Origin of the sequence: Acidovorax sp. PRC11 (assembly GCF_031844105.1) — a bacterium.
Classification (GTDB): domain Bacteria; phylum Pseudomonadota; class Gammaproteobacteria; order Burkholderiales; family Burkholderiaceae_C; genus Paracidovorax.
The window spans coordinates 166,244-221,855 of the sequence record NZ_JAUZUQ010000004.1; the positions used below are offsets into that span (position 1 = coordinate 166,244).

General features: G+C 69.8%; 53 protein-coding genes and 2 tRNA genes (1 of these 55 only partly in view). 26 read left to right on the forward strand and 29 right to left on the reverse strand.

The features are described from left to right. Positions 1-20: 20 nt before the first annotated feature. Complete coding sequence (locus Q9R47_RS06370) at positions 21-593, forward strand: hypothetical protein (protein WP_311232368.1); 573 nt, start codon at positions 21-23, stop codon at positions 591-593. A gap of 34 nt (positions 594-627) precedes the next feature. Here Q9R47_RS06370 and Q9R47_RS06375 read toward each other — a convergent pair whose 3' ends face one another. Next, a complete protein-coding gene (locus tag Q9R47_RS06375; protein ID WP_311232369.1) occupies positions 628-1,959 on the reverse strand; it encodes a tryptophan--tRNA ligase in 1,332 nt (443 codons plus the stop codon). Positions 1,960-2,053: 94 nt separating this feature from the next. After that, complete coding sequence (locus tag Q9R47_RS06380; protein ID WP_311232370.1) at positions 2,054-2,722, reverse strand: site-2 protease family protein; 669 nt, start codon at positions 2,720-2,722, stop codon at positions 2,054-2,056. Between the two features lie 169 nt (positions 2,723-2,891). Here Q9R47_RS06380 and Q9R47_RS06385 point away from each other — a divergent pair, with 169 nt between their 5' ends. Further along, positions 2,892-4,094, forward strand: coding sequence for a methyl-accepting chemotaxis protein (locus Q9R47_RS06385; protein WP_311232371.1), 1,203 nt, complete (start codon positions 2,892-2,894; stop codon positions 4,092-4,094). Between the two features lie 18 nt (positions 4,095-4,112). Here the strand turns inward: Q9R47_RS06385 and Q9R47_RS06390 are convergent, their stop codons facing one another. Together Q9R47_RS06390 and Q9R47_RS06395 are read right to left on the reverse strand one after the other, a co-directional pair. Continuing rightward, the gene (locus tag Q9R47_RS06390; RefSeq protein ID WP_311232372.1) at positions 4,113-4,748 is read right to left on the reverse strand and encodes an L-threonylcarbamoyladenylate synthase; all 636 of its coding nucleotides are present in this window, start codon (positions 4,746-4,748) and stop codon (positions 4,113-4,115) included. Between the two features lie 30 nt (positions 4,749-4,778). After that, entirely contained in the window at positions 4,779-5,642 is an 864-nt protein-coding gene (locus Q9R47_RS06395) for a 3',5'-nucleoside bisphosphate phosphatase (protein WP_311232373.1), read from the reverse strand. A gap of 229 nt (positions 5,643-5,871) precedes the next feature. On the opposite strand from Q9R47_RS06395, the gene Q9R47_RS06400 reads away from it, so the two are divergent. Further along, a complete protein-coding gene (locus Q9R47_RS06400) occupies positions 5,872-7,710 on the forward strand; it encodes a methyl-accepting chemotaxis protein (protein ID WP_311232374.1) in 1,839 nt (612 codons plus the stop codon). A gap of 54 nt (positions 7,711-7,764) precedes the next feature. Here Q9R47_RS06400 and recJ read toward each other — a convergent pair whose 3' ends face one another. Together recJ and Q9R47_RS06410 are read right to left on the reverse strand one after the other, a co-directional pair. Then, positions 7,765-9,480, reverse strand: a complete 1,716-nt coding sequence (gene recJ, locus Q9R47_RS06405) for a single-stranded-DNA-specific exonuclease RecJ (protein ID WP_311232375.1) — start codon at positions 9,478-9,480, stop codon at positions 7,765-7,767. Further along, positions 9,477-10,445 (reverse strand): phosphoglycerate mutase, encoded by a 969-nt coding sequence (locus tag Q9R47_RS06410; RefSeq protein WP_311232376.1) that lies wholly within the window; start codon positions 10,443-10,445, stop codon positions 9,477-9,479. Before Q9R47_RS06410 ends, recJ begins: the two co-directional genes overlap by 4 nt. 84 nt (positions 10,446-10,529) lie before the next feature. On the opposite strand from Q9R47_RS06410, the gene Q9R47_RS06415 reads away from it, so the two are divergent. From Q9R47_RS06415 to pdxA, 3 genes are all read left to right on the forward strand, one after another. Then, positions 10,530-11,783 carry a lipoprotein-releasing ABC transporter permease subunit gene (locus Q9R47_RS06415; protein ID WP_311232377.1) on the forward strand — a complete coding sequence of 418 codons (1,254 nt, stop codon included), beginning with the start codon at positions 10,530-10,532 and terminating at the stop codon, positions 11,781-11,783. Between the two features lie 174 nt (positions 11,784-11,957). After that, on the forward strand, positions 11,958-12,650 hold the full coding sequence (locus Q9R47_RS06420) for an ATP-binding cassette domain-containing protein (RefSeq protein ID WP_311232378.1): 693 nt from the start codon (positions 11,958-11,960) through the stop codon (positions 12,648-12,650). A 54-nt stretch (positions 12,651-12,704) separates the two neighbouring features. Next, positions 12,705-13,823 (forward strand): 4-hydroxythreonine-4-phosphate dehydrogenase PdxA, encoded by a 1,119-nt coding sequence (gene pdxA / locus Q9R47_RS06425; protein WP_311232379.1) that lies wholly within the window; start codon positions 12,705-12,707, stop codon positions 13,821-13,823. Here pdxA and mscL read toward each other — a convergent pair. After that, positions 13,813-14,244, reverse strand: coding sequence for a large conductance mechanosensitive channel protein MscL (gene mscL, locus Q9R47_RS06430; protein ID WP_311232380.1), 432 nt, complete (start codon positions 14,242-14,244; stop codon positions 13,813-13,815). The genes pdxA and mscL overlap by 11 nt on opposite strands. Before the next feature lie 136 nt (positions 14,245-14,380). Between mscL and petA the strand changes: the two genes are divergently transcribed. The 6 genes from petA to Q9R47_RS06460 all read left to right on the forward strand — a co-directional run bounded on the left by petA (position 14,381) and on the right by Q9R47_RS06460 (position 18,678). Further along, positions 14,381-14,980 (forward strand): ubiquinol-cytochrome c reductase iron-sulfur subunit, encoded by a 600-nt coding sequence (gene petA, locus Q9R47_RS06435; RefSeq protein ID WP_311232381.1) that lies wholly within the window; start codon positions 14,381-14,383, stop codon positions 14,978-14,980. 11 nt (positions 14,981-14,991) lie between these two features. Then, positions 14,992-16,410, forward strand: a complete 1,419-nt coding sequence (locus Q9R47_RS06440; RefSeq protein WP_311232382.1) for a cytochrome bc complex cytochrome b subunit — start codon at positions 14,992-14,994, stop codon at positions 16,408-16,410. 20 nt (positions 16,411-16,430) lie between these two features. Continuing rightward, a complete protein-coding gene (locus Q9R47_RS06445; RefSeq protein WP_311232383.1) occupies positions 16,431-17,186 on the forward strand; it encodes a cytochrome c1 in 756 nt (251 codons plus the stop codon). A gap of 105 nt (positions 17,187-17,291) precedes the next feature. Next, complete coding sequence (locus Q9R47_RS06450) at positions 17,292-17,903, forward strand: glutathione S-transferase N-terminal domain-containing protein (protein WP_011796735.1); 612 nt, start codon at positions 17,292-17,294, stop codon at positions 17,901-17,903. 71 nt (positions 17,904-17,974) lie between these two features. Further along, the gene (locus tag Q9R47_RS06455; RefSeq protein ID WP_404977110.1) at positions 17,975-18,529 is read left to right on the forward strand and encodes a ClpXP protease specificity-enhancing factor; all 555 of its coding nucleotides are present in this window, start codon (positions 17,975-17,977) and stop codon (positions 18,527-18,529) included. Positions 18,530-18,602: 73 nt separating this feature from the next. Further along, positions 18,603-18,678 (forward strand) — tRNA-Thr (locus tag Q9R47_RS06460). A 43-nt stretch (positions 18,679-18,721) separates the two neighbouring features. On the opposite strand, the gene Q9R47_RS06465 is transcribed toward Q9R47_RS06460, so the two are convergent. Beyond that, a complete protein-coding gene (locus Q9R47_RS06465; RefSeq protein WP_159967932.1) occupies positions 18,722-19,021 on the reverse strand; it encodes a DciA family protein in 300 nt (99 codons plus the stop codon). A gap of 34 nt (positions 19,022-19,055) precedes the next feature. Between Q9R47_RS06465 and Q9R47_RS06470 the strand changes: the two genes are divergently transcribed. From Q9R47_RS06470 to Q9R47_RS06490, 5 genes are all read left to right on the forward strand, one after another. After that, positions 19,056-20,015 (forward strand): M23 family metallopeptidase, encoded by a 960-nt coding sequence (locus tag Q9R47_RS06470; RefSeq protein ID WP_311232385.1) that lies wholly within the window; start codon positions 19,056-19,058, stop codon positions 20,013-20,015. Between the two features lie 134 nt (positions 20,016-20,149). Then, positions 20,150-22,924, forward strand: coding sequence for a preprotein translocase subunit SecA (gene secA, locus Q9R47_RS06475; protein ID WP_311232386.1), 2,775 nt, complete (start codon positions 20,150-20,152; stop codon positions 22,922-22,924). A gap of 120 nt (positions 22,925-23,044) precedes the next feature. Next, positions 23,045-24,274 (forward strand): bifunctional glutamate N-acetyltransferase/amino-acid acetyltransferase ArgJ, encoded by a 1,230-nt coding sequence (gene argJ / locus Q9R47_RS06480; protein ID WP_311232387.1) that lies wholly within the window; start codon positions 23,045-23,047, stop codon positions 24,272-24,274. 14 nt (positions 24,275-24,288) lie between these two features. After that, positions 24,289-25,161: an ATP-binding protein gene (locus Q9R47_RS06485; protein ID WP_311232388.1), complete on the forward strand. Its 873-nt coding sequence runs from the start codon at positions 24,289-24,291 to the stop codon at positions 25,159-25,161. Continuing rightward, a complete protein-coding gene (locus tag Q9R47_RS06490) occupies positions 25,139-25,624 on the forward strand; it encodes an NUDIX domain-containing protein (protein ID WP_404977105.1) in 486 nt (161 codons plus the stop codon). The genes Q9R47_RS06485 and Q9R47_RS06490 overlap by 23 nt, the downstream gene beginning before the upstream one ends. A 119-nt stretch (positions 25,625-25,743) precedes the next feature. On the opposite strand, the gene Q9R47_RS06495 is transcribed toward Q9R47_RS06490, so the two are convergent. The 8 genes from Q9R47_RS06495 to Q9R47_RS06530 all read right to left on the reverse strand — a co-directional run bounded on the left by Q9R47_RS06495 (position 25,744) and on the right by Q9R47_RS06530 (position 32,621). After that, positions 25,744-26,004, reverse strand: a complete 261-nt coding sequence (locus tag Q9R47_RS06495) for a DNA gyrase inhibitor YacG (RefSeq protein WP_311232390.1) — start codon at positions 26,002-26,004, stop codon at positions 25,744-25,746. Between the two features lie 19 nt (positions 26,005-26,023). Continuing rightward, positions 26,024-26,779, reverse strand: coding sequence for a cell division protein ZapD (zapD, locus tag Q9R47_RS06500; RefSeq protein ID WP_311232391.1), 756 nt, complete (start codon positions 26,777-26,779; stop codon positions 26,024-26,026). 67 nt (positions 26,780-26,846) lie between these two features. Beyond that, positions 26,847-27,473, reverse strand: coding sequence for a dephospho-CoA kinase (coaE, locus tag Q9R47_RS06505; protein WP_311232392.1), 627 nt, complete (start codon positions 27,471-27,473; stop codon positions 26,847-26,849). Next, complete coding sequence (locus tag Q9R47_RS06510; protein WP_311232393.1) at positions 27,470-28,396, reverse strand: A24 family peptidase; 927 nt, start codon at positions 28,394-28,396, stop codon at positions 27,470-27,472. Before Q9R47_RS06510 ends, coaE begins: the two co-directional genes overlap by 4 nt. Further along, on the reverse strand, positions 28,396-29,613 hold the full coding sequence (locus Q9R47_RS06515; RefSeq protein ID WP_311232394.1) for a type II secretion system F family protein: 1,218 nt from the start codon (positions 29,611-29,613) through the stop codon (positions 28,396-28,398). The genes Q9R47_RS06510 and Q9R47_RS06515 overlap by 1 nt, the downstream gene beginning before the upstream one ends. 31 nt (positions 29,614-29,644) lie before the next feature. After that, complete coding sequence (pilB, locus tag Q9R47_RS06520) at positions 29,645-31,381, reverse strand: type IV-A pilus assembly ATPase PilB (RefSeq protein ID WP_311232395.1); 1,737 nt, start codon at positions 31,379-31,381, stop codon at positions 29,645-29,647. A gap of 120 nt (positions 31,382-31,501) precedes the next feature. Beyond that, a tRNA-Pro gene (locus tag Q9R47_RS06525) sits at positions 31,502-31,578 on the reverse strand. Between the two features lie 29 nt (positions 31,579-31,607). Beyond that, positions 31,608-32,621, reverse strand: coding sequence for a polyprenyl synthetase family protein (locus tag Q9R47_RS06530; protein WP_311232396.1), 1,014 nt, complete (start codon positions 32,619-32,621; stop codon positions 31,608-31,610). A 174-nt stretch (positions 32,622-32,795) separates the two neighbouring features. Between Q9R47_RS06530 and rplU the strand changes: the two genes are divergently transcribed. From rplU to proB, 4 genes are all read left to right on the forward strand, one after another. Further along, a complete protein-coding gene (gene rplU / locus Q9R47_RS06535; protein WP_311232397.1) occupies positions 32,796-33,107 on the forward strand; it encodes a 50S ribosomal protein L21 in 312 nt (103 codons plus the stop codon). 12 nt (positions 33,108-33,119) lie between these two features. Then, positions 33,120-33,377, forward strand: a complete 258-nt coding sequence (rpmA, locus tag Q9R47_RS06540; protein ID WP_196289743.1) for a 50S ribosomal protein L27 — start codon at positions 33,120-33,122, stop codon at positions 33,375-33,377. Between the two features lie 127 nt (positions 33,378-33,504). After that, positions 33,505-34,578 (forward strand): Obg family GTPase CgtA, encoded by a 1,074-nt coding sequence (gene cgtA, locus Q9R47_RS06545; protein ID WP_311232398.1) that lies wholly within the window; start codon positions 33,505-33,507, stop codon positions 34,576-34,578. An 83-nt stretch (positions 34,579-34,661) separates the two neighbouring features. Next, on the forward strand, positions 34,662-35,801 hold the full coding sequence (proB, locus tag Q9R47_RS06550) for a glutamate 5-kinase (RefSeq protein ID WP_311232399.1): 1,140 nt from the start codon (positions 34,662-34,664) through the stop codon (positions 35,799-35,801). A gap of 116 nt (positions 35,802-35,917) precedes the next feature. Here the strand turns inward: proB and Q9R47_RS06555 are convergent, their stop codons facing one another. Beyond that, complete coding sequence (locus Q9R47_RS06555) at positions 35,918-36,619, reverse strand: RNA pyrophosphohydrolase (RefSeq protein ID WP_311232400.1); 702 nt, start codon at positions 36,617-36,619, stop codon at positions 35,918-35,920. A 92-nt stretch (positions 36,620-36,711) separates the two neighbouring features. Here Q9R47_RS06555 and Q9R47_RS06560 point away from each other — a divergent pair, with 92 nt between their 5' ends. Beyond that, complete coding sequence (locus tag Q9R47_RS06560; protein WP_311232401.1) at positions 36,712-38,457, forward strand: proline--tRNA ligase; 1,746 nt, start codon at positions 36,712-36,714, stop codon at positions 38,455-38,457. Continuing rightward, entirely contained in the window at positions 38,454-39,134 is a 681-nt protein-coding gene (locus Q9R47_RS06565; RefSeq protein WP_311232402.1) for a lytic transglycosylase domain-containing protein, read from the forward strand. Before Q9R47_RS06560 ends, Q9R47_RS06565 begins: the two co-directional genes overlap by 4 nt. A gap of 19 nt (positions 39,135-39,153) precedes the next feature. Here Q9R47_RS06565 and Q9R47_RS06570 read toward each other — a convergent pair whose 3' ends face one another. The 6 genes from Q9R47_RS06570 to hemA form a co-directional block, all read right to left on the reverse strand. After that, positions 39,154-40,485 (reverse strand): hemolysin family protein, encoded by a 1,332-nt coding sequence (locus Q9R47_RS06570; protein ID WP_311232403.1) that lies wholly within the window; start codon positions 40,483-40,485, stop codon positions 39,154-39,156. Between the two features lie 162 nt (positions 40,486-40,647). Next, positions 40,648-41,658: an AAA family ATPase gene (locus Q9R47_RS06575; protein WP_311232404.1), complete on the reverse strand. Its 1,011-nt coding sequence runs from the start codon at positions 41,656-41,658 to the stop codon at positions 40,648-40,650. A gap of 225 nt (positions 41,659-41,883) precedes the next feature. Continuing rightward, complete coding sequence (gene grxD / locus Q9R47_RS06580) at positions 41,884-42,213, reverse strand: Grx4 family monothiol glutaredoxin (RefSeq protein WP_311232405.1); 330 nt, start codon at positions 42,211-42,213, stop codon at positions 41,884-41,886. Between the two features lie 127 nt (positions 42,214-42,340). Continuing rightward, positions 42,341-43,183 (reverse strand): peptide chain release factor N(5)-glutamine methyltransferase, encoded by an 843-nt coding sequence (gene prmC, locus Q9R47_RS06585; protein ID WP_311232406.1) that lies wholly within the window; start codon positions 43,181-43,183, stop codon positions 42,341-42,343. Continuing rightward, on the reverse strand, positions 43,180-44,262 hold the full coding sequence (prfA, locus tag Q9R47_RS06590; RefSeq protein ID WP_311232407.1) for a peptide chain release factor 1: 1,083 nt from the start codon (positions 44,260-44,262) through the stop codon (positions 43,180-43,182). Before prfA ends, prmC begins: the two co-directional genes overlap by 4 nt. 124 nt (positions 44,263-44,386) lie before the next feature. Beyond that, complete coding sequence (gene hemA / locus Q9R47_RS06595) at positions 44,387-45,685, reverse strand: glutamyl-tRNA reductase (RefSeq protein ID WP_311232408.1); 1,299 nt, start codon at positions 45,683-45,685, stop codon at positions 44,387-44,389. 79 nt (positions 45,686-45,764) lie between these two features. Here hemA and Q9R47_RS06600 point away from each other — a divergent pair, with 79 nt between their 5' ends. Further along, positions 45,765-46,040, forward strand: coding sequence for a hypothetical protein (locus Q9R47_RS06600; protein ID WP_311232409.1), 276 nt, complete (start codon positions 45,765-45,767; stop codon positions 46,038-46,040). Between the two features lie 38 nt (positions 46,041-46,078). Here Q9R47_RS06600 and Q9R47_RS06605 read toward each other — a convergent pair whose 3' ends face one another. After that, positions 46,079-47,074 (reverse strand): NAD(P)H-quinone oxidoreductase, encoded by a 996-nt coding sequence (locus tag Q9R47_RS06605; protein ID WP_311232410.1) that lies wholly within the window; start codon positions 47,072-47,074, stop codon positions 46,079-46,081. Positions 47,075-47,257: 183 nt separating this feature from the next. Here Q9R47_RS06605 and Q9R47_RS06610 point away from each other — a divergent pair, with 183 nt between their 5' ends. Further along, positions 47,258-48,142 (forward strand): LysR family transcriptional regulator, encoded by an 885-nt coding sequence (locus tag Q9R47_RS06610; protein WP_311232411.1) that lies wholly within the window; start codon positions 47,258-47,260, stop codon positions 48,140-48,142. A gap of 112 nt (positions 48,143-48,254) precedes the next feature. Continuing rightward, complete coding sequence (locus Q9R47_RS06615; protein ID WP_311232412.1) at positions 48,255-49,226, forward strand: tripartite tricarboxylate transporter substrate binding protein; 972 nt, start codon at positions 48,255-48,257, stop codon at positions 49,224-49,226. On the opposite strand, the gene Q9R47_RS06620 is transcribed toward Q9R47_RS06615, so the two are convergent. The 5 genes from Q9R47_RS06620 to Q9R47_RS06640 form a co-directional block, all read right to left on the reverse strand. Further along, positions 49,227-51,896: a DUF3772 domain-containing protein gene (locus Q9R47_RS06620; protein WP_311232413.1), complete on the reverse strand. Its 2,670-nt coding sequence runs from the start codon at positions 51,894-51,896 to the stop codon at positions 49,227-49,229. It lies immediately after the preceding gene. Positions 51,897-51,915: 19 nt separating this feature from the next. Continuing rightward, complete coding sequence (locus Q9R47_RS06625; RefSeq protein ID WP_311232414.1) at positions 51,916-53,520, reverse strand: methyl-accepting chemotaxis protein; 1,605 nt, start codon at positions 53,518-53,520, stop codon at positions 51,916-51,918. A gap of 179 nt (positions 53,521-53,699) precedes the next feature. After that, positions 53,700-54,485, reverse strand: coding sequence for a glycerophosphodiester phosphodiesterase (gene ugpQ, locus Q9R47_RS06630; protein WP_311232415.1), 786 nt, complete (start codon positions 54,483-54,485; stop codon positions 53,700-53,702). Then, on the reverse strand, positions 54,466-54,897 hold the full coding sequence (locus Q9R47_RS06635; RefSeq protein ID WP_311232416.1) for a VOC family protein: 432 nt from the start codon (positions 54,895-54,897) through the stop codon (positions 54,466-54,468). The genes ugpQ and Q9R47_RS06635 overlap by 20 nt, the downstream gene beginning before the upstream one ends. Before the next feature lie 11 nt (positions 54,898-54,908). After that, positions 54,909-55,612 carry the 3' portion of a sn-glycerol-3-phosphate import ATP-binding protein UgpC gene (locus Q9R47_RS06640; protein WP_311232417.1) on the reverse strand. 313 nt of this gene lie beyond the right edge of the window, so 704 of the gene's 1,017 nt are visible here — the last part of the coding sequence; the start codon falls outside the window, past its right edge — the gene reads right to left on this strand; it ends in the stop codon at positions 54,909-54,911.

A 55,612-nucleotide genomic window follows, 5' to 3' on the forward strand; every position in this document is an offset into this window, starting at 1 on the left:
GGCCCGGCCGCACGGATCCGATGAGTCCCCCACAACCCGCGGCCCTGCTGCCCTTCGGCGTCCTGATGGCCCTGTGGATCGCTGCCGGCGCGGTGGACTGGTGGTGCCACCGGCGCACCCGCATCGAAGCGACCACCACCGGCCTCGCGGAATCGGCCTTCCACTGGGCGCTGTTCCTGCAGATGGGCGCCGCCGTCCTGGCGGCCTTGCTGCTCGAGGCCACGGCCGGGCTCGTGGCCTTCCTGCTGGCCATGTGGCTGCTGCACGAGGCCGCCACGTGGCTGGAACTGCGCATGGTCGCGCCCGTGCGCACCATCACGCCGCTGGAGCAGATGGTCCACAGCTTCATGGAAATCCTGCCCCTGGCAGGCATCCTGCTGCTCTGCCGGCCGGAGCTGGAGGCCTGGCTTTCCACGCCCGACGACGCGGAGCGCACGCTCGACTGGCGCTGGATTCCCCGCGAGTCGTTGCCGCCGGTGCCCGTGCTCGCGGGCTATGCGCTGGCGATCGCGGCGTGCAATGCCCTGCTGCTGGCGGAGGAAAGCTGGCGGTGCTGGCGCCACGCCCCGCGGGGCGCGCAGTCTGCCGCCTGACGGCGGGAGGGAGCCGCCACCTCGTGCGCCCGCCTCAGTCCTGTGCGGCCGCCGCCTGCACCAATGCCTGCAGCGCCGCTTCCACATCGCCGGCCCCCACCCCGTCCACCGGCGCCAGCTGACCCGCCAGCGCGGCGAGGGCCGCCTGCGGCTCCTTCTGCAGCCGGGCGATCGCCTGGCCGGCATCGCGCGGGGCGTCGAAGCCGGTGCTCTGCAGCAGCAGGCGCCCGTCGGCCGCGACGAGCTTGAAGTAGAACTTGCCGTCCGCCTCGCGGTACTGCTTGAAGGAGGGCAGGGCGGCACCCTTGCCGCTGCCGGCCGCACGTGCCGTGGAGGGCGACGCTGCAGCCACCGCCCCGCCGCGCAGGCTGCGCAGGCCCACGGCGCTGCGCAGCTCGCGCAGGAAAGGTGTCACCAGCGCACGGGCGCGATCGGCGCCCGCGAGCAGCGTGTCCTCGATGCGGCCCGGGTCGGCGATCAGCGCCTCGTAGCGCTCGCGCATCGGCGCGATCACGCCGTCCACGCGCTCGAACAGGATCTGCTTGGCATCGCCCCAGGCGATGCCCTGCTCGAACTGCCCGCGCAGCGCCTGGGCTTCGGCCTCGGTGGCGAAGGCCTGGTAGATCTGGAACAGGGCCGAGCCCTCGGTTTGCTTCGGCTCGCCGGGCGCGCGCGAATCGGTCTGGATGCCGTTGATCAGCCGGCGCAGCTGCTCGCGCGGCGTGAAGAGCGGGATCGTGTTGTCGTAGCTCTTGCTCATCTTGCGGCCGTCCAGCCCGGGCAGCGTGGCCACGTGCTCGTCGATCGCGGCCTCGGGTGCCACGAAGTGCTCGCCGTAGAGGTGGTTGAAGCTCGCCGCGATGTCGCGCGCCATCTCGATGTGCTGCACCTGGTCGCGGCCCACCGGCACCTTGTGCGCCTTGAACGCCAGGATGTCGGCGGCCATGAGCACCGGGTACATGAACAGGCCCGCGGTCACGCCGTCGTCCAGTTCGCGGCCGGCGGCCTCGTTCTTGTCCTGCGACGCCTTGTAGGCATGGGCGCGGTTGAGCAGGCCCTTGCCCGTCACGCAGGACAGCAGCCAGTTCAGCTCGGGGATCTCGGGGATGTCGGATTGGCGGTAGAACGTGACGTGCTGCGGGTCCAGGCCCGCCGCCAGCCAGCTCGCGGCGATCTCCAGCGTGGAGCGCTGGATGCGCACGGGGTCCTCGCACTTGATCAGCGCGTGGTAGTCGGCCAGGAAGTAGAAGCTCTGCACGCCGGGCCGCAGGCTGGCCGCCACCGAGGGGCGGATCGAGCCGACGAAGTTGCCCAGGTGGGGCGTGCCCGTGGTCGTGATGCCGGTGAGAAAGCGCGTGGTGCTCATGGTGGGAAAGCGGCCCGGAGGCCCTGGAAAACGAGGAAGGAAAACGAAAGCGGTGGCGGCCTCGCACGGCCGCCGCGCTGCACGGTGGTGCCGTTCAGCCCAGCAGGGCGGTGAGCGGCGTGATCAGCAGGTTGATCAGCGAATAGCCCAGCGACATCAGCGGCCGCAGCCACACCGTGCCGACGATGCCCGCGACCACGAGCGCCAGCACGATGAAGAACCCGTAGGGCTCGATGCGCGAGAGCCACTGCGCCTGCCGCCACGGCAGCACGCCCATGAGGATGCGGCCGCCGTCCAGCGGCGGCAGCGGAAACAGGTTGAACGCCCACATCACGAGGTTCACCAGCACGCCGGCGCGGGCCATGTCGACGAAGAAGCGCTCGTCCACGCCGGAGCCCACGAGCGCCACCAGCAGCACCGCCCAGAAGATCGCCTGCAGGAAATTGGAGGCCGGGCCGGCGAGCGCCACCCAGATCATGTCCCGCTTCGGGTTGCGCAGGTGCCCGAAGTTCACCGGCACCGGCTTCGCGTAGCCGAAAAGGAAGGCGCCCGAGGTCGCGAAATACAGCAGCAGCGGCATCAGGATCGTGCCGACCGGGTCGATGTGCCGCAGCGGGTTGAGCGTGATGCGACCCATCATCAGCGCGGTGTTGTCCCCGAAGTGACGCGCGGCGTAGCCGTGGGCGGCCTCGTGCACGGTGATCGCGAACAGCACCGGCAGGGCGTAGATCAGTACGGTTTGGATGAGATTGGAGAAGTCCACCAGCGCATTGTCTCAGAGGCCGTGTTGCCCGCCTCCGACGCGGCAGGGGAACCCCTGGGGCCGCGGGGCGTACGTACGCAGTAGGATGCGGCAAATGTTGCTGAATGCAACCGGCGGGGGCCTTCGGCGACCCGAGGCATGCAGGGCGCACCGACGCAGGAGACAGATAATGGCATGGGATGGTTTGAGAACCGGGACGCGGCTCGTCCTGGCGTTCGGGGCGGTGGCGCTGCTGGTGGCGGTGCTGATGGCCGTGGGGCTGTCCGACATCTCCAGCGCGCAGCAGGCGCACGGCGCACTGCTGCAGGCTGCCGCGGGCCTGCCGGATGCCGCGCAGCGCGCGCCGATCGAGCGGGCCGTGGCCACGGCGCAGGCCGAGCTGTCGGGCATGCGCGCCTGGCTGATCGGCCTGGGCTGCGCGGTGTTCGCGGTGGCCGGCACGGCGTTCGTGCTGCTGCGCCGCGGCATCGTCGCGCCGCTCGACCAGGCGATCCTGATTGCGGAGACCGTCGCCGCGGGCGACCTGAGCCAGGAATTCAGCAGCGAGCTGAAGGGCGACTTCGGCCGCCTGCTCGGCGCGCTGGGCACCATGGAGGACACGCTCACCGAGCTGGTCTCCCGCATCCAGCAGTCCACGCATGCCATCGGCGCGAGCGCGGGCGAGATCAACGCGGGCAACGGCGACCTGGAGCGCCGCACCGGCGAGCAGGTCGCGTCGCTCGCGGAAACCGCCGCGAGCATGGAAGAGCTCACCGCCACCGTCCGCCAGAACGCCGAGCGGGCGCGCTCGGCCAGCGACCTCGCCGTGGCGGCCTCGGGCACCGCCGGCCGCGGCGGCGCAGTCGTCGGCCAGGTGGTGCAGACCATGCAGACCATCAGCGGCAGCTCCCACAAGATCGTGGACATCATCCAGGTGATCGAGGGCATCGCGTTCCAGACCAACATCCTCGCGCTCAATGCGGCCGTCGAGGCGGCGCGCGCGGGCGAGCAGGGCCGCGGCTTCGCCGTCGTGGCGGCCGAGGTGCGCAGCCTGGCGCAGCGCAGTGCCGTGGCCGCGCGCGAGATCAAGGGCCTCATCGACGCGTCGGTCGAGCAGGTGCGCAGCGGCGCCGGGCTGGTGGACGAGGCCGGCCGCACCATGGAGCAGATCGTCGGCTCGGTGGGGCAGGTGAGCGCGCTCCTGGGCGAGATCTCGCATGCGCTGCACGAACAGAGCGACGGCATCGCGCACGTGAACCAGTCCGTCGCGCAGATGGACGGCACCACCCAGCAGAACGCCGCGCTGGTGCAGCAGGCCGCGCGCGCGGCCGCGGCGCTCGACGAGCGCGCGCAGGACCTGCAGCGCGCCGTGGGGGCGTTCAAGCTCGATTGAGCGTTTCGGGGCGGGGGCTTACAGCCCCAGGGCCGCCAGCGGACCGCGGCCCTCGCGCACCACGCGCGGCTCGCCGCCCGTGGCCATGTCGGTCAGGTCCACCACGGTGGTGGGCTCCTGCGGGCAGGCGCCCGCGTCCACCACGGCGTCGATCTGGTGCTCGAAGCGTGCGCGGATCTCCGATGGATCGTTCATGGGCTCGGTCTCGCCCGGCGGGATCAGCGTGGTCGCCAGCAGGGGCGCGCCGTGCAGTTCCAGCAGCAGTTGCAGGCCTTTGCGGTCGGGCACGCGCAGGCCGATGGTCTTGCGCTGCGGATGGCTCACGCGGCGCGGCACTTCCTTGGTCGCGTCGAGGATGAAGGTGTAGGGCCCGGGCGTGGCCTGCTTCACCAGGCGGTACTGCCGGTTGTCCACGCGCGCGTAGTTCGACACTTCCGACAGGTCGCGGCAGAGCAGCGTCAGGTGGTGCTTCTCGTCCACCTGCCGGATGCGACGCAGCCGGTCCACGGCGTCCTTGTCGTCGAGCTGGCAGACGAGCGCGTAACTGGAATCGGTGGGCACCGCGAGCACGGCGCCGCGGGACAGCAGCGCCGCGGCCTGCTTGAGCAGCCGGGGCTGCGGATTGTCGGGGTGGACTTCGAAATACTGGGCCATGGGAACTCGGGTGTAAGAAGGCGCGGCCGGTCAGTGCGCGCGTCGCACGCGGTCGGCCAGCAGCTCCCACACGGGCGTGAGGGCACCGGGCAGCGGCGGCAGCGTTCCCAGGTCGGTGTGCGATTCGTCCGGGCTGTGGAAGTCGCTGCCGCGCGAGGCCGCCAGGCCGAACTCCTTCGCCATGCCCGCGTAGGTGACGTATTCCGCCGCCGTGTGGCTGCCCGTGACGACCTCGACGCCCTGGCCGCCGTGCTGGCGGAATTCGGAAAAGAGCGCGAACTCTTCGGTGGCGGAGAACTTGTAGCGCGCCGGATGCGCGATCACGGCCATGCCGCCGGCCTGCGTGATCCAGCGCACCGCGTCGCCCAGCGAGGCCCAGCGGTGCGGTACGTAGCCGGGCTTGCCTTCGGTGAGGAAGCGGCGGAACACCTCGGGGGTGTCGCGGCACACGCCCGTCTCCACCAGGAAGCGCGCGAAGTGCGTGCGCGAGATCAGTTCGGGGTTGCCCACGTAGCGCAGCGCGCCTTCGTAGGCATCGCGGATGCCGACCTGGGCGAGCTGCCGCGCCATCTCGTGCGCGCGCTCGCCGCGGCCGCCGCGCGTGGCGGCCAGGCCCGCGACCAGCCCGGCATCGTCCGGATCGAAACCCAGCCCGACGATGTGCACCGTGGCCCCGATGAAGGTCACCGAGATCTCCACGCCGGTCAGATAGTCCATGCCCAGCGCGGCCGCGGCGGCCATGGCGCGGTGCTGCCCGCCCACTTCGTCGTGGTCGGTCAGCGCCCACAGCGCGACCCCGTTGGCATGCGCCCGCTGCGCGAGCGCCTCGGGCGTGAGCGTGCCGTCGGACACCACGGAATGGCAATGGAGGTCGGCGTTCAGCAGGATGGACACGGGGACATTGTAGGACCGCGCTCCGGAACCTGTATGCGCGGAGCCACGGAACCGGCCCCGGAAAACGCGGCCGTGGTGCCGCGCGGCGGGATCTGTCACAAAAGTCTGCTATGGCAGGCGTGGCAGTTGGAAGAGGTGTATGAGAATGTTTCGGGCCCGGGCAGCGATGTCCGGCTTTTTTTTGCGTGCCCTGCGGCATGCCGTCCATCCGCCTCGTCTTTCTTCTTTCATGACACTCCACCATCTGCCCGTCGGCCGCAAGCTGTGGGCTCTCATCCTGGGCATTCTCGCGACCATGACGCTGCTGCTCGCCGGCTCGCTGGCGTATGTCGCGCGCGTCGACGCCGAAACCTCCCGCGTCGTCCAGGCGTCGGAAGACCGCATCAGCGACGCGCTGCGCTGGAAGGGCATGGTCGAGCGCAACGTCGAGCTGGTCATCATCGGCGCCATCACGTCGGAGGACCAGCTGGCCGCGCAAATGCAGGCCGACGTGAAGGCCGGCATCGCCGCGGTGACGGAGGTGCAGAAACGCGTCACCGCCAGTGCCGTCACGCCCGAGGACAAGGCGCAGCTCGAACGCATCGCCGCCGAGCGCGCCAGCATCCTGGCCGTCGTGGCCGAGGCCCAGAAGGCGCGCGCCGCCGGCGATCTCGACGCGGCGCGGCAGATCGCCCAGCAGCGCGTGCGCCCCGCGGCGGCCCGCTACACGGGCGCGCAGGAAGCCCTGGTGGAGCTGCAGTCGCGCGAGCGCGAACGCGCCAAGGCCGAAGGCGCCGCCCGGCGGTCCACGGCCCAGGCCGTGGGCTTCGGCATCGCGGCACTCGCCTGCCTGGTCGCCATCCTGATCGCGCGGCTCATCGTGGTGTCCATCACCCGCCCGCTGGACCGCGCCGTGGGCCTCGCCGACGCGATCGCCGCCGGCGATCTGACGATGGACGTGCACGACGACCGCCGCGACGAACTCGGCCACCTGCTGCGCTCGCTGTCGGCCATGTCGGCGCGCCTGCGGGGCGTGGTGGCGGAAGTGCGCGCGGGCGTGGAATCCGTCTCGTCGGCCTCCACGCAGATCGCCACGGGCAACCAGGACCTGTCCGCCCGCACGGAACAGACGGCGGCCAACCTGGAGGAAACCGCCGCCAGCATGGAGCAGCTCACGGCCACCGTCACGCAGGCGGCGGACACCGCCCGCCAGGCGGACCAGCTCGCCTCCAGCGCCGCGCAGGCCGCCGAGCGCGGCGGCGAGGTGGTGGGCCAGGTGGTGGCCAGCATGCAGCAGATCACCGACAGCTCGCGCCGGATCGGCGACATCATCGGCGTGATCGACGGCATCGCCTTCCAGACCAACATACTGGCGCTGAACGCCGCGGTGGAGGCGGCCCGCGCCGGCGAGCAGGGCCGCGGCTTCGCGGTGGTCGCTGGCGAGGTGCGCAGCCTCGCGCAGCGCAGTGCCGAAGCCGCCAAGGAGATCAAGCAGCTCATCGGCGCCTCGGTCGAGAGCGTCGATTCCGGCTCGCAGCAGGTCGGCCAGGCGGGCCGGAGCATGGAGGAGATCGTGGCGAGCGTGCGCCGCGTCTCCGATCTGATCGGCGAGATCACCGCCTCGTCCACCGAGCAGCGCGACGGCATCGGCCAGGTGAACCAAGCCGTGGCCAACCTCGACCAGATGACGCAGCAGAACGCCGCGCTGGTGGAAGAGTCCAGCGCCGCGGCCAGCGCCATGCGCGACCAGGCGCACCGGCTGGCGGAGGTGGTGGCCGTGTTCAACGTCGGCGCGCTGGCCGCCGCTCCGGCGCGGTCCGCTGTGCCGGCATCGGCAGCAGCGCCGCGCCCTGCGGCGAGTGTCCCGCCCAAGGCCGTGGCACGTGCCGCGCGCCCCGCGCTGGCACCTGCGGCCGCGCCGCGTCCGGCAAAGGCCGTACCCGCGCAGATCCGGTCCGGAGCTGCCGCGGCCGTGGCCACCGCTGCGGCGCCCGCACCCCGCCCGGCGGCCGCCCCGGCGCCTGCGGCCGTGCGGACGCCCGCGCGGGCGGCGGCTTCCACGGCCGACAGCGACTGGGAAACCTTCTGAGGGGCGGGGGGCGGGCCAGCGGGGCGTGCCCTGCCTGCCGCGCCCCCGGGACGATCAGGTCTGCGCGCCTTCCACCAGGAACTGCACCCGCCGCTCGCCCCTCCATTCGTTCACGTCGAGCCGGAACGCCAGCAGCACGCGCGCGGGCAGCGGGTCGGTGTGGCCGAACCAGATGCCGTCCACCGGGCGGCCCTGGTGCAGCAGCTTGAGCGACAAGTGGTTCTTGCCTTCGCCCACCAGGCGCTGGCTGATGATCTCCACCTCTTCGCTGAACGTGGGCGGCGCGAAGCCCTGGCCCCAGACCTCGCGGTGCAGCGTGTCCACCAGCTCCGCGCGGCAGTATTCCGGCGACAGCGGCCCGTCGGTGTCGAGCCGGCGCGTGAGCGTGGCGGCGTCCAGCCACTCCTGCGCCACCTGGGCGAAGGCGCGTTCGAACACCGGGAACTGGTCCTTCGCCACCGTGCAGCCGGCCGCCATCGCATGGCCGCCGAACTTCAGGATCACGCCCGGATGGCGCTTGGCCACCAGGTCGAGCGCGTCGCGCAGGTGGAAGCCGGGAATCGAGCGGCCCGAGCCCTTGATCTCGTCCTCCCTGCCCGGCGCGCTGCTGGTGGCGAACACGAAGGTCGGGCGGTGCAGCCGGTCCTTGATGCGCGAGGCCACGATGCCGACCACGCCCTCGTGGAAGTCCGGGTCCCAGACGCTCACCGCGGCCGGCGGCTCGTCGTTCTCGCCGAACAGGCTCTCGGCCATCAGCAGCGCCTGCTCGCGCATGCCGCCCTCGATCTCGCGCCGCTCGCGGTTGATCGCATCGAGCGTGCGCGCCAGCTCCGCCGCGCGGCCCGGGTCGTCGGTCAGCAGGCATTCGATGCCCAGCGTCATGTCGGCGAGGCGCCCGGCCGCATTGATGCGCGGGCCGAGCGCGAAACCGAAGTCGAAGGTGGTGGCCACGTCCGCCTTGCGGCCCGCCGCGTCGAACAGCGCGGCGATCCCGGCCGGCATGTGGCCCGCGCGGATGCGCTTGAGCCCCTGCGCCACCAGGCGCCGGTTGTTCGCGTCCAGCCGCACCACGTCCGCGACCGTGCCCAGCGCCACCAGGGGCAGCAGCGGCTCCAGCTTCGGCTGGCTGGCCTTGTCGAACACGCCGCGCTCGCGCAGTTCCGCGCGCAGCGCCATCAGCACGTAGAACATCACGCCCACGCCGGCGATCGACTTGCTCTCGAACGCGCAGCCGGGCTGGTTGGGGTTCACGATCGCATCGGCCGGCGGCAGCGCGGGGCCGGGCAGGTGGTGGTCGGTGACCAGCACATCCAGGCCCAGGGCCTTGGCCTCGGCCACTCCTTCCACGCTGGCGATGCCGTTGTCCACCGTCACCAGCAGGTCGGCACCGCGTTCGTGCACGCGGCGGGAAATCGCGGCGCTCAGCCCATAGCCGTCCGCGACGCGGTCGGGCACCAGGTAGCCCACGTGCCGGGCGCCGAGCAGCCGCAGCCCGCGCACGGCCACGGCGCAGGCGGTGGCCCCGTCGCAGTCGTAGTCGGCGACGACCACGATGCGCCGGTCGGCCGCGATCGCATCGGCGAGCAGCACCGCGGCCTCGCGCGTGCCGAGCAGGCTGGGCGGGGGCAGCAGGCGCGCGAGCGCATCGTCGAGTTCGTCGTGCGCCTTCACGCCGCGCGCGGCGTAGAGCCTGGCGAGCAGCGGATGCACGCCGGCCTGCTCCAGCGCCCAGACGGCGCGCGGCGGGATGTCCCGGGCGACGATCTTCACAGCTGCTCCTGCAGCGCCGCGAAGCGCACCGGCCGCCACCGGCGGCGCAGGCGGTCGAGCAGGCCCGCGGGCGCCGTGTCCCACGCCATCGCGCCGCGCTCGCCGCACAGCGTCAGCCGCGCCGCGCCGCCGCGCTCCACGTGGGCCGCCAGGCGGGCCACGGGGCCGGCGTCCAGCGCCTTCCAGCCCTCCGCCCAGGCGCGCCAGTCCTCGTGCAGCGCGGCATCGCGCAGCACCTGCGGCACCTCGGGCATCGCCACCGCGGGCAGGGCGCCTTCGGGCAGCCGCCCCGCGCCGTGCACCCAGAACGCGTTCACCGGCGGCAGGCCGCGCGCGGCGCGCGCATCGTTGAAGGGGTGGGTGTAGAGCAGCATCTGCATCTCGCTGTGCAGGCGGTGCAGCAGCCGCGCGCGGGCCGGGTCGGGCATCCAGGCGCGCACGTCGCGCTGCACCACGCGGTCCAGCGAGGCGGTGGCGAGGCCGTCGAACAGCACCGAGCGCGCCCGCCAGCGCGTGGGCGCGTCGTAGGCGAGCTCGATGCCGTCCTCGGCGAACCACGGCGCGAGAATGCCCAGCAACTCGCGCGATGCGGCCTCGTCCAGGCCGAGCGCGGCAGGGTCCGCCAGCAGCACCTGGTCGGAACCCACGCGCCACTGGCAGGGCGTCACCCAGGCACAGGCCGCTGCGCCCGCCGGCGCCGCCTGCACGTGCGCCTGCGTTCCGCCGTGCTCCCAGGCCGCCCACGGAATGGTGCCATCGCGCCCCGCCGGCAGGCCCAGGTGGCGGGCCAGCGCGCGCTCGTGGGGCGGCGTGAAGTCGGATTCTTCGCCGGCATCGGTGCCGGCGGGCGACAGGCGCGGCAGCAGCCGGTCGAGGTGGGGCAGCGGCAGGCCTTCGAGCGCCTGCCGGCAGCCCGGCGCCGTGCTGGCCGCCAGGGGAATGAGCAAATGGTGGATCTCCGACATGGAGGGTATTGTCCGGGATGCCACAATCGCCGCCGTCCCGGTGCCGCCAATCCCGTCGCGGCGCGGGGCCGCTTTCTCCCCACCATGCAACTTCCCTACGAACTGGCCCTGGGCTGGCGCTACACCCGGGCCGGACGCGCCACGCGGCGCAACGGCTTCATCTCGTTCATCTCCGGCGTGTCGATGCTGGGCATCGCCCTCGGCGTCGCCGCGCTCATCATCGTGCTCAGCGTGATGAACGGCTTCCAGAAGGAAGTGCGCGACCGCATGCTGAGCGTGGTCTCCCACGTCGAGATCTTCGCGCCCCAGGGCGCCGCGCTGCCCGATCCGGCGCTCACCTTGGCCGAGGCCCGCAAGAACCCCGAAGTGGTGGGCGCCGCCCCCTTCGTCAGTTCGCAGGCGCTGATCGCGCGGGGCGAGGACATGAAGGGCGCCCTGGTGCGCGGCATCGACCCGGCCCGAGAAGGCGAGGTGACCGATCTCGCGGCCAAGAATGCCGATGCCGTCCAGACGCTGACCCCGGGCAGCTTCCACGTCGTGCTCGGCGTGGAGCTGGCGCGCGCGCTCGGCGTGCGGGTGGGCGACGCGGTCACGCTGATCGCGCCGGGCGGCCAGGTCACCCCGGCCGGCGTGGTGCCGCGCCTCAAGCAGATGACGGTGTCGGGCATCTTCGAATCCGGCCACTACGAGTACGACTCCGCCCTGGTGCTGCTGCACCATGCCGACGCCGAGCGCATCTTTCGCCTCGAAGGCCCCACCGGCATCCGCCTCAAGCTGCGCGACCTGCACCAGGCGCCCGAGGTCACGCAGGAACTCGCCCGCTCGCTCTCCGGCGATCTGCTGATCCGCGACTGGACGCAGCAGAACCGCACCTGGTTCGCGGCCGTGCAGCTCGAAAAGCGCATGATGTTCATCATCCTCACGCTCATCGTGGCGGTGGCGGCATTCAACCTGGTGTCCACCCTGGTCATGACCGTGACCGACAAGCGCGCCGACATCGCCATCCTGCGCACCCTGGGCGCGAGCCCGCGCAGCATCATGGCGGTGTTCGTGGTGCAGGGCGCGCTGGTGGGCGTGATCGGCACCGCCTGCGGGCTGGCGCTCGGCCTGCTCGTGGCGTTCAACATCGACGTCATCGTGCCGGCCATCGAGCATGCCCTGCATGCCAGCTTCCTGCCGAAAGACATCTACCTCATCAGCCAGATGCCCAGCGACCCGCAGACCAGCGACATCGCACCGATCGCGATCATCTCCCTCGTCCTGGCCTTCGCGGCCACCCTGTACCCGAGCTGGCGCGCCAGCCGCGTGAACCCGGCGGAGGCGCTGCGTTATGAATAGTCAGGAACACCCCCCTGAGCCGCTTCGCGGCTTCCCCCCGCTCTCGCCGCGCTGCGCACGCCGGGCGGGTGGACGCAGCCCTCGCTGCGGGGCGGCCCTTGCTTGGCTGCCACTGGACTGGGCCATGCCGGTTTCATGGGCCGTGGGTAGCGCCTTGCGCGCTGGAGAATCGAGATGAACGCGCGGAACAACGAAGTGGTCCTCCAGGCACGCGGCCTCACCAAGCGCTTCACCGAAGGCCGTCTCGACGTCACGGTGCTCAAGGGCGTGGACCTGTCGGTGCACGTGGGCGAAACCCTGGCCATCGTGGGCGCCTCGGGCTCGGGCAAGAGCACGCTGCTGCACCTGCTCGGCGGGCTGGATGCGCCCACGTCCGGCAGCGTGCAGCTGCAGGGCGCGGCGTTCGACACGCTCTCGCCCCAGCAGCAGGGCCGCCTGCGCAACACCCACCTGGGTTTCATCTACCAGTTCCACCACCTGCTGCCCGAGTTCAGCGCGCGCGACAACGTCGCCATGCCGCTGCGCATCCGCCGCGAGCCCTATGCCGACTGCCTCGCGACGGCCGACGCCATGCTGGAGGCCGTGGGCCTCGCCGGCCGCGTGCACCACCGGCCGGCCGAACTCTCGGGCGGCGAGCGCCAGCGCGTGGCCATCGCGCGCGCCCTGGTCACCCGGCCCGCCTGCGTGCTGGCCGACGAGCCCACCGGCAACCTCGACCGCGGCACCGCCGACGGCGTGTTCCAGCTCATGCTGCGGCTCGCGCGCGAGCAGGGCACGGCCTTCGTCATGGTCACCCACGACGAGGCACTGGCCGCGCGCTGCGACCGCATGGTGCGCCTGGTGTCCGGCGCGCTGGCGGTGGCCTGACACGGCCCGCAAGATCGATCCGTCCGGCATCCGATGACGCAGCAGGCAGACACCATGGAACGCAGCGCCACGCCATCCGTTTCCAACCCCGATCGGGCCGCATTCAACGAAGGCCTTCCGCTGCTCGCGATCACCCAGGGCGACCCCGCCGGCATCGGCCCGGAGATCGTCGCCAAGGCGTTCCGCGACGCGCCGGAGGCGATGCGGGGCTGCTTCGTGGCGGGCGAGGTCGAGACACTGCGCCGTGCCGCGCGCTGCATCGCCCGGCCGGGCGAGCCCTCGCTGCCGCTCGCGCTGCTGGAATCGCCCCAGGAGGCCCATGCCGCGCCGCCGCGCTGCCTGCCCGTGCTGCCCCTGCCGGGCCTGCCCGGGCCGGTGCCGTTCGGGGCCGTGCATGCCCAGGCCGGGCAGGCGGCGGCCGATTGCGTGGTCTGGGCCGCGCGTGCCGCGCTGCGCGGCGAGATCGCCGGCCTCGTCACCGCGCCGCTGCACAAGGAAGCGCTATCGGCTGCCGGCGTGCACTTTCCTGGCCACACCGAACTGCTGCAGGCCGAGGCCGCGCGCCATGCCGGCGTGCCCGTCGCCGGCATGCCCGTGCGCATGATGCTCGCGAGCGACGAGCTGCGCACCGTGCTGGTCAGCATCCACGTCGCCCTGCGCGACGCCATCGACGCGGTCACGCAGCAGAACGTGCTGCGCACGCTGGAGATCACCCACGCCGCGCTGCGGCGCAGCCTCGGCCGCGACCCGCGCATCGGCGTGGCCGGCCTCAATCCGCATGCGGGCGAGGGCGGGCTCTTCGGCCGCGAGGAGATCGAGGCGATCGCACCGGCCATCGCCGCGGCGCGCGTGCGCGGCATCGACGCGCACGGCCCCTTCGCCCCGGACACCGTCTTCATGCGCGCGCGCAGCACGCCGCAGCGCGCGGGCGAATTCGACGTGGTGCTGGCCATGTACCACGACCAGGGCCTGATCCCCGTCAAGTACCTGGGGGTGGACAAGGGCGTGAACGTCACCCTCGGCCTGCCCCTGGTGCGCACCAGCCCGGACCACGGCACCGCCTTCGACATCGCGGGCCAGGGCATCGCCGATGCGTCCAGCCTCGTCGAGGCCGTGCGCATGGCGCGGCGCCTTGCCGCCGCCCCGGCCGGCCCGGCCCCGCTCAGCGCCTGAGGCTGTCCCGGATCTCGCGCAGCAGCACGATGTCCTCGGGCGCGGCGGCGGGAGCGGCCGGCGGCGGGGGCGGCGTCTCGCGCTTGAGCCGGTTGATTTGCTTGACCATCATGAAAATGATGAACGCGAGAATCAGGAAGTTGACCGCGACGGTAATGAAGCTGCCATAGGCCAGCACCGGCACGCCGGCCTTGCGCAGCCCCTCCAGCGTCGCCGGAGTGCCCGGCGGCACACTGCCGAGCACCAGAAAGAGGCTGGAGAAATCCAGCCGGCCGAATACCAGCCCGACGACGGGCATGATGACGTCGTTCACCAGCGAGTCGACGATCTTCCCGAAGGCCCCGCCGATGATCACGCCCACCGCGAGGTCTATCACATTTCCCTTCACTGCGAACTCTCGGAACTCCTTTGCAATACCCATTTCGCCTCTCCTTGATATAGCTGAAAACCCTTGCAGTATTGCCGAGCCTGAGGGGTGATAACCCCTGGAATTAACCTTACTTGCGCCGCTACAATTTGTGATTGCTCCCCCCAGCGATGACCTATTGAGGACCCCCATGAGTGAAACCCCAATCGACTCCAGCAAGCGGACGTGGCTCATCGCGTCGGGTTGCGCTGGTGCGGTGGGCGGCGTGGCGACGGCCGTGCCGTTCGTGAGCACTTTCCAGCCTTCCGAAAAAGCCAAGGCCGCCGGGGCCGCCGTCGAGGTCGACATCTCCGGCCTCAAGACCGGCGAGAAGGTCACCGTGGAGTGGCGCGGCAAGCCGGTCTGGATCATCAAGCGCTCGCCCGAGCAGCTCGCGGCGCTGCCGGGGCTCGACTCCCAGCTCGCCGATCCCAAGTCCGAGCGCAAGCCGTCCGAGCTCACGCCCGAATACGCGCGCAACGAGAACCGCTCCATCAAGCCCGAGATCCTCGTGGCCGTGGGCATCTGCACCCACCTCGGCTGCTCGCCCAGCGACAAGTTCGTGCCCGGCGCGCAGCCCTCGCTGCCCGACGACTGGAAGGGCGGCTTCCTGTGCCCCTGCCACGGCTCCACCTTCGACATGGCCGGCCGCGTGTTCAAGAACAAGCCCGCGCCCGACAACCTCGAGGTCCCTCCCCACATGTACCTGTCGGAGACCAGGCTCCTGATCGGTGAAGACAAGAAGGCCTGAGGGAGACGCACATGGCTTACCGCGAATTCAAGGACATCTCCCCCAACGCCTCGGCCGGCGCCAAGGTCACGAACTGGTTCGAGAACCGCTTCCCCACGGCCTTCGACGCCTACCGCGTCCACATGTCGGAGTACTACGCTCCGAAGAACTTCAACTTCTGGTACATCTTCGGCTCGCTCGCGCTGCTGGTGCTGGTGATCCAGATCGTCACCGGCATCTTCCTCGTGATGCACTACAAGCCCGACGCCGCCAAGGCCTTCGAGTCGGTCGAGTACATCATGCGCGACGTGCCCTGGGGCTGGCTGATCCGCTACATGCACTCCACGGGCGCCTCGGCGTTCTTCGTGGTGGTCTACCTGCACATGTTCCGCGGCCTGCTCTACGGCTCCTACCGCAAGCCGCGCGAGCTGGTCTGGATCTTCGGCTGCGCGATCTTCCTCGCGCTCATGGCCGAGGCCTTCATGGGCTACCTGCTGCCCTGGGGCCAGATGTCCTACTGGGGCGCCCAGGTGATCGTGAACCTGTTCGCGGCCATCCCCTTCGTCGGCCCCGACCTCGCGCTGCTGATCCGCGGCGACTACGTGGTGGGCGACGCCACGCTCAACCGCTTCTTCAGCTTCCACGTGATCGCCGTGCCGCTCGTGCTGCTGGGCCTGGTGGTGGCCCACCTGCTGGCGCTGCACGACGTGGGCTCCAACAACCCCGACGGCATCGAGATCAAGGGCCCGAACGCCCCGAAGGACGAGCACGGCCATCCGCTCGACGGCATCCCGTTCCACCCGTACTACACGGTGCACGACATCTTCGGCGTCTGCGTGTTCCTGTTCATCTTCTCGGCCGTGGTGTTCTTCGCGCCCGAGTTCGGCGGCTACTTCCTCGAGTACAACAACTTCATCCCGGCCGATCCGCTCAAGACCCCCGCGCACATCGCGCCCGTCTGGTACTTCACGCCGTTCTATTCGATGCTGCGCGCCATCACCAGCGAGATGATGTATGCCCTGATCGCCTGCGTGGTGCTGGCCGCCGGCTTCGGCGTGGTCAAGGGGCGCCTGCCGAACTTCATCAAGGTGGCCATCGCGGTGGTGGCCGCAGGCGCCGTCGCGCTCATGCTGTCCATCGATGCCAAGTTCTGGGGCGTGGTGGTGATGGGCGGCGCCGTGATCATCCTGTTCTTCCTGCCGTGGCTCGACCACAGCCCCGTGAAGTCCATCCGCTACCGTCCGGGCTGGCACAAATACCTCTACGGCATCTTCGTGATCAACTTCGTGGTGCTGGCGTACCTGGGCGTGCAGCCGCCGTCCCCGATCGGCGAACGCGTCTCGCAGGTGGGAACGCTCTTCTACTTCGGCTTCTTCCTGCTCATGCCCTGGTGGAGCCGCCTCGGCGAGCCCAAGCCGGTGCCCGACCGCGTGACCTTCGCCGCGCATTGAAGCGGGCCGGAACGACGACCATGAAAAAAATCATCCTCACGCTGATCGCCTCCTTCGGCCTCGCCCTGGGCGCGCACGCCGCGGAAGGCGGCATCGCCTGGGACAAGGCCCCGGTGCGCACGAACGACGCCGCGTCGCTGCAGAACGGCGCCAAGATCTTCGTCAACTACTGCCTGAGCTGCCATTCCGCCGCCTTCATGCGCTACAACCGCCTGAAGGACATCGGCCTGACCGACCAGCAGATCAAGGACAACCTGCTCTTCACCACCGACAAGGTGGGCGAGACCATGAAGGCCACGATCGATCCGCGGCAGGCCAAGGACTGGTTCGGCGCCAACCCGCCCGACCTCACCGTGATCGCCCGCTCGCGCGCCGGCCACAACGGCACCGGGGCCGACTACCTCTACACCTTCCTGCGCACGTTCTACCGCGACGACACCAAGGCCACGGGCTGGAACAACCTCGCGTTCCCGAGCGTCGGCATGCCCCACGCGCTGTGGCAACTGCAGGGCGAACGCCGCCCGGTATTCGAGGAACACGAGAGCCACGGACACAAAACCCAGGTCTTCAAGGGGTGGGAGCAGCTGACTCCGGGTACCATGTCGCCCCTCCAGTACGACGAGACCGTGGGTGATCTCGTCAACTACCTGCAGTGGATGGGCGAGCCGGCGCAAAATACGCGGGTTCGCGTCGGGGTCTGGGTGCTGATCTTCCTCGGCGTCTTCACGGTGATCGCCTGGCGGCTCAACGCGGCGTTCTGGAAGGACGTCAGGTAAGCTCGCCGCCATCCCCCGCATCGCGCCGCCTTCGTGCGGCGCATTTCGCTTTCCGGAGTGGACGCGCGAGCGCCCACTCTTTTTGATTTTTAGGAGCTTCCCACCATGATGGTGCTTTATTCGGGTACGACCTGTCCCTTCTCCCATCGCTGCCGCTTCGTCCTGTTCGAAAAAGGCATGGATTTCGAGATCCGCGATGTGGACCTGTACAACAAGCCCGAAGACATCAGCGTGATGAACCCCTACGGCCAGGTGCCCATCCTGGTCGAGCGCGACCTCATCCTGTACGAGTCGAACATCATCAACGAGTACATCGACGAGCGCTTCCCGCACCCCCAGCTGATGCCTGGCGACCCGGTCGACCGCGCCCGCGTGCGCCTGTTCCTGCTCAACTTCGAGAAGGAACTGTTCGTCCACGTCAACGTGCTCGAATCGCGCGCCACCAAGGGCAACGAGAAGGCGCTCGAGAAGGCCCGCTCGCACATCCGCGACCGCCTCACGCAGCTCGCGCCCGTGTTCCTCAAGAACAAGTACATGCTCGGCGAGAATTTCTCGATGCTCGACGTGGCGATCGCGCCGCTCCTCTGGCGGCTCGACTACTATGGGATCGAGCTGTCGAAGAACGCCGCCCCGCTGCTGAAGTACGCCGAGCGCATCTTCTCGCGGCCGGCCTACATCGAAGCGCTGACCCCGTCCGAAAAGGTCATGCGCAAGTAAGGCGGTAGAGCCGCCGCCCGGGGCGCCCCGCGCCCCGCCTTCCCGATGCCTTTTTGCGAAACGCCGACATGATGAACGCCCAGGACTCCACTTCCACACGCCCCTACCTGGTGCGGGCCCTGTACGAGTGGTGCACCGACAATGGCTTCACGCCCTACATCGCGGTGCGCGTGGACGACTCCGTCCAGGTGCCGCGCGAGTACGTGAAGGACGGCGAGATCGTGCTGAACATCAGCTACGACGCCACCAGCGCCCTGCAGCTGGGCAACGACTTCATCGAGTTCAAGGCCCGGTTCGGCGGCAAGCCGCGCGACATCATGGTGCCCGTGGGCCGCGTGATCGCGATCTATGCGCGCGAGAACGGGCAGGGCATGGCGTTCCCGCCGCCGGTGGACGTGCTGTCCGCGGGCGGGTTGTCGGTTGGCACCGTGCCGGGGCTGCTGGATGCCGCCGCTGGCGCCCCAGCCACGCCCGTGGCCGACGCCTCCGAGGGCCCTGGTGACGAAGGCCAGGACCGCGTGGTGCAGCTCGTGCCCACCGAAGGGGCCCCTGGCCCGTCCGACGAGCCCCCGCGCGGGCCGGCTCCGGCGGGCGGCGGCCGCCCCTCGCTCAAGCGCGTCAAGTAACCCCGCACGCCCGCCGTCCGTGCCGGCCCCCGGCACCGGGTGGTCGCGTGCCGCGCGTTAGAATGCGCGCTTCGCCGATTTAGCTCAGTTGGTAGAGCAACCGCCTTGTAAGCGGTAGGTCGTCAGTTCGATCCCGACAATCGGCACCATCTTCTTTTCCCGGCCTTTCGCCGTCCGCCAGCCCACCGGGCTTCAGGTTTGGATTTTCAGGCGAATGGCGGTAACCTCCCACCCCCGGCTGCGCAGATGCGCCTGCAGTGCAGGCAGCAGCTGGCGCAGCTTGGCCGCGGCCGCGCTGCTGCGCACCAGCAGGCACCAGGTCGTGCCCTCGATCGGGCCGGGCCGGATGGCCGGCCGCAGCAACGGGGGAATCAGAGGCTCGACGGCCCGCAGCCGTTCGCTCGAATCGCGCGTCAGGCCGGCCAGGCGGGCCAGCGTCGGGGATTCCTCGGTGGCCTGCTGCAGCGTGACGGCGTGGTGACGGCGGTTCATGGGGCAATGCGCCGCGCGGCGCGGAGAAAACGAAGTGCACTTGATTATCACGGACGCCTGGCTGGCGCGCAGCCGCGCCATCCATCTCTCGGGCACGCGGCTGGCGGCCGCCGGCCTGCTGCTGTCGGTGGCGGTGATGCTGCTGGCGGCGCTGCTCTACCACTGGGTGTTCCTCAAGGGCGCCCGCGAAGGCTGGCCGGTGATCGGCTCGCTGGTGCGCGTGGTGGCGCACGACGAGATGGCCGAGCGCGACCGCTTCCTGCGGGCCAACCTCGACGCCATGGCCCGCAAGGTCGGCGAGATGCAGGCCCGCATGCTGCAGCTCGAATCGCTCGGGGAGCGCGTCTCCGGCCTCGCGGGCATGTCGCCCGCCGAGTTTTCCCGGCCGCCAGGGCAGGGCGGGGCGCTGGTCTCCAGCCGGCCGATGGAAATGGACGAGCTGCAGCGCACGCTCGACGCGCTCTCCGAACTCACCGACCGCCGCGTCGACCTGCTCACGGTGGTCGAGTCGCGGCTGTTCGACCAGCACATCCGCAAGAACATGGTGCCCACGCAGGAGCCCGTGCTCGGCAAGACGGCCGGCTCGGCGTTCGGCTGGCGCATCGACCCCTTCACCGGCCAGTCGGCGCTGCACACCGGCCTCGATTTCCAGGCGGACACGGGCACGCCCATCCTGGCCGCAGCGGGCGGGGTGGTGGTCGCGCAGGAATTCCACCCGGCCTATGGCAACATGGTGGAGATCGACCACGGCAACCAGCTGGTGACCCGGTACGCCCACGCGTCGCGCACGCTCGTCAAGCGCGGCGACCTGGTGCGCCGCGGCCAGAAGATCGCCGAGGTCGGCACCACCGGGCGCTCCACGGGCGCGCACCTGCATTTCGAGGTGCTCGTGCAGGGCGTTCCGCAGGATCCGCAGAAATTCCTGCACGCCGGCGCGACCGGCGCCACCCCCGACCAGCGGGTGGCGGCGAAGGGCGCTGCGCCTCGCAGGTAAAATCGCGCGCTCCGGAATCGCTGCCCCTGGTTGCAGAACTTGCAAGCGGTGGCTGTGGCCCCCATCTGAACCCACTTCATCACTAGGGATTCGGATCGCTTCCGCCCGCACAGGCGGGCCGCGGTCCCGTTCGCATGGCCTCCAACTTCCTCACCAAACTATTCGGCAGCCGCAACGACCGGCTCCTCAAGCAATACCGCAAGACGGTGGCCCGCATCAACGCGATGGAGCCGGATTACGAGAAGCTGAGCGACGATGCCCTGCGCGCCAAGACGGTGGAGTTCCAGGGCCGTGTCGCCCAGGGCGAATCCCTGGACGACCTGCTGCCCGAAGCCTTCGCCGTCGTGCGCGAGGCCTCCAAGCGCGTGATGAAGATGCGCCACTTCGACGTGCAGCTGCTGGGCGGCATGGCGCTGCACCACGGCAAGATCTCCGAAATGCGCACCGGCGAGGGCAAGACCCTCACCGCCACGCTGCCCGTGTACCTGAACGCCCTCGGCGGCAAGGGCGTGCACGTGGTGACCGTGAACGACTACCTGGCCAACCGCGACGCGCGCTGGATGTCCCGGCTCTACAATTTCCTGGGCCTCACGGTGGGCATCAACCTGCCCCAGATGCCGCGCGAGGAGAAGCAGGCCGCCTACGCCGCCGACATCACCTACGGCACGAACAACGAGTACGGCTTCGACTACCTGCGCGACAACATGGTGTACGAGGCGCGCGACCGCGTGCAGCGCATGCTGAACTACGCGATCGTCGACGAGGTGGACTCCATCCTGATCGACGAGGCGCGCACGCCCCTCATCATCAGCGGCCAGGCGGAAGACCACACGGCGATGTACATCGCCATGAACAAGGTCGTGCCGCTGCTGGTCCGCCAGGAGGGCGAGGCCGACCCGCGCACCGGCGAAGGCGTCACCAAGCCGGGCGACTTCACCATCGACGAGAAGTCCCACCAGGTGTTCCTCACCGAGCAGGGCCACGAGACGGCCGAGCGCGTGCTCGCCGCGCAGGGCCTGATCCCCGAAGGCGCGTCGCTCTACGACCCGTCGAACATCACGCTCATGCACCACCTGTATGCGGCGCTGCGGGCCAACCACCTCTACCACCGCGACCAGCACTACGTGGTGCAGAACGGCGAGATCGTCATCGTCGACGAATTCACCGGCCGCCTCATGTCCGGCCGCCGCTGGAGCGAGGGCCTGCACCAGGCCGTGGAAGCCAAGGAAGGCGTGGAGATCCAGGCCGAGAACCAGACGCTGGCCTCCATCACCTTCCAGAACTACTTCCGCCTCTACGGCAAGCTCTCGGGCATGACCGGCACGGCCGACACCGAGGCCTACGAGTTCCAGGAGATCTACGGCCTCGAGACCGTGGTGATCCCGCCCAACCGGCCCAGCAAGCGCGACGACCAGCTCGACCGCGTCTACAAGACCACGCGCGAGAAGTACGACGCCGCGATCCAGGACATCCGCGAGTGCCACGAGCGCGGCCAGCCCGTGCTGGTGGGCACTACCTCGATCGAGAACTCGGAGATCATCGACGACCTGCTGAACAAGGCCGGGCTGCCCCACCAGGTGCTCAACGCCAAGCAGCACGCCCGCGAGGCCGACATCGTCGCCCAGGCCGGCCGCGCCGGCATGATCACCATCGCCACCAACATGGCCGGCCGCGGCACCGACATCGTGCTGGGCGGCAACATCGAGAAGGAAGTGGCGGCGATCGAGACCGACGAGTCCCTCGACGAAGCCACGAAGGAATCCCGCATCGCCGCGCTGCGCGCGCAGTGGGCCGTGGACAACGAGAAGGTCAAGGCCCTGGGCGGCCTGCGGATCATCGCCACCGAGCGCCACGAATCCCGCCGCATCGACAACCAGCTGCGCGGCCGTTCGGGCCGCCAGGGCGATCCGGGCTCCTCGCGCTTCTACCTGAGCCTCGACGATTCGCTCATGCGCATCTTCGCGGGCGACCGCGTGCGCTCCATCATGGAACGCCTCAAGATGCCCGACGGCGAGGCGATCGAGGCCGGCATCGTCACGCGCAGCATCGAGTCCGCGCAGCGCAAGGTCGAGGCGCGTAACTTCGACGTGCGCAAGCAGCTGCTCGAATACGACGACGTCGCCAACGACCAGCGCAAGGTCATCTACCAGCAGCGCAACGAGATCCTCGACGCTGCCGACCTGGCCGGCGTGATCTCCGGCATGCGCGAATCCTGCCTGACCGACGTGGTGCGCCAGTACGTGCCCGCGGAATCGGTGGAGGAGCAGTGGGACCTGCCCGCGCTCGAGAAGGTGCTGGCCGACGAATGGCACATCCGCATCCCGCTGCAGCAGGAAGTGGAGGGCGCCCAGGCCATCACCGACGACGAGATCCTCGAGAAGGTGCTCGCCGCCGGCACCGCCGCCTTCCAGGCCAAGGTCGACGCCGTGGGGGCCGAGAGCTTCCACCAGTTCGAGCGTGCCGTGCTGCTGCAGAGCTTCGACTCCAACTGGCGCGACCACCTCTCCGCGCTCGACTACCTGCGCCAGGGCATCCACCTGCGCGGCTATGCGCAGAAGCAGCCCAAGCAGGAATACAAGCGCGAGGCCTTCGAGCTGTTCCGCCAGCTCATCGACCAGGTCAAGAACGAGGTCACCCGCATCCTGCTGACCGTGCAGGTGCAGTCGCCCGCCGAACTCGGCGAGGCCGCCGAGGCCCTGGAGAGCCGCGCCGAGCAGATCTCCAACGTGACCTACACCGCGCCCACCGAGACCGGCGAGCCCGAGACCCTGTCCGGCCCCAGCATGGCGGCTGCGGGCGACGAAGGCCTCAACCTCAACCTGCCGGAAGGCATGCGCGTGGGCCGCAACGACCCGTGCCCGTGCGGCAGCGGCAAGAAGTACAAGCAGTGCCACGGCAAGCTGGCATGATGCCGGCCTGACCGATCGGCTCCGCCGGCCGATCCTTTCGCTCTCGCCGCAGGGGCCGCCGCAGGCGGCCCCTGCCACGTTTCCACCGTCCCTTTTTTGCTGCTTTCCAAGGAATTCCGCATGCCCGTGAACCTCTCCGCTCCCGTTGCCGCCGACCTGCACCCGGTCGCCGGCGTCCGCATCGGCGTCACCGAAGCCGGCGTCCGCAAGGCGGGGCGCAAGGACGTGACCGTGTTCCTGCTGGACGAGGGCACCACCGTGGCGGGCGTCTTCACCCAGAACCGCTTCTGCGCCGCGCCGGTGCAGGTCTGCCGCGAGCACCTCGCCCAGGGCGGCTCCGTGCGCGCCATCGTCGTCAACACCGGCAATGCCAACGCCGGCACCGGGGCCGACGGCCTGGCGCGTGCGCGCGACACCTGCGAGGCGCTGGCCGGCCAGCTCGGCGTGACGGCGGCGCAGGTGCTGCCGTTCTCGACCGGCGTCATCATGGAACCGCTGCCCGTGGACCGCATCGTCGCGGGCCTGCCCGCCGCCATCGCCGACGCGCAGCCCGCGCACTGGGCCCGCGCCGCCGAAGGCATCATGACCACCGACACGCTGCCCAAGGCCTTCAGCACCCAGGTGCAGATCGGTGGCGCCACGGTCACGGTGACGGGCATCTCCAAGGGCGCGGGCATGATCCGGCCCAACATGGCGACCATGCTCGGCTTCCTGGCGACCGACGCCTGCATCGCCCCCGAACTGGTGCAGCCGCTGGTGCGCGAACTGGCCGATGCATCGTTCAACCGCATCACCATCGATGGCGACACCTCCACCAACGACTCGTTCGTGCTGATGGCCACGCACCGCGCCGGCAATCCGGGGGTCGATTCGCTGGACGGCGCCGACGGCCAGGCCCTGCGCGCCGCGCTGCGCGAAGTGGCGCAGAAGCTGGCCCAGGCCATCGTGCGCGACGGCGAAGGCGCCACCAAGTTCATCGCGATCCGCGTGGAAGGCGGCCGCACCGCCGAGGAATGCCGCAAGGTGGGCTACGCCATCGCCCACTCCCCGCTCGTGAAGACCGCCTTCTTCGCCAGCGACCCGAATCTGGGCCGCATCCTGGCCGCCGTCGGCTATGCCGGCATCGACGACCTGGACCAGACCCGCATCGACCTCCACCTCGACGACGTGCACGTGGCCGTGCAGGGTGGCCGCCATCCGGAATACCGCGAAGAGGACGGCCAGCGCGTGATGAAGCAGAGCGAGATCACGGTGCGCGTGGGGCTCGGCCGCGGCGATGCCTCCGACACGGTCTGGACCTGCGACCTGAGCCACGACTACGTGACCATCAACGCCGACTACCGCTCCTGACCCCTGTTCATCCCATGAACGATCGCTTCGACCACCTCCTGCAGCGCGCCGAGCAGCTCATCGACCGCATCGAGTCGGTGCTGCCCCGGCCGCTCTCCGCCCCCGACTGGAACGCCTCCGTGGCCTGGCGCTACCGGCGCCGCGGCGGCGGCCACGGCGCGCTGGAACCCGTGCGGCACGTCGCCGGCATCGCGCTGGACGACCTCAAGGAAATCGACGCGCAGAAGGAAAAGATCCAGCGCAACACGCTGCAGTTCGTGCAGGGCCGCCCCGCCAACAACGTGCTGCTCACGGGCGCGCGCGGCACCGGCAAGTCCTCCCTCATCAAGGCCTGCCTGCAGACCTACGCGGACCAGGGCCTGCGGCTCATCGAGGTCGACAAGGCGGACCTGACCGACCTGCCCGACATCGTGGACGTGGTGGCCGGCCGCCCCGAGAAATTCATCATCTACTGCGACGACCTGAGCTTCGAAGAAGGCGAATCGGGCTACAAGGCCCTGAAGTCGATCCTGGACGGCTCCGTGGCGGCCTCGGCGCCGAACGTGCTGGTCTACGCCACCAGCAACCGCCGACACCTGCTGCCCGAGTACATGAAGGAAAACCTCAGCTACACGCACACGGCGGACGGCGAGGTGCATCCGGGCGAGGTGGTGGAAGAAAAGATCTCCCTGTCCGAGCGCTTCGGCCTCTGGGTGAGCTTCTATCCCTTCAGCCAGGAGGAATACCTCGCGATCGTGGCGCAGTGGCTCTCCGCGCTGGGCGTGCCGGCCGCGGCCATCGAGGCCGCACGTCCGGCCGCCCTCGTGTGGGCGCTGGAGCGCGGCTCGCGCAGCGGGCGCGTGGCCTACCAGTTCGCCCGCGACCATGCGGGGCGCACCCATGGCTGAGCCACAGGTCACCGCCGCCGCGCCGGCATCCCCGCAGCGCGCCCACACCGAGGTGGCGGTGGGCATCCTGTTCCGCGGCGACGGCGCCATGCTGCTCTCCACGCGCCCGGCCGGCAAGCCGTACGCGGGCTACTGGGAATTTCCGGGCGGCAAGCTGGAAGCCGGCGAGACCGTCGAGCAGGCCCTGCGGCGCGAGCTCATCGAAGAGCTCGGCGTGACCATCGGGCCGGCCGCCGTCTGGAAGGTGACCGAGCACGACTATCCCCATGCCCTGGTGCGCCTGCACTGGTGCAAGGTGCACGCCTGGACGGGTGAATTCGAGATGCGCGAAGGCCAGTCCATGGCCTGGCAGCAGTGGCCGCTGGACGTGTCGCCGGTGCTGCCCGGGGCCTACCCGGTGCTGCAGTGGCTGGCGGAAGAACGCGGCCTGCCGTTCGATCCGGCGCTGCTGCCCCAGGCCTAGAGGCCCGCAGAGCGGCCAACACGGCCCGGCGAAGCGGTTCTGGCGAGGCGCCGCATCGCAGGCAGTACGCGTGGTACGACAAGATGCGGCAACGACGCCAGAAGGGCCGTGTTCGCCGCTCAGTGCTCCGGGGGCCGCTGGAGGTGGTCACCGAAGGCATCCTCATCGGGCGGCGCCTCGGTGGGCATGCGGAAATCCTCCGAGGCCCATGCACCCAGGTCGATCTGCCGGCAGCGCTCGCTGCAGAAGGGGCGGAAGCGGTTCTCCGGCGCATAGAGGCTCTTGCCCCCGCAGGTCGGGCAGTCCACCCAGAGCGTGCGGGCCTCCGCGGCAGGGGCCGGGCCCGTACCCGGGCGGGAGTCGTCGTGGCGCGAAGTCATGGTCGTTGCGGCCTGCCGGTCATGCACACAGCGTGAGCTCGAACGCGGCGTCCTCGTGTACCGACTGCAGCTTGCCGTCCGCATCCTGCCGCATCAGCCGCACCGAGACGATCAGCCGGTTGCCGCTGATCTCCGGCACCATGTTCCAGGCCGGATCGATCCGCAGCCGCAGCAGCTGGAACGTGCGCCCCTGCGGCAGCGCCTGCTGGAACTGCCCCTGCGTGGCCGCCACCTTCTGCGGCATGCCGGAATCGCGCAGCAGCTTGAGCAGCATGTAGAGCGACTCGGCCAGCGGCGCGAGATGGTTCGCCCAGCCTTCGAGGTCGTGCTGGCGCTTTTCGGGAGAGTGGTGCTGCCAGGCGTAGTAGGCCGGCAGGTCGAAGCCGCAGGTGCCGCCGGGAATGCCGACGCGGCTGCGGATGCTCATCAGCCACTCGTTCTCGGTCAGCAAATGGCCCGTCTTGCCGGTCTGCGCGTTCAGCGCGGCAAAGCAGCGGTCGATCTGGGCGATCACGCCGTCCAGCACCGCCTCGGAGATGGAGGGATTGCCGCGGTAGCCGTCGAGCTGGTGCCGCTGCTTCTCCAGGTCCTTGAGCACGTCGGTCTTCAGATCGGCGCGCGCCGCCACGTCCATGATCTCGAACAGGGTGACGAGCGCGAAATGGTGGTCCAGCGGGTGGGGCCGGGGGATCAACTCGCCCAGGCGGCGGAACAGGTGTTCCAGCCGCAGGTAGGTTCTGAGGCGTTCGTTGAAAGGGTATTCGTAAAGAATCACGCTGCGGGGTTCCTGGGAGCGCGCGGCTGGTGGCGCTTCCAGCATCGCGCGTCCGATATCGCATGCATCATAGCCCGAAGCCATCGGCGATTCGCCGGACCTCCGACCGCAGGGTATCCAAAGGTATTCCGTCGTTGTGCAGCACCATGTCCGCCAGCGCGCGGCGCGCGGCGCGCGGGGCCTGCGAGGCGATGATGGCCTCGATCGTTTCGCGCGGCAGCCCGCTGCGCGCCTGCACGCGCGCGATCTGCGTGGCCTCGGAGCAGTCCACCACCAGGATGCGGTCGAGCTGCGGAGGCCAGCGCTCCGATTCGGCCAGCAGGGGAATGTCGAAGACGACGACGCGCGCACCCGCTGCGGCGGCCTGCATGGCCGCAGCCTGGATCGCCTCGCCCACCAGCGGATGGACGATCGCCTCCAGCCGCTGCCGCGCGCCGGCGTCGCGGAACGCCAGCTCGCGCATGCGTGCCCGGTCCATGGCCCCGTCCTTGTCGATCATCGCGTCGCCGAAGGCCGCCCGGATGGCCGGCACGGCGATGCCGCCCGCAGCGGTGGCCTCGCGGGCGATCCTGTCCGCATCCACCAGCGCAGCACCGAAGGAGGCGAGCCATTGGCCGACGGTCGACTTGCCGCTGCCGATGCCGCCCGTCAGGCCCAGGCGCAGCGGAGCGCGGCGCGGCGCCCCGTGTATCACAGGCCCAGCGCGCCCAGGATGGAGCGCATCACGCTGTCGGGCCCGAACAGCATGGCCACCAGCCCCGCGCCGGCGAGGAAGGGGCCGAAGGGGATGTAGCCGCCTTCGCGCAGGCCCTTGGAGAACTTCATGCCGATGCCCACCAGCGCACCGATCACGGAGGCCATGAGGATGATCGGCACCAGCGCCTGCCAGCCGAACCAGGCGCCCAGCGCCGCGAACAACTTGAAATCCCCGTAACCCATGCCTTCCTTGCCCGTGGCCAGCTTGAACGCCCAGTACACGGCCCAGAGCGACAGGTAGCCCGCGGCCGCGCCGGCCACCGAGGCGAAGAGCGGCACCTGGATCCACTGGAAGGCCGAGGCCAGCACGCCGGCCCAGAGCAGCGGCAGCGTGATGTCGTCCGGCAGCAGGGTGGTGTCCCAGTCGATGCAGGCCAGCGCGACCAGCGCCGCCGAGAACGCGCACAAGGCCGCCGCCGTCGGCGTGGCGCCCCAGTGCCGTGCGCAGAACCAGAACAGCAGGCCCGTGGCGATTTCCACCGCCGGATAGCGCGGGCTGATGCGCGCCTTGCAGCCGGCGCATCTGCCGCCCAGCCACAGGTAGCTCAGCACGGGAATGTTCTCGTGCCAGCGCACCTCGCGCCCGCACGACGGGCAGCGCGAACGCGGCGTCCAGAGATTGAACGGTTCCGCCGCTGCCGCCATCGTTGGCGCGGCATGCGCGGCGGCGCCGGCGCCCGCAGCGGCTCCGGCCGCCGTGGCCGCTCCATCGCGCTGGGACTGCAGGTAGTCCTCGCATTCGGCCGCCCACTGGCGTTCCATCATGCGCGGCAGGCGGTGGATGACCACGTTCAGGAAGCTGCCGATCATCAGACCGGCGAGGCCGAACAGCGCGGCCTCCATCCAGGGCTCGAACCCCATCAGACCACCTGTCCCAGCTTGAAGATGGGCAGGTACATCGACACCACGATGCCGCCGATGATCGTGCCCAGGAACACGATGATGATCGGCTCCATCAGGCTCGAGAGCCCGGCCACCATCTCGTCGACTTCCTCTTCGTAGAAATCGGCCGCCTTGCCGAGCATGTGGTCGATCGAGCCCGACTCCTCGCCGATCGCACACATCTGGATCACCATCGAGGGGAACACGTTCGCGTTGCCCATGGCCGCCGTCAGGCTCGTGCCCGTGGAGACCTCCTGCTGGATCCGCTCCGTCGCGATCGCGTAGACCGAATTGCCCGACGCGCCGCCCACCGAATCGAGCGCCTCCACCAGCGGCACGCCGGCGGCGAACATGGTGGAGAGCGTGCGCGTCCAGCGGGCCACGCAGGACTTGTCGATCAGCGCACCGAACACCGGCACGCGCAGCAGAGCCCGGTCCATGAACATCTGCATCTTCTCGCTGCGGCGCCAGGCCTGCATGAAGAAGTACGCACCGCCGCCGAGCACCCCGAAGATCAGCCACCACCACTGCACGAAGATCTCGCTCACGCCCATCACGAACAGCGTGGGTGCGGGAAGATCCGCGCCGAAGGAGGTGAACACCTCCTTGAAGGCCGGAATCACGAAGATCATGATCACCGTCACCACCACGAAGGCCACGATGATCACGGCCGTCGGGTACATGAGCGCCGAGCGGATCTTCGACTTGATCGCCTCGGTCTTCTCCATGTAGAGCGCCAGCCGGTCGAGCAGCGCCTCCAGGATGCCGGCCGCTTCCCCGGCTTCCACCAGGTTGCAGTACAGGCTGTCGAAGTACATCGGATACTTGCGGAACGCCGCGTTCAGCGAGGTGCCGGTTTCCACGTCCGAGCGGATGTCGTTGAGCAGCCGCGTGACGCTCGCGTTGGTGTTGCCGCGCCCCACGATGTCGAAGGACTGCAGCAGCGGCACGCCCGCCTTCATCATCGTGGCCATCTGCCGCGTGAAGAGCGCGATGTCCTTCGGCTTGATCTTCTTGCCGCCGCGCATGCGGCGCTTTTTGATCCTGGTGGGCAGCACCCCCTGGCGCCGCAGCGTCGCCTGGACCTGGTTCTCGCCCATGGCCCGGACCTCGCCGCGCACGATCTTGCCGTGGCGGTCCTTGCCCTCCCATTCGAAGACGAAGTCCTTGATGTCCCTCGATGCAGCGGTTGCCATGCGGGCCCCTTGGTGGTGGATTGCAGTGTTGTTATTCGTTCGTCACGGCCAGCACCTCTTCGAGCGAGGTCAGCCCCAGCCGGGCCTTGTGGAGCCCGGATTCACGCAGCGACCGCACCCCTTCCGCCTTCGCCTGCTCCGCGATCTCGAGCGCGCTGCCGTCGCGCAGGATGATGCGCTGGATCTCTTCCGACACGGGCATCACCTGGTAGATGCCGACCCGGCCCTTGTAGCCGTTGTTGCAGGCCGGGCAGCCGACGGGACGGTAGGTCACCCAGGTGCCGTCGATGTCCTCTTCCTTGTAGCCGGCTTCCAGCAGGGTCTCGTGGGGAATGTCGGCGGGCGCCTTGCAGGTGGGGCACAGGCGCCGGGCCAGGCGCTGCGCCGTGATGAGGATCACGCTGGATGCGATGTTGAAGGGCGCGATGCCCATGTTCCGCATCCGGGTGAGCGTGGTGGGCGCGTCGTTGGTGTGCAGCGTGGAGAGCACCAGGTGGCCCGTCTGGGCGGCCTTGATCGAGATGTCCGCGGTTTCCAGGTCGCGGATTTCCCCCACCATGATGATGTCGGGATCCTGCCGCAGGAACGACTTCAGGGCCGTGGCGAACGTCAGCCCGGCCTTCTCGTTCACGTTGACCTGGTTCACGCCGGGCAGGTTGATTTCCGACGGGTCTTCCGCCGTCGCGATGTTCACCCCCGGCTTGTTCAGCAGGTTCAGGCAGGTGTAGAGCGACACGGTCTTGCCCGAGCCCGTGGGGCCCGTGACCAGGATCATCCCGTACGGCCGGCCGATCGCGTGCAGCAGGCGCTCCTTCTCCTCGGGCTCGTAGCCGAGCGCGTCGATGCCCAGCTTGGCGCTGCTGGGGTCGAGGATACGGATCACGATCTTCTCGCCGAAGAGCGTGGGCAGGGTGCTGACCCGGAAGTCGATGACCCGGTCCGGCCCCACCTTGAGCTTCATGCGGCCGTCCTGCGGCACGCGCTTCTCCGAGATGTCCATGCGGGAGATCACCTTGATGCGCGAGGCGAGCTTCTCCTTGATGGCCACGGGCGGCGAGGCGATCTCGCGCAGTTCGCCGTCGATGCGGAAGCGCACGCGGTACTGGTGCTCGTAGGGCTCGAAGTGCAGGTCGGACGCGCGCATGTTGAACGCGTCCAGCAGCATCTTGTGCAGGAACTTGACGATGGGCGCGTCTTCGACGTCGTTCGCGCCGGATTCGGCCGGGTCGGGCGCTTCCTGCACCGTCGCCTCGTCGAACTCGAAATCGCCCCCGCCCGCCATGCTCTCCATGGATTCGGCCACCGACTTCGTCGTGGCCTCCACCAGCTGGTTGAGCTTGTCGTACTCCGCGATGATCCAGTCCACGCCCATCTGCGTGGTGAACTTGATCTTCTCGGCGGCTTCCTGGTCGGTGGGATCGGCGGTGGCGACGATCAGCCGGTTGTTGCGCTTGTTGAGCGCCACCACCCGGTACGCCTGGCAGATCTTGGGATCGAGCAGTTCCTTGGGAAGCCGCTGCACGTCGATCGCATCGAGGTCCAGCAGCGGGGCGCCGAAGACGGACGACACCGTGTGCGCGACTTCCGCGGCGGACACGGCGCCGGAGTTCGTGAGTTCCGCGATGAAGCTCGTCCTGCCCGCGCGCGACTTGCGGAAGACTTCTTCCGCTGCCTGCTGACTCAGTTTGCCCGCGGACATCAGCGCCCGGCCCAACCCGGGCAGGGCGATCACGTTGCCCTCTCGCTGGGCGTTATCGACAGCGGCCATGTAACCAGTGGAATCGTGTGGATGGAAAGGAAACCATCCTAACATCGCGCCAGGGCAAGAAATACAGGGGGAGGAGGGGGGTGCAAGGAAACCACGCCGCCATGCGTGGACCTTGGAAAATGGTCGGGGTGAGAGGATTCGAACCTCCGGCCTCTACGTCCCGAACGTAGCGCTCTACCAGGCTAAGCTACACCCCGATGGTCAGGCAGGCAATGCGTTCAGTGCTCTAAACGCGCCTGTCTAATAGCTGAGACGCCAATTGTAGCAAACCTTCGGTGTACTTATTGGAAGGAAGTGCAGATAGTGCGTGGATCGCTGCCTGCGCCTGCGCGGCGGCGGCGGCGCGGGTCGCCTCCAGGGCGCCGGTTTCGCGCACGATCGCCAGGATCGCGGGCAGTTCGTCGAGCGATCCGTGCTCGATCGCGGACTCGATCAGCTGCCGCTGCGCCGCGCTGCCGCGCTGCATGGCGATGATGAGGGGCAGGGTGACCTTGCCCTCGCGCAGGTCGTCGCCGAGGTTCTTGCCCATCTCGGCGCTGTCGCCGTCGTAGTCGAGCACGTCGTCGATCACCTGGAAGGCGGTGCCCAGCCGGTTGCCGTATTCCGCGCAGGCCGCCTCGACCTCCGCCGGTGCATCGGCCAGCACGGCCGCGAGGCGGGCGCTCGCCTCGAACAGCTTGGCGGTCTTGGAGCGGATCACCTCCAGGTAGCCCTGCTCGTCCAGCGTCGCGTCGTGCGTGTTCATGAGCTGCTGGACTTCGCCCTCGGCGATGATGTTGGTGGCCTCCGAGAGGATCTGCATGACGCGCATGTCGTCCGCATCCACCATCATCTGGAAGGCGCGCGAGTGCAGGAAGTCGCCCACCAGCACGCTCGCCGGGTTGCCGAAGTTCTCGTTGGCGGTGGGGCGTCCGCGCCGCAGCGTGGATTCGTCCACCACGTCGTCGTGCAGCAGCGTGGCGGTGTGGATGAATTCGACCACCGCCGCGAGGTTGAAGCGCTGCGCCCCCCGGTAATCCAGCGCGCCCGACATCAGCAGCAGCAGCGCGGGGCGCAATCGCTTGCCGCCCGCGGAAATGATGTAGCGGGCGATCTCGCCGATGAGGGATACGGAGGACTGCAGTCGGACGGCGATCACCTTGTCCACCTCATGCATGTCGTCTGCGATGAGTGCAAGGATGGCCGAGGTGTGGGGCTGGGCGGACAAGGCGAGGGCGGGCTGCGAGGGTGAAAGGGTCATTATAGGAAGGGCGCCGCGCCCTCCGGGACTGTTGCGTGCAGGGCCGTGCCGCAGGCCGAACGTGCCTGGGTGCGCCTGGCTCGTCCCTCTAGGCAGAAGGCGTCATCCGTGCTAAAGTGCGTGGTTCCGCGAAAAAATTCTTTTTCTCGGAGCTTCACTTCCCAAGAGGTTTACATGTACGCGGTCATAAAAACCGGCGGCAAGCAGTATCGCGTTGCTTCCGGCGAAAAAATCAAAGTAGAACAGATTGCTGCGGACGTAGGCCAGGAAATCGTGATCGACCAGGTTCTGGCAGTCGGCAACGGCGCTGAACTCAAGGTCGGCACGCCCCTGGTGTCCGGCGCAACGGTCACGGCCACGGTCGTGTCCCATGGCAAGCACGACAAGGTCCGCATCTTCAAGATGCGCCGTCGCAAGCACTATCAGAAACGCCAAGGCCATCGCCAGCAGTTCACCGAGCTGCAAATCGGCGCGATCGCCGCTTAAGGAGCAGACACCATGGCACAGAAAAAAGGCGGCGGCTCTACGCGAAACGGGCGCGATTCCAAGCCCAAGATGCTCGGCGTGAAGGCGTTCGGCGGTGAACTGATCAGCGCCGGCTCCATCATCGTGCGCCAGCGCGGCACGCGCTTCCACCCCGGCACGAACGTCGGCGTGGGCAAGGACCACACGCTGTTCGCCCTGGTGGACGGCCACGTGTCGTTCGGTACCAAGGGTGCGATGTCCAAGCACACCGTCAACGTGACGCCCGCCTGAGCGGTTTCGTCCCGGTGATGCAGTGAAGCCCCGACGTGTCGGGGCTTCGTCGTTTTTGAGCCGCCGCCGCATGCGCCGCGTTGGCTCCCGTCCGGGGCGGCAACCCCGTTTTTTGTAAACTCCCCTCATGAAGTTCGTCGACGAAGCCTTTATTGACGTGGCCGCCGGAGATGGCGGCAACGGCTGTGTATCGTTCCGGCACGAGAAGTACAAGGAATTCGGCGGACCCAACGGGGGGGACGGCGGCCGTGGCGGGCACGTCTTCGCCGTGGCCGATCCGAGCCTGAACACGCTCGTGGATTACCGCTATTCCCGCCGGCACGAGGCCAAGCGCGGCGAGCACGGCATGGGCTCCGACATGTTCGGCGCGGCCGGTGACGACATCACCCTGAAGATGCCGGTCGGCACGATCATCTCGGACGCCGACACCGGCGAGGTGCTGTTCGAGCTGCTCCAGCCCGGCGAGACGATCACGATCGCCAAGGGCGGCGACGGCGGCTTCGGCAACATGCGCTTCAAGAGCGCGATCAACCGCGCGCCCCGCCAGAAGACGCCGGGCTGGCCCGGCGAGCGCCGCAACCTCAAGCTCGAACTCAAGGTGCTCGCGGACGTGGGCCTGCTGGGCATGCCGAACGCGGGCAAGTCCACCTTCATCGCGGCCGTCTCGAACGCCCGGCCCAAGATCGCCGACTACCCGTTCACGACGCTGCACCCCAACCTGGGCGTGGTGCGGGTCGGCCCCGAGCAGAGCTTCGTGATCGCGGACATCCCCGGGCTGATCGAGGGCGCCTCGGAAGGCGCGGGCCTCGGCCACCAGTTCCTGCGCCACCTGCAGCGCACCCGCCTGCTGCTGCACGTGGTGGACGTGGCGCCGTTCGACGAGGGCGTGGACCCGGTCGCGCAGGCCACCGCGATCGTCGGCGAGCTGCGCAAGTACGACGCCGAGCTCTACGAAAAGCCGCGCTGGCTGGTGCTCAACAAGCTCGACATGGTGCCGGCCGACGAGCGGGCCGCGCGCGTCAAGGATTTCGTGAAGCGCTTCCGCTGGAAGGGGCCCGTGTTCGAGATTTCGGCACTCACCCGCGAAGGCTGCGAGCCGCTGATCCAGGCGATCTACCAGCACGTGCGGGCCCAGCAGCAGGCCGAGCAGGTGCAGGAAGTGGTCGATCCGCGCTTCGCGAACGACGCCGCTCCCGAGTGAGGGGCAGGGCCGCCATCCCCGGTGGGTGGTGGCGTGGGGGCCGCTGCGGCGGCCGGCGCTAGCTAGGAAAAAGACGGGGATTCATGGTTTCGAGCATATTGCGAGATGCGCGCCGCATCGTGATCAAGGTGGGCTCCAGCCTGGTGACGAACGAGGGCCGGGGGCTGGACGAGACCGCCATCACCGAATGGAGCCGGCAGATGGCCGCGCTGGTGGGTGGCTCCGGCGGGCCGCGGCGCGAGGTCATCATGGTCTCCAGCGGCGCGATCGCCGAGGGCATGAAGCGCCTGGGTTGGTCCACGCGCCCGCACGAGATCCACGAGCTGCAGGCGGCCGCGGCCGTCGGGCAGATGGGCCTGGCGCAAATGTACGAGACCAAGCTGCGCGAACAGGGCCTGGGCAGCGCGCAGGTGCTGCTCACCCATGCCGATCTGGCGGACCGCGAGCGCTACCTGAATGCGCGCTCCACGCTGCTCACGCTGCTGCGGCTGGGCGTGGTGCCCGTCATCAACGAGAACGACACGGTGGTCACCGACGAGATCAAGTTCGGTGACAACGACACGCTGGGCGCGCTGGTGGCGAACCTCGTGGAAGCCGACGCGCTGGTCATCCTGACGGACCAGAAGGGGCTCTACACCGCCGACCCGCGGCGCGATCCGCTCGCGCAGTTCGTGCACGAGGCGGCGGCCGGCGATCCGTCGCTCGAGGCGATGGCGGGCGGCGTGGGCACCAGCATCGGCCGCGGCGGCATGATCACCAAGATCATCGCCGCCAAGCGGGCCGCGGGCTCGGGTGCATCGACGGTGATCGCCTGGGGGCGCGAGCCGGACGTGCTGCTGCGGCTGTGCGCCGGCGAGGCGATCGGCACGCTGCTGGTGGCGCAGACGGCCAAGAAGCAGGCCCGCAAGCAGTGGATGGCGGACCACCTCCAGCTGCGCGGCGCGGTCACCGTGGACCTGGGTGCGGCGGCCAAGCTGCGGCAGGAGGGCAAGAGCCTGCTGCCGATCGGCATGGTGGCGGTCGAGGGCGAATTCTCGCGGGGCGACGTGATCGCCGTGCGCGATGCGGCGGGCGCGGAGATCGCCCGGGGGCTCGCCAACTACGCGAGTGCCGAGGCGCGGCTGCTGTGCCGCAAGCCCTCGTCGGAATTCGAGCGGCTGCTGGGCTACAGCGCCGAGCCGGAGATGGTGCACCGGGACAACCTGGTGCTGTCCGGCGCCTGAGGGCCGTGCGCGAGCGGGAATGCGAAAGGGCGACCGTTCGGGTCGCCCTTTTTTCTGGTGCCGGGGGTGCCCGGTACCGAGGATGCGCGGGGCGCTGGCCGCCGCCCGCTCTGCTTTCAGCCCGCAGGCTTGTGCCCGGGCTGCATGCCGCCGTCCAGTCCGGTCGGCAAGGCGTCGCCCGCGGTGCGTGGATCCGGATCGAAGCTGGCACCCGGCGGCAGTTCCATGCCCGGGTGCAGCAGCAGGGAGGCCGAGCGGTGTTGCAGCGTGACCGCGGTAGCGATGCCCTCGGCCACGCCTTCGCGGTTGCGCATGCCGCTGCGCAGGTAGCGGTTGCGCTGTTCGTTGCGCGGCAGGAAGCGGGCGAGTTCGGTCAGCGCCATTTCATAGACGCCGCGCTTGAATTCGACCACCACGTCCAGCGGCACCCAGTAGTCGTTCCAGCGCCAGGCATCGAACTCGGGGTGGTTGGTCGCCCGAAGATTCAGGTCCCAGTCGTGGCCGACGAGCTGGAGCAGAAACCAGATCTGCTTCTGGCCTTTGTAGTGGCCGCGGGCATCCCGTCGGATGTAACGGTCCGGCACCTCGTAGCGCAACCAGTCCCTCGTGCGGGCCACCACGCGGACGTGGCACGGGTGCAGGCCCACCTCCTCGTGCAGTTCGCGGTACATGGCCTGCTCGGGAGTCTCCCCCCGATCGATGCCGCCCTGCGGGAACTGCCAGCTGTGGGTGCGAATCCGCTTGCCCCAGAACACCTGGTTCCTCTGGTTGAGCAGGATGATGCCGACGTTGGGCCGAAAACCGTCCCGGTCGAGCATAATCTAACCCCAATTTTTAAAACTGTATCCATTATGCACGGGCCCCGATGCGCGGCAAGCGTCCCGATGCTGATGGTGGTTTCGTCCGTGCCATGAAAGCGTCCCAATTTTTCGTTTCCACCCTCAAAGAGGCCCCGGCCGACGCCGAAGTGGTGAGCCACAAGCTCATGACGCGTGCCGGGCTCATCAAGAAGCTGGGCGCGGGTATCTACAACTACATGCCCATGGGCCTGCGCGTGATCCGCAAGGTGGAGGCCATCGTGCGCGAGGAGATGAACCGCGCCGGGGCCGTCGAGGTCGCCATGCCGGTGGTGCAGCCGGCCGAGTTCTGGCAGGAGACCGGCCGCTTCGACAAGATGGGCCCCGAACTGCTGCGCATCCAGGACCGCCACGGCCGTGACTTCATCGTGCAGCCGACCAGCGAGGAAGTCGTCACCGACATCGCGCGCCAGGAACTGCGCAGCTACAAGCAGCTGCCCAAGAACCTCTACCAGATCCAGACCAAGTTCCGCGACGAGCGCCGTCCCCGCTTCGGGCTGATGCGCGGCCGCGAGTTCATCATGAAGGATGCCTATTCGTTCGACCGCGACCAGGCGGCGGCGAAGGCCAGCTACCAGGTGATGGCCCAGGCCTACCGCCGCATCTTCGACCGCTTCGGCCTGACCTACCGCGCGGTGGCCGCCGACAGCGGCGCGATCGGCGGCGACCTGAGCGAGGAGTTCCAGGTGATCGCCGCCACGGGCGAGGACGCGATCGTCTATTGCCCGCAGAGCGACTACGCGGCCAACATGGAGAAGGCCGAATCGCTGGCCCCGCAGGGTGCGCGCCCGGCGGCGTCGCAGGCGCTCGCCAAGACGCCCACGCCCGGCAAGAGCACCTGCGCGGACGTCGCCCAGCTGCTGGGCGTGCCGCTGCAGTCCACCGTGAAGTCCCTGGTGCTGGCGACCGACCGCACCAACGAGGCCGGCGAGATCACCGGCAGCCAGGTCTGGCTGCTGCTGCTGCGCGGCGACCACGACATGAACGAGATCAAGGTCGGCAAGGTGCCCGGCCTGGACGCGGGTTTCCGCTTCGCCACCGTGGGCGAGGTCGAAGACCACTTCGGCTGCAAGCCCGGCTACCTCGGCCCGCTGAACCTGCGCCAGCCCGTCAGGCTGGTGGTGGACCGCGAGGTGGCGGTGATGGCCGACTGGATCTGCGGCGCCAACGAGGTCGATTTCCACATGACCGGCGTGAACTGGGGCCGCGACCTGCCCGAACCGGAGGTGGTGGCCGATCTGCGCAACGTGGTGGCCGGCGACCCGTCGCCGGACGGCAAGGGCACGCTCGCGATCGAACGCGGCATCGAGGTGGGCCACGTGTTCTACCTGGGCACCAAGTACAGCAAAGCCATGAACGCCACCTTCCTCGGCGAGGACGGCAAGCCGGCCTTCTTCGAGATGGGCTGCTACGGCATCGGCATCACGCGATTGCCCGCGGCGGCCATCGAGCAGAACCACGACGAGCGTGGCATCATCTGGCCGGACGCGATCGCGCCGTTCACGGTGGTGGTGTGCCCGATCGGCATGGACCGCAGCGACGAGGTGCGCGCGGCGGCCGAGAAGCTGCACGCCGACCTGCTCGCAGCCGGCGTGGACGTGATACTGGACGACCGCGGCGAGCGCCCGGGCGCGATGTTCGCCGACTGGGAACTCATCGGCGTGCCGCACCGCGTGGTGCTGTCCGACCGCGGCCTCAAGGAGGGCCAGGTCGAGTACCAGCACCGCCGTGACGCGGCGGCGACCAAGGTGGCCGCCGCTGAAATCTTTGCCTTCATCAAGGATCGAATCAAGGTATGAACAGGGGTGGTGGGGAGCGGGGCGGGACGCCCGGCAGGGGCCTGTCCCGTCGGGCATGCGTGCTGGCCGGAGCCTCTTCAGGACTGACCGGCTGGCTCGGCATGCCCGCGGCCGCCCATGCGGGAGGACAGCTGGAAGAGCCGCTCATGGACTCGGTGCGCACCGCGCTCACGTCCGCGGTCTCCAACCAGGCACCGCCCGAGCCCAACTTCTCGACCACCGAGGCGCGCCTGCACTACCTGCGCTGGCTCGGCACCATGAGCGACCGGCTGCGCCGCCGCAAACCCGACTGGGAGGTGCGCCGCGACTTCCTGCAGACGGTGTGGTACGAATCCAAGCGCGCGGGCCTCGACGTTTCCCTGGTGCTCGGGCTCGTGCAGGTGGAGAGCGCATTCCGCAAGTACGCCGTCTCCAGCGTCGGCGCGCGCGGCTACATGCAGGTCATGCCGTTCTGGACGCGGGTGATCGGCGACGGCGACGCGAGCAAGCTGTTCCACATGCAGACGAACCTGCGCTTCGGCTGCGTGATCCTGCGCCACTACCTGGACCGCGAGCGCGGCGACCTGTTCATGACGCTCGGCCGCTACAACGGCAGCCGAGGCCGCTCGCCGTACCCGGATGCGGTGTTCGCGGCGCAGCGCAACTGGCTCTTCGAGGACCGCGTCCGGTCGGCCTGAGCGGGCCGGTGCTCCGCGCTCAGCCGCCCGCCGCCGGCCCGGGCCCGGCAGGGTGCGTGCCCCCTTCCTGCAGGCGCGAGACCATGATCTGGTCGATGCGGTAGCTGTCCACGTCGAGCACTTCGAACTTGTAGCCGCCCCAGTTCACGCTGTCCGTGCGCCGGGGCACGCGGCGCAGCATCACCATCAGGAAGCCCGCGAGCGTCTCGTACTCGCCCGCGTGCGGCAGTTCGTCGAGGTGCAGGGCGCGCAGCACGTCGCCCACGGGCGTCACGCCGTCGATCAGCCAGGAGTTCTCGTCCCGGCGGACGATCTGCTCCTCGTCGTCGGGGCCGATCAGGTCGCCCATCACCGTGCTCATCACGTCGTTCAGCGTGACGACGCCCACGACGAGGCTGTATTCGTTCACGATCACCGCGAAATCCTCGTGCACCTGCCGGAACTGGTCCAGCACCTCGGCGAGCGAGAGGCGATCCGGCACGATGAGCACCTTGTGGACCAGGCCCTCGTCCTGCAGGGAGATCGGCTGGTTGTTGAGCACGCGCTGGAACAGGTCCTTCGCATCGACGTAGCCGACGACGTGGTCGATGTCGCCCTCGCACACCGGGTAGGTGGAGAACGGCTCGGCCGCGATGCGTGCGCGGATGAGCTGGTCCGGATCGTCGCGCAGGAAGAACGCGATGCGGTCGCGCTGCGACATGGCGCTGCTCACGGGGCGCGAGTCGAGTTCGAACACGTTCTCGATCACCTGCTGCTCACGGGCCGCCAGCACGCCGGCCCGGGTGCCGGCCTCCATCATGGCCAGGATGTCGTCGGAAGTGATGCGGTCGTCGCGCAGGGACGAGAGGCCGAGCAGGCGGAAGAGCAGGTCGGCGGCGCGGCTGTAGAGCCAGACCACGGGCCGCAGCACGGCCATCAGGATCGCCATGGGCCGGGCGACGACCACGGCGAGGCGCTCCGAATTGACCATGCCCAGGCGCTTGGGGAACAGGTCTGCGAACAGGATGAACAGCGACGTGATGGTGACGAACGAGGCGATGAAGCCGAAGGTGTCGGCGCGCGCGTCGCTGAGCCAGAGCTGGAGCAGGGCGGTGAAGTGCGGGCTGAGCGCGCCTTCGCCGACGATGCCGCCGAGGATGGCCACCGCGTTCTGCCCCACCTGCACGACGGTGAAGTAGTCGCCCGGCTGCTCCTGCATGCGCATGACGCTCTCGGCGCGGACCTCGCCCTCGTCGGCGAGCTGGCGCAGGCGCAGGCGGCGGGAGGCCGCCAGGGAAATTTCGGCGACGGAGAAGAACGCGCTGGCCACGATCAGGAGGCCGATGAGGAAGAAGCTTTGCGACAGGGTCATGGGACGGGCAGGCGCCGCCATGGATTTGTCGTGTGAAGGGCCGTGCGCCAGCGTCCCGAGTGTACGCGGGCCGTGCGGGCACGGCCGTGCGGAACAGTCCAGCCGGCTTGCGCGATGGATCAGCGGGGCACGGCGGCTCCTCCGCCGTACCGGAATGGCGGGCTACTGCACGAAGCCCATGCGCGGCTTGCCGGACGCGCCGCGCGGCAGGTCGGCCACCTCGACGGTGGAGCGGTGCTGCAGCCGTGCGTTGCCGAAGCCCGTCATGAGCGCCCGGCGCATCTCGCGCGGGGGCATCTGCGCCAGGATGTCCAGCACGTCGGCCTGGGGTTCGGGATCGATCAGCCGGCCCCAGTCATGGCCCTCGCGGATGCCCTGGTAGAGGTTGCGCGCGATGGTGCGGGCCTGCTCCGCCGAGGGCGCCTGCACCTCGAACACGTTCATGCGGTTGAGGATGGGCGCGGGAATGCCGCGCTCGTCGTTGGCGGTGGTGATCCAGATGACCTGGCTCGCATCGATCGCGATTTCGGCGAATTCGTCGGTGAAGCTCTGGGCGGTGTCGTGCTCCAGCAGGCCGTAGAGCGCGCCCAGCGGGTCGTACTGCGCATCGGCGCTGGCCTTGTCGATCTCGTCGACCACGATGACGGGGTTGGCGTATTCGCCGTCCACCAGCGCCTCGAACACCTTGCCGGGGCGCGCGCCCTTCCACTGCGAGGACGAGCCCGAGAGCAGCCAGCCGGCGGTCATCGAGCTCATGGGCACGAGGTTCATTCCGGTGCCGAGCAGCTCGGCCAGCTGGCGCGCGAAATGGGTCTTGCCGATGCCGGGCGGGCCGATCAGCAGCATCGGCGTCACCTCCAGGCCGTCGCGGCTGTCCTGTGCCAGCGCGACGTGGCGCTTCACGTCGTCGAGCGCATCGGAGAAGTTGGGCAGCTGCTCGTAGAGGCCTGCCATGTCGGGCACGCCGGACGGCTTCACCTGGAAGCGCTCGGGGCCCCGTTCGAGCATGCGCTCGTAGACCGCGCGCAGGGTTTCGTATTCACGCTGGCTGCCCGCGTCCTGCAGCCGGGCGAGGCGGCGCTCCACGTCGCCGGGCCGGAACACGTTGCGCAACTGGGCCACCGGCAGGCCCATCGAAGGAGATTGCGGGACAAGGCTGTGTGTCGTCGTCATGGCGCGCTCCTGGTTCGTTGGAGGGTGAGGGCACGCAACCATTCAAGCACACAACATGCCGGCTTCCAACGGTGGAAAAACCCCGTCAACCGGTGGCAGTTGTCCGACAGCGACAGCCGCGCCCGTGGCCGTGGCCACGGCCACCGCGCCTCCGCCCGCGCCGCCGGACGTGAAAAAGCCGCCCGCGCATGAAGCGGCCGGGCGGCCGGGCAGGGGGGCCGGATGTCAGGCCTGGGGCTGGCCGCCCAGCACCTGCTGGAGTTCACCGGATTCGTACATCTCCATCATGATGTCGGAGCCGCCGATGAACTCGCCCTTCACGTAGAGCTGCGGGATGGTGGGCCAGTTGCTGTATTCCTTGATGCCCTGGCGGATTTCCGAGTCTTCCAGCACGTTCACCGTGGCCAGGCCCTTCGGCTCGACGCCGCAGGCCTTGAGGATCTGGATCGCGCGGCCGGAGAAGCCGCACATCGGGAAGCTGGCGTTCCCTTTCATGAAAAGCACCACGTCGTTGGATTTGACGAGGCTGTCGATGCGTTGCTGGGTGTCGCTCATGGTGTGCTCCTGGTGGGGGCCGCGCGTGCGGCGATGGATGGGATTATTTCACTGCGGCCCCGGTTCTGGAGGCATGCACCATGTGGAGGCATGCGCCGCGGTTTCCAGAGGGGGTGGACGGACCGCATCAGCAGGGCCTGCGGCCACCGCTGCAGCGCGCGTGGCCGGCGAGGTCGGCGCGGCTCTGCACGTCGGTGAACCCCCCGGCGCGCAGCAGTGCCTGCACGGCATCGGCCTGGTTCCAGCCGTGCTCCAGCAGCAGCCAGCCGCCCGGCACCAGCCGCGCCGGGGCCTGCGCCACGATGGTGCGGATGTCGTCCAGGCCGTCGTGACCGCTCGCCAGGGCCTGGCGCGGCTCGTGTACCAGCGCGGCGAGGTGCGGGTCGCCGTCCTCGATGTAGGGCGGGTTGGAGACGATGGCGTCGAACGGGCCGGCAACGCCCTGCAGCCAGCAGGAACGCACGAAAGCGACGGGCAGCCCGAGCCGCCGCGCATTGGCCTGGGCGACCTGCAGCGGCTCGGCACTGGCGTCGAGCGCCAGCACCCGGGCGTCGGGGCGTTCGTGCTGCAGCGCCAGGGCGATCGCGCCGCTGCCCGTGCCCAGGTCCGCCACGTGGGGGGAAGGCGTGGTGCGCAGCGCCTCCAGCGCCCAGTCCACCAGGGTTTCGGTATCGGGGCGCGGATCGAGCACGCGCGCATCCACCTGCAGGGTCAGGCCGTAGAACGCCTTGCGGCCCGTGAGGTAGGCCACCGGCTCGCCGGCCCGGCGGCGCGCGCAGAAGCCGTCGAACGCGGCCCGGGCATCGGCTGGCAGCGTGTCGGTGTCGTGCGCCAGCAGCCAGGCGCGGCCGGCGTCGTGGCGGCCGAGCGCGTGCAGCAGCAGCATCTGCGCATCGATGCGCGCCAGCCCCGCGGCCTGCGCACGCGCCAGCGCCGCGGCGAGGGTGGAGTCCGGCCCGGCGGTGGTCACGCGCCGGCTTCCAGGTCGGCCAGCAGTTCAGCCTCGCGCGCATGGCGCAGTGCCTCCAGCACTTCGCCCAGGTCGCCCTCCATGATGGCCAGCAACTTGTAGAGCGTGAGGTTGATGCGGTGGTCGGTGAGCCGGCCCTGCGGGAAGTTGTAGGTGCGGATGCGGTCGGAGCGGTCGCCCGAGCCCACCAGGCCCTTGCGCAGCGCGGCTTCCTTGGCGGCGCGCTCGCTGCGCTCCTTTTCCTGGATGCGCGCCTGCAGCACCTGCAGTGCCTTGGCCTTGTTGCTGTGCTGGCTGCGGCCGTCCTGGCACTCGGCCACGATGCCGGTGGGCAAGTGGACCACGCGCACGGCGGAGTCGGTCTTGTTGATGTGCTGGCCGCCGGCACCGCTCGCGCGGAAGGTGTCGATGCGCAGGTCGGCGGGGTTCAGCGTGACGGCCTGCTGCTCGTCGGGCTCGGGCATCACGGCCACGGTGCAGGCGCTGGTGTGGATGCGGCCCTGGGTTTCGGTGGCGGGCACGCGCTGCACGCGGTGGCCGCCCGATTCGAAGCGCAGCGCGCCGTACACGCCGTCGCCTTCCACGCGCAGCACCACTTCCTTGTAGCCGCCGATCTCGTTGTCGCTGGCGCTCAGGATCTCCACCTTCCAGCCGGCCGTGGCCGCGTAGCGCGTGTACATGCGGGCCAGGTCGCCCGCGAACAGCGCGGATTCGTCGCCGCCCGTGCCGGCGCGGATTTCCAGGAAGGCGTTGCGCGCATCGTCCGGATCGCGGGGCAGCAGCAGGCGCTGCAGCTCGTCCTCCAGCTGCACCAGCTCCGCCTCGGCGGCGGTGATCTCCTCCCGCGCCATGTCGGCCATGTCGGGATCATGAAGCATCTCGCGGGCGCCGGCCAGATCGGCCTCGCGCTGGCGGTAGCGCGCGTAGCGGCCGGCCACCTGCGTCACCTCGGCATGCTCGCGCGAGATGGTGCGGTACTGGGCCATGTCGGACATGATGTCCTCGCGCGACAGCAGGAAGTCGAGCTCTTCGAGGCGCTGGGCGTAACGCTCCAACTGGCTTCTGAGGAAGGGTTTCATGGGAAAAGAAGGGGGTGAGCGGCTGCGTTCGATCGATCGGCCGATCCATGTTCGCAGCGGGGGCATCCGGGCGCGGATGCGGGAGGCCGTCGGGGCCCGGGGGAGAAGGGGGCGGCGGGCGCCGCTACAGGCCGCTCTTGGACTGCGATCGCAGGAAGAGGCGCGAGACGGTCTGCGCCGTCTGGGCGCGCGTGTCGGCATCGCCCGCGCGCAACTCGGCCAGGGTGCCGTGCAGCATCTTCTGCGTGAGGCCGCGCGAGAGCGCCTCCAGCACGGCGTCCAGGTCCTCGCCCTTGGCGAGCATCTTCTTGGCGCGCGCGATCTCGAGCGCACGCCACTCGTCCGCCTGGGCGTTGATCTGCTGGATGAGGGGCACCACGCCGCCGGTCGGGCTGCGCTGGTCCATCCAGTGCATGAAGCTCTGCACGCCCGCGTCGATGATCGCCTCGGCCTGCGCGACGGCGGCCTGGCGGCTCGCCTGCGCGGTCTGCACCACGCTCGCGAGATCGTCCACGGTGTAGAGGTACACGTCTTCCAGCGCCTTCACCTCGGGCTCGATGTCGCGCGGCACGGCCAGGTCGACCATGAAGATCGGGCGGTGGCGGCGTTTCTTGAGCGCGCGCTCGACGGCGCCCAGGCCGATGATCGGCAGGCTGCTGGCCGTGCAGCTCACCACCGCATCGAACTCGTGCAGGCGGTCGGGCAGGTCGGCCAGGCGCATGACCTCGCCGCCGAAGCGCGTGGCGAGCTTCTCGCCGCGCTCCAGCGTGCGGTTGGCGATCGCCAGGCCCTTGGGATTCTTGGCCGCGAAATGGGTGGCGGCGAGTTCGATCATCTCGCCCGCGCCCACGAAGAGGATGCGGATCTCCGTCAGGTCTTCGAACAGCTGCCCGGCCAGGCGCACGGCGGCGGCGGCCATGCTGATGCTGTGGGCGCCGATCTCGGTGCTGGTGCGCACTTCCTTGGCGACGGCGAAGCTGCGCTGGAAGAGCTGGTTGAGCGTGGTACCCAAAGCGCCGGCCGTCTCGGCCGCGCGCACCGCGTCCTTCATCTGGCCGAGGATCTGCGCCTCGCCCAGCACCATCGAATCGAGCCCGCTCGCCACGCGGAATGCATGGCGTGCCACGAGGCCTTCTTCGAGCGTGTAGGAGTGCGAGCGCAGCAGCGACGGGCTCACGCCGCCGCTCTGGGCCAGCCAGTCGAGCGTATGGTCGAGTGCCGTCTGCTGGCCGGCGCAGTAGATCTCGGTGCGGTTGCAGGTGGAGAGGATCGCGGTTTCCACCTGCGGATGGCGCGTGGCGCCGCCCAGCGACTGGCGCAGGCCCTGCAGCGTCGGGGCGATCTGGTCGATGGCGAACGCAAAACGACCGCGCAGATCGAGCGGCGCGGTCGTGTGGTTGATGCCGAGGGCCCAGACTGCCATGCACGGATTATAAAATTTCCCACCCACCCGCGTGCTGCCCGCAGCACAAGGGCCTTGATCTGCGTCATGCCTTTGCGCTATGAGCCCGACCGCTGCTGCCCTCCACCTGCTGAATTTCATGGCGCCTGCGCTGGGCGTGTCGCTGCTGCTGGCCTGCGCGGCTGCGGTGTGTTTTCGCGGGGCGCCGCGCACCGTCGGGTTCCTCGGGCAGGTGGCCGTGGGCTTCGCGGTGGGGCTGGGGGTGTGCGCTGCCGGGCTGGCGTGGGCGGGGCGGGACGGGAAGATGCTCACCTATGCCGCGCTGGTGGTGGCCTGCGGCACGGTGCAGTGGGTGCTGGTGCGCGGCTGGAAGTAGCGGCTGCCACGTCTCCCCCCTTGGCCGGCAAGTCGGCATCAAGCCTCGGCGCCCGGACGGGGCAGCAGCAGGATCTTGCCCACGTTCGCGCCCGATTCCATGTGCCGGTGCGCCTCTGCCGCCTCGGCCAGCGGGTAGGTGCGGTCGATCACCGGGCGCAGCGTGCCCGCCGCCAGCGCCGGCAGCCAGCGCTCGGCGAAGCGCTGCACCATCCCCTGCTTGACCTCGGGCGGGCGTGATTTCATCACCGTGCCGAAGATCCGCAAGTGCCGGTACAGCAATGTCTCCATGGGCAGCGTTCCCTGCTTGCCCCCCAGCAGCCCCACACACACCAGACGACCGCCCTCGGCCAGAGAGCGGACATTGCGCTCCAGGTAGGTCGCGCCGATGAAATCGATCACGACGTCCACGCCCCGGCCGTCCGTGGCGTCGTGCACCACGGCCTGGAAATCCTCGCTCCGGTGGTCCACCACCACATCGGCGCCGAAGCCCTGCACCGCAGAGTGCTTGGATGCGCTGGCCGTGGCGAACACCCGTGCGCCCGCCGCGTGCGCCAGCTGCACCGCCGCGGAGCCCACGCCCCCGGCCGCGGCATGCACCAGCACCGACTCGCCCGCCTGCAGGCCCGCCAGATGTAACAGCGCCTCGTGCGCGGTCACGAACACTTCGGGAATGGCACCGGCCTCCACCAGGCCCAGGCTTTCCGGCACCGGCATGGCCAAGCGGTGGTCGATGCGCGACAGCTCGGCATAGGCGCCGCCGCCCACGATGCCCATGACCCGATCGCCCACGGCGAAGCCCTGCACCTCGTTGCCCACGGCCTCCACGGTGCCGGCGATCTCCAGGCCCATGGTGTCGGCATCGCCGAAGGACGACCGGCCGTAGGCGCCCTGGCGGTGCAGCAGGTCGGCGCGGTTCACGCCGATGGCGGCATTGCGCACCAGCAGGTCGTGCGGGCGCAGGTCCGGGATGGCGGTTTCGCGCAGCTGCAGCACCTCGGGGCCGCCGAAGTCGTCGAAGTCAATGGCTTGCATGGTGGAGGATGGGGCGTTCATGGAAGGGGCTCGGTTCGCTGAAAAACGGTGGCCGCCGTGCAGGTGGGACAAGGGAAGGCACATGCTGCAGGGCGTTGGTGGGAGCGAGCTTACGCCGGGCTGCTGCCTGCACGGTGCCGCGATTTCGCTCTACAGTGCTGCAAATCTGCATCACGCTCTGCTATGAACTGGGACGACACACGCATCTTCCTCGCCATCACCCGAGCCCCTTCGGCGCGGGCTGCGGCGCGCAGCCTGGGTATTGACCAGGCCACCGTCGGGCGGCGGCTGAACGCCCTGGAGGCTGAACTGGGTACCCGCCTGTTCCTGCGCGCGCGGGACGGTTATTTGCTGACCGCCGCGGGCGAGGCTGCCCTGGCCGCCGCGCGCCGCATGGAAAGCGCGGCGCTGCACCTGCGCACCCAGGTCGAGGGTCAGGACGACGAACCCCGTGGCCTGGTGCGCGTGACCTGCACCGACTCCATCGCAGTGGACCTGCTGCTGCCGGCGATCGCGCGGCTGCAGCAGCGCTGGCCGCAGATCCGCGTGGACCTGCAGGTCTCCGCGCAACTGCTGAGCCTTGCGCACCGGCAGGCCGACATTGCGTTTCGCAACGTGCGGCCGGACACGCCCGACCTGGTGGTGCGGCGCGTGGCTTCCTGGCCCGTAGGGCTGTTCGCCAGCGCTGCCTACCTGGAGCGCTTCGGCCAGCCCCTGCCCGAAGATGAGTTGCGCGGACACCACCTCGTCGCCTACGCTCCGTACCTCGAGAACGCGTCCTGCCTCACCCTGGCCGGCGTCCCCGCCCGCCAGGGCCGCATCGCCGCCGCCGTGCCTTCCAGCCTGATGGTGCGCAAGGCCGTGGCGGCCGGCATCGGCGTCGGGGAAATGCCGCTGTGGATGGGGGAGCGCGAGGGGCTCGTCCGCCTCTGGCCGGACCGCCGGCGCGCGCACGACTACGACGTGTGGATGGTGATGCATCCGGATCTGCAGCGCACGGCAAGGGTGCGGGCGGCGGCGGAGTTCCTGTCGGAGGCGGTGCAAGGAATGGATGGGAGGGGTGTCTGACCCGAGGCCTGCGCCTGCTGCAGACGGCTCCCACGGGTATTGCCCCCGTGTCCTCACCTCTCTTTACTCCTAAGCTCCAGTCTCCATCCCATCCACTTTCGGAGACTCTCGAATGCGCTTGCGCACCTGGCTCACCGCCGCCGCCGCCCTGGCCTGCACCTCCCTGGCCGCCCTGGCCCAGCCCGCCTTTCCCTCCAAACCCATCCGCGTCGTGGTCGGCTTCCCGGCCGGCGGCCCGCTGGACCAGCACGCACGGCTGCTGACCGACAAGCTGCAGGCGGTGCTGGGCCAGCCCGTCGTGGTGGATTACAAGGCCGGCGCGGGCGGCACGGTGGGCGCTCAGGACGTGATGAAGGCGCCGCCGGATGGCCACACGCTGATGCTGGCCAACACGGGCGTGATGGTCATCAACCCGGCGCTCTACAGCAAGCTGCCGTACGCCACGCTCAAGGATTTCACGCCGATCGCGCGCACGGCGATGCAGCCGCTGGCGCTGCTGGTGAACCCGAAGCTGCCGGCGCAGAACCTGCAGGAGTTCATCGCGTATGCCAAGGCGCGGCCGGGGCAGGTGAATTTCGGGTCGGCGGGCAACGGGGGCATCAGCCATCTGGTGCCGGAGATGTTCAAGACGGCGACGGGGCTGTTCATGGTGCACATCCCGTACCGCGGCAGCGCGCCGGCCTTCACCGACCTGATGGGCGGGCAGGTGCAGTTCATGGCCGAGAGCATTCCGCAGGCCGCGGCGTACCACAAGCAGGGCAAGGTGCGCGCGCTGGCCGTCACCAGCCGCGAGCGCAATCCGGCGCTGCCCGACGTGCCGACGGCGATCGAGAGCGGGCTGAAGAACTTCGAGGTGGTGGGCTTCTACGGCTTCCTGGCGCCGGCCGGCACGCCGAAGGACGTGGTGGCGAAGCTCAGCGATGCGTTCGGCCAGGTCATGCAGTCGCCCGAGGTGAAGAACCGCATGGTGGCGCAGGGCGCCGACCCTGCCTTCCTGGGCGCCGATGCGTTCGCCAGCTTCCTGGCGGCGGAGATGCCGCGCTGGGCGACGGCGGTGCAGCAGTCCGGCGCCAAGCTGGATTGACTAGGCAGCGTTCGGCGCGGGGCCGCCTGCCGGTCCTTTGGGCTGCGGAGGGGCCACGGTGAGCGCATCCACCGGGTCGCTCGGCGCGCTGTGGCGCGGCGCCATGGGCGTGGTCGTCGTCGTGGGCGGCGAGAGGGCCAGGCCGGCCTGCCGCAGCGTCTCCAGGATGGAGAACAGCAGGTCGCTCTTCACGCCGCCCGTGTTGCGCGGGTTGACCACATGGCCGATGGCGAGGAAGGTGAGGGTGCCGTCCACGATGCCTTCGAGCTGGACGATGGGCGCGGGCGTGTCGAGCACGTCCGGGTGCGAGGTGAAGGCATCGAGGATCAGTTGCCGCATGCGCTGCGCGTCGGTGTCGAGCGGTGCCGGCAGGCGCAGCAGCACGCGGCCCTGGGCGCCGCCCCAGGTCATGTTGCGCACGGTCTTGGTGATGAATTCCGAGTTGGGCACGATCACGGTGGAATGGTCGCCGAGCTGGATCTCGGTGGCGCGCACGTTGATGCGGCGGATGTCGCCCTCGGTGTCGCCGAGCTTGACCCAGTCGCCCACCTTCACCGGGCGTTCGGCCAGCAGGATCAGGCCGGAGATGAAGTTCTGCACGATGGCCTGCAGCCCGAAACCGATGCCCACCGAGAGCGCGCTCGCCACCCAGGCGATGCGCTCCACGCTGATGCCCAGCGCTGCCAGCGCGGCCGCGATCACCATCACGCCGCCGAAGTAGCCGAGCAGGGTGGTGATGGAGCTGCGCATGCCCGGCTCCAGCGTGGTGCTGGGGAAGTACCGGTCGCTCAGCCAGCGCTTGATCATGCGGATGCCGAAGAAGCCCGCGGCGATCACGCCCAGCGCCGTCAGCAGCGCCTGCGGCGCCAGCGAGAAGTTGCCCAGGTTCAGCCCCTGGTCGAGCGCGCTGCCGCGGCGGAACAGCTCGTCCGGCCCGGTGCCGAAGGGCGCCAGCAGGGCGATGACCAGGTAGAAGAACAGCACGACGCGCAGCGCGCCGGAGACGATCACCGCGGCCTGGTCGAGCAGGCGCGGGTCGATGCCCATGCCGGTGTGAAGGCGCTGCCCGAAGCCGCTGCGCGACGACAGCACGGCGTCGCTGACGTCGTCCACGAGCTGGTAGAGCAGGTAGGCGGTGGCGAAGACGACGCCGCTCCAGACCATCTGGCGGGCGAGGGCCCCGGCCAGGGCGATGTAGCCGAACGCCACCAGCAGCACCACGGCGAGCGAGGCGATGCCCGCCAGCGCGACCAGCAAACCCACCCAGAGCGGGCGGGCCGGCGGCGGTGCGGGCGCCGCGGGGGCGTCGCCCTGGCCGTCCGCTGCGTCCGCGGCCGGGGCGTGGGGGGCGGCGGCCGGGGCGTTGAGCTGGCGCACGGCCGCGGCGACGATGGCCGCCACGAGCAGGGCGAAGCAGGCCTGGGCGGTCACGTCCGCGGCCAGGCTCGCGCTCACGGCGGCGTTGATCTCGGTCACGATGCCGCCGAGGGCCGCGATGATGGCGATGCACCACGGATAGGGGCTCAGCCGGCGCGCGAGGTCGTCGGGCAGCGAGGGCAGGCGCCAGGTACTGCGCTTGCGCGACAGCAGCGCATGCCCCAGGCCGATGGTGAAGGCCGCGAACACCGCGAGGCCGACGGCGGTATGGCCCAGGTCCTGCAGCCGCTCGCCGAGGTTGTCCCCGGTATCGAGGCCGCTCAGCAGCCACTGCGCCGCCAGGCCGGTGAAGACCACGTTCGCCAGCACCGACGCGGTGGCGAGCAGGGAACGCCGCAGGCGGCCGGCGGGCAGCTTGGCGGGCGCGATGCGCACCAGCAGGCGCTCGCCGGCCCAGTTGCCGCCCACCAGCAGCACCAGCGCTCCGAGCAGGCTGATGAGGAAGGCGCGGCGCCGTTCGGGCTCCAGCGCGCGCCGCACGGCCTGGCGGGTCTCGATGGCGAGCACCGAGAGGCGCTGGGTGTCGGTGGCCCAGGCGGCGCGCACGTTGCGCCAGAAGGCGGCGCCCAGGGGTGAATCGGCCCGCGCGGTGAGTTCGGCCTGGAACTGCTGCCGGCGCTGGCGAAGCAGGTCGGCGCCGAGCTGTTCGGCATCGACGGCGATCAGCCGGGCCAGCTTGAGGTCGGCATCCACCGTGCCCCGCTGCTTGGCCAGGGCGCTGCGCTGCTGGGCGACGTCCGGGGCATCGGCGGGGGCGCCTTTCTCGGGCGCGGGGCCGAGGCCCGCGAGCCGGCTGTCGAGGTCGGCCAGTTCGTTCGTGCGGCGGGCCACCACCTGTTCGGCCGTGGTGCCGACGGCATAGGCTTCGTTGACGAGCCGGCGGCCGTCGTCGTCTTCGCCGAGCTTGCGCGGAATCGCTTCGAGGCGCTTGCGCAGGTCGTCCACGGAGGGCAGCGGCACGTCGGGATCGTCCGCGGCCGCGGCAGCGGCTGCGGCGGCCGATGCCGCGGCAGCACGCGAGGCGGCGGCGCTGGCGCCGGCCGCCGGGGCCGAGGCGCTGCCCTGCGGCGGCGCGGCCCATGCCGGTGTGGCGGCGAGCGGCCCGATCAGCAGCAGCCACAGTGCGGTCAGCAGGAGCGCGGTGCCGGCGCCGTGCGCGAAGGGGCGCCGAAGGCCCTGGAAGGCGCGCCGCAGAAGGCACGCACGGCGATGAAGAGGAATGGTCGAGTCCATGGCAGGACCCGGAAGGGTATCACCGCGCGGCCAGCGCTCGCATCGGCGGGGCGGCGGGCGGGTGGTCCCCCGGTGCGGGATCGCGCGGCAGGCGGAAGACGGCCACCGCATCCACCAGGCTCTGCGCCTGGCGGCGCATGTGGCTGGCGGCGGCGGCCATTTCTTCCACCAGCGCAGCGTTCTGCTGGGTGGTCTGGTCGATGCTCCCGACGGCGCTGCTGATCTGCGCCACGCCGGTGCTCTGCTCGCCGCTGGCGGCGGTGATGTCGCTGACGATGCCGGCGACGCCGCGGATGGCGCCGACGATCTCGCCCATCGTGCTGCCGGCGGCATCCACCAGCGCGGTGCCGCTCTGCACGCGGCCCACGCTGTCGCCGATCAGCGCCTTGATCTCGCGGGCCGCCTCGGCGCTGCGTCCCGCCAGGCTGCGCACCTCGCTGGCCACCACCGCGAAGCCGCGGCCCTGGTCGCCCGCGCGGGCGGCCTCGACGGCGGCATTCAGTGCCAGGATGTTGGTCTGGAAGGCGATGGAGTCGATCACGCCGATGATGTCGGCGATCTTCTGCGAACTGTGCTGTATGCCCTGCATGGTATGGACCACGTCGGCCACCACGGCACCGCCGCGCACCGCCACGTCGCTCGCGGCCTGCGCCAGCCGGTGGGCCTGCACCGCATGCTCGGCATTCTGGCTGACCTTGCCGCTCAGCTGGCCCGTGGCCGCCGCCGTCTGCTGCAGTGCGGCGGCCTGCTGTTCCGTGCGGTCGCTCAGGTCCTGGTTGCCCTGCGCGATTTCGGCACTGGCCGTGAGCACGCGCTCCGAGGTCTGCCGCACGCTGTCCACCACGGCGCACAGGCTCGCCTGCATGCTGGCCAGCGACCGCATCACGGTGGCCACTTCGTCCAGGCCCCGCACGTCGATGGGCAGCGTGAGGTCGCCCCGCGCCACCGCGTCGGCCACCAGGGCCGCGCGCCGCAGGGAGCGGGCGATGCCGCGGACCAGCGCCAGGCCGAAGAGCGCCGCCAGCAGCACGCCGGCCGCGATCGCTCCCCCGAGAACGGCGCGCAGGGTGTCGTAACGGGCCACCGCTCCGGCATAGTCCTGTTCCGCGAGCCGCCGGCTGAGATCCACCGCCGAGGCGATGTTCCTGTCCAGCGGTTCGTAGAGCGCATCGAACTTGCGCACCGCCAGCACGCGGACGGCGGCGATGTCGGAGTCCTTCAGGGCGGAGAGGGCCGGGCCCAGGCCTTCCTGCATGATCTTCTGGCGCTGCTCGCCCAACCGCTGCACGGACGCGTGCAGCTCCGGCTCCAGCGGCAGTGCCTGGATCCGGGTCCAGAGCTGGTCGGAGCGGAGAACGTTCTCCCGCGCCTCCCGGAGCGCCTGCTCGACTTTTTCGGGGGCGGGCGAGAGCAGGGCGCCCGACACGAGCTGCCGGTTGCGCGCCGTCAGGTAGCGCAGGTCGTTGATCGCGATCTGCGCCGTCAGCCGCTCCCGGTACATCGACTCGAGCGCGTCATTGGTCCGGGCGATGCCCAGCAGGCCGACCGCCCCCACCGCCACCAGCAGCGCCGACAACCCGCCCAGCAGCCACAGCAGCCGCGTGGAAATCTTGAAATTCCGCATAACCTCGCCCCCTGGTCCATCTTGTAAGTGGATGTGACATTTCGCCCAGCGGGAGCGATTGTGTCCTCGGGAGCGGCCGGGAATGGCGTCGATGGGTGCCCTGTCCGGGTAAACGGGGGTGTGTTTTTCGGCGCGATGCGATCGTGATTTCGGTATGCCTGCACGCAGCGCAGGCGGCCCTAATCCATCGCCGGGCTGAACCGGTCCACCCGGTCGGTGATGATGCCGTCGGTGCCGAGGTCGATCAGGCGCTGCGCGGCCCATTCGTCGTTCACCGTGTAGCTGAGCGCCCGCAGGCCGGCGGCCTGCACCGCGGCGACGTGTTCGGCCGTCCAGAGCGCATGGTTGCAGACCACGGCCGCGCAGCCCAGCTGGCGGGCGGTGTCGAGCCAGCCGTCCGGCAGGCTGTCGAGCAGCAGGCCGCGCGGCAGCAGCGGCGCCGCGTCGCGCGCACCGGTGAGGGCCGCGACCTTGAACGAGGTGAGCAGCGGCGGCACCGCGGCCTGGTGCCACAGGCGCGCGGCGAGCGACGCCACGGCACGGCCGGTCTCCTCTTCGGTGCCCGGCGTGGGCTTGATCTCGATGTTCAGCAGGTAGCCGTTGGCGAGGCAGAAGCGCGCGGCGTTCTCCAGCGTGGGCAGCGGCTCGCCGGCCCATTCGCGGGAGTGCCAGCCGCCCGCATCGAGCTGCGACAGCTCGCTCCACGGGCGCTCGCCGGCCGTGCCGCGGCCGGAGGTGGTGCGGTCGAGCGTGCTGTCGTGCAGGAGGAAGGGCACGCCGTCGCTGCTCAGCTTGGCGTCGCATTCGAACATGCGAAAGCCGTGGTGCGCGCCCAGGCGGAAGGCCGCCAGGGTGTTCTCGGGCGCGAGCTTGCCGGCGCCGCGGTGCGCGATCCAGCGCGGATAGGGCCAGGCGGATGCGGATGTGGACGCGGATGCGGACGTGTCAGGGGAGGGTGCTGTCATGGCGGTGGTCGGGGGAGGGTTCACGGGGCTCCCCGAATTTGAGCAGGTTGCCGTGCGGATCGATGACGTACAGCTCGCGCATGCCCCAGGCGCGCTCCACCGGCGCCTCGGACGCCAGGCTGCGGCGCGTGAATTCGGCATGCAGCGCGCGCACGTCGCCGCGCAGGTAGCAGGAGGTGTTCTCGGCGATGCGGCGCTCGCCGCAGAGCCAGAAGTGCAGCTCGCAGCCGTCGCGTGCGGCGATCAGGTAGTCGGCCGTGCGCAGGGCGATGGCGAAGCCCAGGCGGTCCGCGTAGAACGCGGCGCTCTCGTCCAGGTCGAGCGACGCCAGCACAGGGACGGTGGCGCGCAGCAGCGCGGCGGCTGCCCCAGGTTCGGGCAGGGACGTGGACCCGGACGCAGGCGCCGACATGCGCGCGCGGATCAGAGCCGCTTGCCGCTGGCCGCGTCAAACCAGTGCAGGCGCGATTCGCGCGGGGCGACGCGCAGGATCTGGTCGGGCTGCGGATGGTGCGCGCCTTCCTCGATGCGCACGATGACCCCCTCGTCGCCGTTGCCGGACTGCAGGCGGCCGTAGACCAGGCGCTCGGCGCCCAGCAGTTCCACGGTTTCCACGCGCAGCTCCCAGCCGGTGTCGGCGATGTCGAGGTGCTCCGGCCGGATGCCGAGCACGGTGCCCTGGCGGCCGCCCGGCGCGTTCTTCAGCAGGTTCATGGGCGGCGAGCCGATGAAGCTGGCGACGAAGGTGGAGGCGGGCGTGTGGTAGACCTCTTCGGGCGTGCCGAACTGCTCCATCACGCCGCCGTTCATCACGATCATGCGCTGCGCGAGCGTCATGGCCTCGACCTGGTCGTGCGTGACGAACAGGCTGGTGATGCCGAGTTCGCGGTGCAGCTTCTGGATCTCCAGGCGGGTCTGCGCGCGCAGCTTGGCGTCGAGGTTGGAGAGCGGCTCGTCGAACAGGAACACCTGGGGCTGGCGCACGATCGCGCGGCCCATGGCGACGCGCTGGCGCTGGCCGCCGGAGAGCTCGCGCGGCTTGCGTTCGAGCAGGTGGCCGAGTTCGAGGATCTTCGCCGCCTTGTCCACGCGGGCGCGGATCTCGTCCTTCGGCACCTTGGCGATCT

Bases quoted from the DNA above. Each gene is read 5' to 3' on its own strand.
- Q9R47_RS06375 (WP_311232369.1), bottom strand. From the start codon at position 1,959: ATGAGCACCACGCGCTTTCTCACCGGCATCACGACCACGGGCACGCCC.
- Q9R47_RS06600 (WP_311232409.1), top strand. From the start codon at position 45,765: ATGAGCCCGACCGCTGCTGCCCTCCACCTGCTGAATTTCATGGCGCCT.
- Q9R47_RS06485 (WP_311232388.1), top strand. From the start codon at position 24,289: ATGAACGATCGCTTCGACCACCTCCTGCAGCGCGCCGAGCAGCTCATC.
- Q9R47_RS06445 (WP_311232383.1), top strand. From the start codon at position 16,431: ATGAAAAAAATCATCCTCACGCTGATCGCCTCCTTCGGCCTCGCCCTG.
- Q9R47_RS06615 (WP_311232412.1), top strand. From the start codon at position 48,255: ATGCGCTTGCGCACCTGGCTCACCGCCGCCGCCGCCCTGGCCTGCACC.
- Q9R47_RS06625 (WP_311232414.1), bottom strand. From the start codon at position 53,520: ATGCGGAATTTCAAGATTTCCACGCGGCTGCTGTGGCTGCTGGGCGGG.
- Q9R47_RS06610 (WP_311232411.1), top strand. From the start codon at position 47,258: ATGAACTGGGACGACACACGCATCTTCCTCGCCATCACCCGAGCCCCT.
- Q9R47_RS06370 (WP_311232368.1), top strand. From the start codon at position 21: ATGAGTCCCCCACAACCCGCGGCCCTGCTGCCCTTCGGCGTCCTGATG.
- mscL (WP_311232380.1), bottom strand. From the start codon at position 14,244: ATGGGTATTGCAAAGGAGTTCCGAGAGTTCGCAGTGAAGGGAAATGTG.
- Q9R47_RS06465 (WP_159967932.1), bottom strand. From the start codon at position 19,021: ATGAACCGCCGTCACCACGCCGTCACGCTGCAGCAGGCCACCGAGGAA.
- Q9R47_RS06635 (WP_311232416.1), bottom strand. From the start codon at position 54,897: ATGTCGGCGCCTGCGTCCGGGTCCACGTCCCTGCCCGAACCTGGGGCA.
- rpmA (WP_196289743.1), top strand. From the start codon at position 33,120: ATGGCACAGAAAAAAGGCGGCGGCTCTACGCGAAACGGGCGCGATTCC.
- Q9R47_RS06400 (WP_311232374.1), top strand. From the start codon at position 5,872: ATGACACTCCACCATCTGCCCGTCGGCCGCAAGCTGTGGGCTCTCATC.
- Q9R47_RS06390 (WP_311232372.1), bottom strand. From the start codon at position 4,748: ATGGCCCAGTATTTCGAAGTCCACCCCGACAATCCGCAGCCCCGGCTG.
- rplU (WP_311232397.1), top strand. From the start codon at position 32,796: ATGTACGCGGTCATAAAAACCGGCGGCAAGCAGTATCGCGTTGCTTCC.
- Q9R47_RS06620 (WP_311232413.1), bottom strand. From the start codon at position 51,896: ATGGACTCGACCATTCCTCTTCATCGCCGTGCGTGCCTTCTGCGGCGC.
- petA (WP_311232381.1), top strand. From the start codon at position 14,381: ATGAGTGAAACCCCAATCGACTCCAGCAAGCGGACGTGGCTCATCGCG.
- argJ (WP_311232387.1), top strand. From the start codon at position 23,045: ATGCCCGTGAACCTCTCCGCTCCCGTTGCCGCCGACCTGCACCCGGTC.
- pilB (WP_311232395.1), bottom strand. From the start codon at position 31,381: ATGGCCGCTGTCGATAACGCCCAGCGAGAGGGCAACGTGATCGCCCTG.
- Q9R47_RS06560 (WP_311232401.1), top strand. From the start codon at position 36,712: ATGAAAGCGTCCCAATTTTTCGTTTCCACCCTCAAAGAGGCCCCGGCC.
- Q9R47_RS06385 (WP_311232371.1), top strand. From the start codon at position 2,892: ATGGCATGGGATGGTTTGAGAACCGGGACGCGGCTCGTCCTGGCGTTC.
- Q9R47_RS06415 (WP_311232377.1), top strand. From the start codon at position 10,530: ATGCAACTTCCCTACGAACTGGCCCTGGGCTGGCGCTACACCCGGGCC.
- ugpQ (WP_311232415.1), bottom strand. From the start codon at position 54,485: ATGACAGCACCCTCCCCTGACACGTCCGCATCCGCGTCCACATCCGCA.
- Q9R47_RS06455 (WP_404977110.1), top strand. From the start codon at position 17,975: ATGAACGCCCAGGACTCCACTTCCACACGCCCCTACCTGGTGCGGGCC.
- prfA (WP_311232407.1), bottom strand. From the start codon at position 44,262: ATGAAACCCTTCCTCAGAAGCCAGTTGGAGCGTTACGCCCAGCGCCTC.
- Q9R47_RS06565 (WP_311232402.1), top strand. From the start codon at position 38,454: ATGAACAGGGGTGGTGGGGAGCGGGGCGGGACGCCCGGCAGGGGCCTG.
- Q9R47_RS06605 (WP_311232410.1), bottom strand. From the start codon at position 47,074: ATGCAAGCCATTGACTTCGACGACTTCGGCGGCCCCGAGGTGCTGCAG.
- Q9R47_RS06510 (WP_311232393.1), bottom strand. From the start codon at position 28,396: ATGGGGTTCGAGCCCTGGATGGAGGCCGCGCTGTTCGGCCTCGCCGGT.
- proB (WP_311232399.1), top strand. From the start codon at position 34,662: ATGGTTTCGAGCATATTGCGAGATGCGCGCCGCATCGTGATCAAGGTG.
- cgtA (WP_311232398.1), top strand. From the start codon at position 33,505: ATGAAGTTCGTCGACGAAGCCTTTATTGACGTGGCCGCCGGAGATGGC.
- grxD (WP_311232405.1), bottom strand. From the start codon at position 42,213: ATGAGCGACACCCAGCAACGCATCGACAGCCTCGTCAAATCCAACGAC.
- Q9R47_RS06490 (WP_404977105.1), top strand. From the start codon at position 25,139: ATGCGGGGCGCACCCATGGCTGAGCCACAGGTCACCGCCGCCGCGCCG.
- pdxA (WP_311232379.1), top strand. From the start codon at position 12,705: ATGGAACGCAGCGCCACGCCATCCGTTTCCAACCCCGATCGGGCCGCA.
- Q9R47_RS06570 (WP_311232403.1), bottom strand. From the start codon at position 40,485: ATGACCCTGTCGCAAAGCTTCTTCCTCATCGGCCTCCTGATCGTGGCC.
- Q9R47_RS06555 (WP_311232400.1), bottom strand. From the start codon at position 36,619: ATGCTCGACCGGGACGGTTTTCGGCCCAACGTCGGCATCATCCTGCTC.
- Q9R47_RS06440 (WP_311232382.1), top strand. From the start codon at position 14,992: ATGGCTTACCGCGAATTCAAGGACATCTCCCCCAACGCCTCGGCCGGC.
- Q9R47_RS06575 (WP_311232404.1), bottom strand. From the start codon at position 41,658: ATGACGACGACACACAGCCTTGTCCCGCAATCTCCTTCGATGGGCCTG.
- Q9R47_RS06515 (WP_311232394.1), bottom strand. From the start codon at position 29,613: ATGGCAACCGCTGCATCGAGGGACATCAAGGACTTCGTCTTCGAATGG.
- Q9R47_RS06410 (WP_311232376.1), bottom strand. From the start codon at position 10,445: ATGTCGGAGATCCACCATTTGCTCATTCCCCTGGCGGCCAGCACGGCG.
- Q9R47_RS06450 (WP_011796735.1), top strand. From the start codon at position 17,292: ATGATGGTGCTTTATTCGGGTACGACCTGTCCCTTCTCCCATCGCTGC.
- hemA (WP_311232408.1), bottom strand. From the start codon at position 45,685: ATGGCAGTCTGGGCCCTCGGCATCAACCACACGACCGCGCCGCTCGAT.
- secA (WP_311232386.1), top strand. From the start codon at position 20,150: ATGGCCTCCAACTTCCTCACCAAACTATTCGGCAGCCGCAACGACCGG.
- Q9R47_RS06530 (WP_311232396.1), bottom strand. From the start codon at position 32,621: ATGACCCTTTCACCCTCGCAGCCCGCCCTCGCCTTGTCCGCCCAGCCC.
- Q9R47_RS06420 (WP_311232378.1), top strand. From the start codon at position 11,958: ATGAACGCGCGGAACAACGAAGTGGTCCTCCAGGCACGCGGCCTCACC.
- Q9R47_RS06495 (WP_311232390.1), bottom strand. From the start codon at position 26,004: ATGACTTCGCGCCACGACGACTCCCGCCCGGGTACGGGCCCGGCCCCT.